Raw genomic sequence first — 41,996 nt, forward strand, 5'->3', positions numbered from 1 at the left:
CGCCGGCGGCCAGCGCTCGTTCCAGTTCCAGGCCTACCCGTTCCGCATGACGCCGAAGAACATGGCGCGCCACCGCCAGTCGGAGCACTACGCCTTCTGGAAGATGATGAAGGACGGCGCGGACCGCTTCGAGCTGACGAAGAAGCCGGTCGAGATCGGCGTCTGCGAGAAGCGTTACCTGTTCGACCCGAAGCCCGGCGAGGCGCTCTCGGCGGCGGGCGCCTGCCCGAAGCTGGAGGAGCCGGCACCGCTGATGGCGAAGCGCATCGCCGACGAGGCGGAGGAGGAGAAGCTGGTCGCGACGATGCAGCCGTCCGACTTCGCGGTGACCACCACCTTCGCCTACAAGCCCGGCATGCCGATCACCGCGGAGGCCTACGCCGCCGAGCAGCACCGCCGCGCCGGCTTCGACCGCCTCGGCAAGCCGGTCGTCGAGGAAGCGCCGAAGACCGCGTTCCAGGCGGTGACGGGCAGCAACAAATAATCGTCGCCGAGCAACTGGCGCTTCAGAGGCGAAGCGCGCGGATGCGCTCCGCCACCTCGGCCGAGACCGGATTGTAGACGATCATCCCGAGGTCCGGCCGCCCGTCGACCGCGAAGGCGGAATATTCCAGCTCGATCTCGCCGAGCACCGGGTGCCGCAGGCGCTTGATGCCCTCGCCATGCGCGTGGACGTCGTTGTCCCGCCACAGCGCCGCGAATTCCGGGCTCATGGCGCAAAGCTCGTCGACGAGCTGCGCCACTTCGGATGCCGCGCCGGCCCGGGCCGCGTCGGCCCGGAACGCGCCGACCACGAATCTGGCGAGCGCGTCCCAGTCGTGTTGCCGCTCGCGCACGCCCGGGTTCCCGAACATCAGCTTCAGGATGTTGCGCCGCTCCGGCGGCAGCTTGCCGTAATCGGTCAGCACCACCGCCGCGGCGCGGTTCCAGGCGATGATGTCCCAGGTGGCGGTCTTGACGAGGGCGGGGCTCGCGTCCAGCGCGTCGAGCAGGCGCTGCAGCCGCGGCGTCACGCCCTCGACGCGCTTGTAGCGGACCTCGGGCAGCCGTCCGAGGCCGATGAGGAACAGGTGCTCGCGCTCCGGCTCGGTCAGCATCAGGCCGGCCGCGATCCGCTCCAGCACATCGGCGGACGGGCCGCCGCCGCGTCCCTGCTCCAGCCAGGTGTACCAGGTGGTCGAGATGTTGGAGCGCTGCGCCACTTCCTCGCGGCGGAGGCCGGGCGTGCGCCGCCGCCCGGCGAAGCCGAGGGCGGCCGGATCGAGCCGGGTCCGGCGGTCCTTGAGATAAGCTCCGAGCAGCGAGCCGTCGCGGGCGGACATGGCGAACCTGTTGCCGATTATACTACGATAAGCTCACGACTTTAACCGGTTGCCTCCCCGCCCGATAGTCGCGCCTGCAACTATCGGAGCATTCCCATGCGCATCTTCCTCACCGGCGCGACCGGCTTCATCGGCTCCCGCGTCGTTCCCGAACTCATCGCCGCCGGCCATCAAGTGCTCGGGCTGACGCGGTCGGACCGGGGCGCGGAGGCGCTCCGCGCCGCGGGTGCCGAGCCGTTCCGCGGCACGCTCGAGGAGCCGGACGGGCTTCGCCGCGGCGCGGCCGAAGCGGACGCGGTGATCCACACCGCCTTCGACCACGATTTCGCGAACTTCGTCGCCAATTGCGCCAAGGACGGGCGTGTCATCCGGGCGCTCGGCGAGGCGCTGAAGGGGTCCGACCGGCCGCTCCTCATCACCTCCGGCGTCGGCCTCGGCGGCAGCGGCCACGGCCGGCTCGCGAGCGAGGACATCTTCGACACGGACCACCCGAACCCGCGCATCGCATCGGAACTCGCCGGTAATGAACTCCTGGAAGCCGGCGTCAACGTCTCGGTGATGCGGCTGTCGCAGATCCACGACCCGGTGAAGCAGGGTCTCGTCACGCCCTATGTCGCGCTCTGCCGCGAGAAGGGCGCCGCGCCTTTCGTCGGCGAGGGCGCGAACCGCTGGTCCGCCGCGCATGTCGGCGATGCGGCGAAGCTCTACCGGCTGGCGATCGAGGCCGGCCGGCCGGGTGCCCGCTACAACGCCGTCGCGGAGGAGGGCGTGCCGATACGCACCATCGCCGAAACCGTCGCGCGCGGTCTCGGCGTAGAGGCGGTCTCCGTCTTGCCGGACGAGACGGCAGATTATTTCGGCTGGATGGCGGGGTTCGCCGGCATGGACATGGCGGCGTCCAGCGCGCTGACGCGCGAGCGGCTCGGCTGGCAACCGACCGGCCCCGGCCTCGTCGCCGATCTCGAAGCCATGGACTATTCGGCCGGCAACTGACGGCAACCGGTGACGGGGGGCGGCGGTCCGAAGCCGCCGCCCGTCGCATCACGCTTCCTGTGCGGCGTAAGCGCCGTGGCAGTGCTTGAACTTCCGGCCCGAGCCGCAGGGGCAGGGCTCGTTGCGGCCGATATGGCCCCAGCTCTCCGGCTTGTCCGGGTCGAGGGCCAGGCGCTCCGCCTCGCGCGGGTTGAAGTCGGCGCTGAGGATCTTCGCGCCGTCGCCGAACTCGTCGATGCCGCTCGTCACGTCGATATGGTGCGCTTCCATCGGCGGCAGCTCGTCGTCCGGCTGCTGCTGCACCAGCTCGACGCGGGCGAGCTGCATCGTCACGCGCTCGCGCATGTGGCCGAGCATCGACTGGAAGAGCTCGAAGCCCTCCGACTTGTACTCGTTCAGCGGGTCGCGTTGCGCGTAGCCGCGGAAGCCGATGACGGAACGCAGGTGGTCGAGGTTGACGAGGTGCTCGCGCCAGAGCGCGTCGATCGTCTGGAGCACCACCGAGCGCTCGATGTAGGTCATCACCTCCGGCCCGAAGCGCTCGGTCTTCTCGGTGATCGCCTTGTCGGAGGCCTCCGTCAGGCGCTGGCGGATGTCGGTCTCGTCGATGCCTTCCTCTTCCGCCCAAGCCTTCACCGGCAGATCGAGGTTCAGGAACTCGCGGACCTCCTCCTCGAGCTCGGCCGTCGACCATTGCTCGGGGTAGGCCTTCTCCGGGATGTGGCGGGCGACAAGGCCGTCGACCGTCGCGTGGCGCATGTCGGTGACGGATTCCGTCAGCCCCTCGGCGTCCATCAGTTCGAGCCGCTGCTCGAAGATGACCTTCCGCTGGTCGTTCATCACGTCGTCGTATTTGAGGAGGTTCTTGCGGATATCGAAGTTGCGCGCCTCGACCTTCTTCTGCGCCTTCTCCAACGCCTTGTTGATCCAGGGGTGGATGATCGCCTCGTCCTCCTTCAGGCCGAGACGGGTCAGCATCGTGTCCATGCGCTGCGATCCGAAGATGCGCATCAAGTCGTCCTGCAGCGACAGGTAGAACTTCGAGCGGCCGGGATCGCCCTGGCGGCCCGAGCGGCCGCGGAGCTGGTTGTCGATGCGCCGCGACTCGTGCCGCTCGGTGGCGAGCACATAGAGCCCGCCGGCGGCGAGCGCTTCCCCCTTCAGCCGCTCGATGTCGGCCTCGATCGCCTTCGCCTTCGCGTCGCGCTCCGGGCCTTCGGGCACGCCCTCCAGCTCGCGCTCGACCCGCATCTCGGCGTTGCCGCCGAGCTTGATGTCGGTGCCGCGGCCGGCCATGTTGGTGGCGATCGTCACCGCGCCGGGCACGCCGGCCTGCGCGACGATATAGGCTTCCTGCTCGTGGTAGCGGGCGTTGAGGACCTGGAAGTCCTTCATGCCGTCCTTGCGCAGGCGATCGGCGAGGTATTCGGATTTCTCGATCGAGGTCGTGCCGACGAGGATCGGCTGGCGGCGGCTCGCGGCGTCGCGGATCTCCTTGACGATGGCGCGGTACTTCTCCTCCACCGTCCGGTAGACCTCGTCGTCCTCGTCCTGGCGCTGCACGGGCAGGTTCGTCGGCACCTCGATCACGTCGAGGCCGTAGATGTCGGCGAACTCGGCCGCCTCGGTGGACGCCGTGCCGGTCATGCCGGCGAGCTTGCCGTACATGCGGAAGTAGTTCTGGAAGGTGATCGAGGCGAGCGTCTGGTTCTCGGGCTGGACGGTGACGTGCTCCTTCGCCTCCAGCGCCTGATGCAGGCCTTCCGAGAAGCGCCGGCCCGGCATCATGCGGCCGGTGAACTCGTCGATGATGACGATCTCGTCGCCGCGGACGATGTAGTCCTTGTCCTTCGAGAAGAGCTTGTGGGCCTTCAGCGCGTTGTTGACGTGGTGGACGATCGCGACGTTCTCGATGTCGTAGAGCGAGGAGCCGGAGAGGTGGCCGGCGGCTTCCAGCGCCCGCTCCATCTTCTCCGTGCCCTCCTCGGTGAAGGAGACCTGCCGCTGCTTCTCGTCGAGTTCGAAGTCGCTCGGGACCAGTTGCGGGATGAAGCCGTCGATCAGCCGGTAGAGGTCGGAGCGGTCGTCGAGGGGGCCGGAGATGATGAGGGGGGTCCGCGCCTCGTCGATCAGGATCGAGTCCACCTCGTCGACGATCGCGTAGTGATGCCCGCGCTGCACCATCTGCGGGCGCTCGAACTTCATGTTGTCGCGTAAGTAGTCGAAGCCGAGCTCGTTGTTGGTGCCGTAGGTGATGTCGCAGTTGTAGGCGTCGCGCCGCTCGTCGTCGTTCATGCCGTGGACGATGACGCCGACGCTGAGCCCGAGGAAGCGGTAGACCTTGCCCATCCATTCCGAGTCGCGGGTGGCGAGGTAGTCGTTGACGGTGACAACGTGGACGCCCTTGCCCGCCAGCGCGTTGAGATAGACCGGCAGCGTCGCGACCAGCGTCTTGCCCTCGCCGGTGCGCATCTCGGCGATGGCCTTGGAATTCAGGACGATGCCGCCGATCATCTGGACGTCGAAGTGCCGCATGCCGAGTGCGCGCTTCGAGGCCTCGCGCACGGTGGCGAAGGCCGGCACCAGCAGCTCGTCGACGCTTTTTCCGTCCGCGACCTGTTGCTTGAACTCGGCGGTGCGGGCGCGGAGCTGGTCGTCGGAAAGCTTCTCGAGTTCGGGCTCCAGCGCGGCGATCGCCTTGATCGTCCCCTCGTGCCGCCGGACGATCCGGTCGTTGGACGAGCCGAACAGGGCGCGGGCGATACCGCCGAAACTGACCATCAATTCGCTCCAAAGAAGGCTTGGCCGCGCCGCCGGGGCGGGCCGTTCGCCGAGCGCTGCTTCCATGTCCCGCGCCGTTCCGCGTGCGTGTGAGGGCGAGACGGCGGCAGAGGCAACGGGATCCCATCGGATCACCCGCCGCCTCCGCATCCCCCGGTCTGGCGGGAGGTGCTGGGAGCGGCCGGCGGCTGGACTTCAACGGCGCGGGAGAGATAAGAGGGGCCCAAACCGATGTCAATCTTCGCCGCCGGCCGTGAAACCGCTGTCGGCCCCGGCTCTTCCGGCCCCCGCTCGCGCGAAGCTTCCGCCAGCGTCAGTCGTCCCGGAACCCGTCGCCAAGGAAGGCTTTCATGCTCCGTCTCTATTCCCGGCTCCTCGCCCTGTCGGCCGTCGCGCTCCTCGCCATGCAGGGCGCCGCGTCCGCCGCCGACGGCGACGTCGTCGCCAAGGTCGGCAAGGCGCAGATCACTCAGAAGGAGCTGAGCCTCGCGGAAGGCGATCTCGGCGACCAGTTCGAGCAGATGCCGCCCGACCAGAAGCGTCTCGCCGTCCTGTCAGCGCTGATCGACATCAAGTCGCTGGCGATGGAAGCGGAGAAGGCGAAGCTCGCCGACGATCCGGACGTCAAGCAGCGCATCGCGTTCCTGCGCGAGCGGGCGCTCCACAATGCCTGGTTCCAGAAGGAAGGCGTCGACGCGATCACCGACGCCGAGCTGCAGAAGCGCTACGACGCCGAGATCAAGAAGGTGAAGCCGGTCGACGAGATCCACGCCAAGCACATCCTGGTGAAGACCAAGGAGGAGGCGGAAGCGGCGATCAAGGAGCTGAACGACGGCAAGAAGTTCGACGACGTCGCCAAGGAGAAGTCGTCCGGCCCCTCAGGCCCCGATGGCGGCGACCTCGGCTTCTTCGGCCCCGGCCAGATGGTGCCGCCCTTCGAGAAGGCCGCCTTCGCGCTGAAGGCCGGCGAATACACCAAGGAGCCGGTGCAGACGCAGTTCGGCTGGCACGTGATCGAGGTGGTGGAGAAGCGGCCGCAGCCGCTGCCGAAGTTCGACGAGGTGAAGGACCAGCTCCGCCAGCTCGTGATGCGCGAGAAGTACGTGGCGATCGTCCAGAAGGCGCGTGACGACGTGAAGGTCGAGTTCACCGACCCAAAGGTCAAGGAGCAGATCGAGACGCTGCAGAAGACCTCGCGCGCCGCGGCGGCCGGAGGTGGGGCGGCGCCGGCACCGGCGGCCGGCCAGTAAGGCGCTTCCGGCGGGGCAGGAGACGATCGGGATGGCGCATGGAACCGCGGCGGTCTCGCCGCTCGCCCCGAAGGACGTGCCGGCGATGCCGGCGATCCGGGGCGTCCGGATCGCGACGGCGGAAGCCGGCATCAAGTACCGGGGCCGCACCGACCTGATGCTGATGGTGCTCAGCGAAGGCACCAGCGTCGCCGGCGTCTTCACCCGATCCAAATGCCCCTCCGCGCCGGTGGACCTCTGCCGCGCCAACCTCGGCGGTGGCCGGGCGCGGGCCGTGGTGGTGAATTCCGGCAACGCCAACGCCTTCACCGGCCGGCGCGGCCGCGAAGCGACGGCGCTGACGGCGGACGCCGCGGCGAAGGCGGTCGGCTGCGACGCTTCCGAGGTGTTCCTCGCCTCCACCGGCGTCATCGGCGAGCCGCTGGACGCCGGCCGGTTCGCGCATCTTCTCGCCGGTCTCGGAACGCAAGCCGAGGCCGACCGCTGGGCAGAAGCCGCGGCGGCGATCATGACCACCGACACCTATCCCAAGGTTGCGACCCGGCGGGCGCGGATCGGCGGCATCGAGGTCGCGATCAACGGCATCGCCAAGGGCGCCGGGATGATCGCACCCGACATGGCGACCATGCTCTCCTTCGTCGCGACCGACGCGGCGATCGCGCCGGCTGCGCTGCAGGCGATGCTCTCAGCGGCCGTGGAGCCGAGCTTCAACTCGGTGACGGTCGATTCCGACACCTCGACCTCCGACACGCTGCTCCTTTTCGCGACGGGCGCAGCCGGCAACGCGCCGGTCACGGCGGCGGACGACTCCGATCTGAGCGAGTTCCGCGAGGCGCTGGCCGACCTTCTCCTCGACCTCGCCCGGCAGGTGGCGCGCGACGGCGAGGGTGCCCGGAAGGAGATCCGCGTGACGGTGACGGGCGCGGCGAGCGACGCATCCGCGAAACGCATCGCCATGGCCATCGCCAACTCGCCGCTGGTGAAGACGGCGGTCGCCGGCGAGGACGCCAACTGGGGCCGCGTCGTGATGGCGGTCGGCAAGGCCGGCGAGCCCGCCGACCGCGACCGGCTGGCGATCTCGTTCGGCGACGTGCGCGTCGCCGTCGACGGCGAGCGCGATCCCGCCTATGACGAGGCGGCGGCCTCCGCCGAGATGCGGCAGGATGAGATCCGGATCGGCGTGGACATCGGCCTCGGAAACGGGCGCTGGACGGTCTACGGCTGCGATCTCACCAAGGCCTATGTCGAGATCAATGGCGACTACCGAAGCTGAAGCGGCGCATCGCCTCGCGATCGTCCGCCGGCTGGAGGCGGCGGGCTTCCGCGCCTTTCCGGCGAGCGAGACCGCCTATGACGGCACCTGGTCGATCCGGCTGACGGCGGGCTATCCGGCGAAGCGCCTGAACTCGGTCAACCCGCTCGACCCCTCCGACCATTCCGACATCGCGGCGAGGATCGAGCGGGCCGCGACACGCTTCCGTGCCGCCGGCCGGCCGCTCCTGTTCCGCCAGTCGCCGCTGGCGCCGCGCGACCTCGCCCGGCATCTCGACATTGAGGGCTGGCGGAGCTTCGGCGAATCCGTCGTGATGACCGCCGAACTCGGCTCGGTGCCGCTGGATGTGCGCGTCGAGCGCCTGCCCGTCCGCGATCCGGCGCGCTACGTCGCGGCGAGCCAGGCCGTGCACGGCCGGGCCGCCGAGGACGCTGGGGGGCTGCGGGACATCCTCGCGGCGATCGAGCCGCCGACCGCCTTCTTCGTGCAGGAGGCCGGGCGCGGCGAGCCGATCGCGGTGGCCTTCGCGGTGCACGACCGGGACCTCGTCGGCCTCCTCGACGTCGCGGTGGCGCGCGGCTGGCGCCGGCAGGGCATCGCGCGCGACCTCGTCGCCAACGCCTTCCGCTACGCGCTCCTGAAGGGCGCGCGCACCGCCTGGCTGCAGGTGGAGGCCGACAACGCCGCCGGCTTGGCGCTCTACCGCGCGCTGGGGTTCGCGGAAGCTTACCGCTACTCCTACCGCGCCCCGCCGGTTTAGGGCTCTTTCACCATGAACGACAAGAAGCTGCTGCTCGTCGCGGCCTGCGCGCTGATCGACGCCGACAACCGCGTGCTCGTCGCCGAACGGCCGGCGGGCAAATCGCTGGCCGGCCTCTGGGAGTTCCCAGGCGGCAAGGTGGAGCCGGGCGAGACGCCGGAGGCGACGCTGATCCGCGAACTCACCGAGGAACTCGGCATCGCGACAAAGGCGGCCTGCCTCGCGCCGCTGACCTTCGCCAGCTACGAATACGAGCGATTCCATCTGCTTATGCCGCTCTACGTCTGCCGGCGCTTCGAGGGCATCCCGCAGCCGCTGGAAGGGCAGCGGCTGAAATGGGTGCGCGCCGCGGCGCTCCGCGACCTGCCGATGCCGCCGGCCGACGCGCCGCTGATTCCCTTCCTCCAGGACCTGCTCGGGTGAGGTCCGGTTCGGCGAAGAAGCGATGAACGGGGTCCGCGGCTTTTAAGACGATTTTCACTCCCGCGCCGCAATTTCGTCGCGAACGGGCTGCCGGCGGGCGCGCAGCCGAACACGGGAGTTCCGCTCGTGACGATGGTTGTGACACGCAGGAGCGCGCGGTCGTCCTCCCTCTCGATGGCCGAGGCCCGCACGGGCCTGTTCCGCGCGACGCTGCTGTTCGGCTCCGCGGCGGCGGCGCTGTCGCTGATCGTCGTGCCGATGGCGGACCGCCAGGCGAAGCTGATCGTCGCCGAGCGGGCCTCCGACCTCGACGCGATGACCACGGGCTCGATCGGCTCGGATGCGAACGTCCAGCGCTACACGATCCGGCGCAGCGTCCTCGACCGCCCGGACCGGGCGCCCTGCATCATGTTCCCGGACGGCCGCCAGACGGGTGCCTGTTAATCGTCCTTGCCCGAGCGATCGCGCAGCGCCTCGGCGAGGCTCGCCTTGGCGGAACCCGGCCGGAGCGGCTGCTGCTGCGAGGGATGCGGCTTCCAGCCCGACATGTAGACGACGTCGAACGTCGCGCGGACGCGCCCGTCGGCCCCTGCGAAACGCTCCGCGTAGATCTCCGCCGCCCGGAGGAACAGCCCGCGCGGCGTGAAGCTTCGGCGACGCTCGGCCAGCATGTTCGCCATGCCCATGCGGCGAAGGTCTAGGCAAAGATCGAACATCGAAGCGTAGCGCACCGTGATCCGATCCTGGTCGGCGACGGGGAGCGCCAGCCCGGCGCGCTGCAGGAGCGCCCCGGCGTCGCGGACGTCGATGAACGGCGCGACGCGCGGGGATGCGCCCCCGAGCAGTTCGGCTTCCGCTTCGAGCAGCGAGGTCCGCAGCTCGTGCAAGGTCTCGCCGCCGAGCGCCGCGGCGAGGAACAGCCCGTCCGGCTTCAGGGCCCGGCGCGCCTGGATCACCGTGCCGGGCGTGTCGTTGGTGAGGTGGAGCGACAGCGGCGACAGGACGAGGTCGACCGAATCCTCGGGGAGCGGCAGCGCTTCCTCGTCGCCGACGATGCCGTCCGGCGCATCGCCGAGGAAGGCGGCGTCGCGCTCGACCCGCAGCATCGTCCCGACCTGGCCGCCGGCCATGACGAGCCGGGCCGCCTCGCCCGTGTGCCCGCCGATCTCGGCCGCCCGCTCGAAGCGGCGCTCGACCAGCGACAGGCGCTCGGCGAGTTCCCGCGCGACGGCCTGCAGGAGGAACAGCGGCGCGTCGTCGCCCCCGGCGCGGCCGAGCGCCCGGAGACGCCGGCGATCGAGGAGGGCGCGGTCGAACAGGGCGGCGGGATGGGAGGCGCCGGAGGGCTGGGGAGGACGCGGCATCGCGCTTGTAGCTGAGGGGGCGGCCTGTATCGTCAAGCCTCGAGGAATCGAACGGGCTGCGATGGCGAGCTTCTGGGACGGAACCGGCCGGTTGCCCGGCCTCCGCCGCGCGGCGGAGGCGGTGGGGCAGGTGCTGTTTCCGCCCGTCTGCCCGCTCTGCCGCGCGGCGACCGCAGCGGCGCACGCCCTCTGCCCCGCCTGCTGGACGAAGCTCGCCTTCATCGAGCCGCCGTTCTGCGCCGTGCTCGGCACGCCCTTCGCCCGGGATTTCGGCGAGGGCGCGCTTTCGCCGGAGGCGATCGCCGCGCCGCCGCGGTTCTCGCGCCTGCGCGCGGCCGTCCTCTACGGCGACACCAGCGCGCGGCTGGCCTCGGCGCTGAAATACGCCGACCGGACGGAGCTCGCCCCGATGCTCGCCGGCTGGATGCGCCGCGCCGGCGCCGAACTCCTCGCCGAGGCCGACCTCGTCGTGCCGGTGCCGCTGCACCGCCTGCGGCTGTTCACGCGGCGCTACAACCAGTCGGCGGAACTGGCGCGCCGCGTTGCGGCGGCTTCGCGTGTGCCTTACGCGCCGCTGGCGCTGGCCCGCACGAGATGGACGCGCCGGCAGGTCGGGCTTGGCCGCGATGCGCGGCGGCGCAACGTGTCGCGCGCCTTCCGGGTGCCGGACGAATGGCGAGCGCGGTTGGCCGGCCGGCGCGTCGTTCTTGTCGACGACGTGTTCACCACCGGCGCGACGGTGGACGCCGCGACCGCGGCGCTCCTGAAGGCGGGGGCCGCGGCGGTCGACGTCCTCGTCTTCGCCAGGGTTGCGGCCGGCGGGTGACGCGTCCATATGGTCAGGTCCGTTCATCACCGGTGTCCGCCATGGCCGACGTCACGATCTACACGCGCGAATTCTGCGGCTACTGCGCCAGGGCCAAGCAGCTCCTCCAGAAGAAGGGCGTCGCCTTCGAGGAGAAGGACGCCTCCTTCTCGCCGGATCTGCGAGCCGAGATGACGCGCCGGGCGAACGGGCGCACGACCTTTCCGCAGATCTTCGTCGGCGAAACGCATGTCGGCGGCTGCGACGACCTCTACGCGCTGGACCGGGCCGGCAAGCTCGACCCGCTGCTTGCCGCGGCTTGAGCGAAGAGGTTCCGCCCGATGACCGTCTTCACCGCCGCCGTCGTCCAGATGCGCTCCGGCACCGATCCGGCGCGGAACATCGCCGCGCTCGGCGAACTCGTCGCCAAGGCCGCGAGCCGCGGCGCGACCTATGTCCAGTCGCCGGAGATGACCGGCATGGTGCAGCGCGACCGCGAGGGTCTGTTCGCGGCGTTGCGTAAGCCGGAGGCCGATCCGGTGGCGCAGGCCGCGTCCGAGCTGGCCCGCCGGCACGGCGTCCATCTCCACGTCGGCTCGACGGCTGTGCGGCTGCCGGACGGACGGGCGGCGAACCGCGCCTTCCTGTTTCGCCCTGACGGGAGCCGGGCCGCCACCTACGACAAGATCCACATGTTCGACGTCGACCTCGACAACGGCGAGAGCTGGCGCGAATCGCGCACCTACAAGCCGGGCGAACAGGCGGTGGTCGCCGACCTTGACTTCGCCGACGGCTCCGCCCGGCTCGGTTTCGCGGTCTGCTACGACATGCGCTTTCCGCAGCTCTTCCGGGCGGAAGCCCTTGCCGGAGCGGAGGTGCTGACCGCGCCCGCCGCCTTCACGCGCCAGACCGGCGAGGCGCATTGGCACGTGCTCCTGCGCGCCCGGGCGATCGAGAACGGCGCCTTCGTGGTGGCGGCCGCGCAAGGCGGCGTCCACGAGGACGGGCGCGAGACCTACGGCCATTCGATCGTCGTCGACCCGTGGGGCCGCGTCCTCGCCGAGGTCGACGGGGCGGAGCCGGGCATCGCGGTGGCGCGGATCGACACCGCCGAGGTGGCGGCGGCGCGGGCGAAGCTGCCGAACCTGAAGAACGCCCGCGAGTTCACCCTCGCTGCGAATGGGCGGGATGTCGCCGAGGCCGCCGAGTGATCACCTATTCGCTGCGTTGCACGGGCGGCGGCCACGGCTTCGACGGCTGGTTCCGCTCCAGCGAGGACTTCGAGAAGCAGCGCCGGCTGAGCCTCGTCGAGTGCCCGCATTGCGGCTCGACCGAGGTCGAGAAGGGCCTGATGGCGCCCGCCGTCTCCGCGTCCCGCGAGGTGGGGGCGGCGGAAGCGGCCGCGACCTTCGCCAAGTTGCAGGCGATGGCGCGCGAGGCGCGGGCGAAGTCGGACTATGTCGGCAAGGAGTTCGCGGCGGAAGCCCGCAAGATCCACTACGGCGAGACGGAAGCCCGCTCGATCTACGGCGAGGCGACGCTGCCGCAGGTGAAGGCGCTGGCGGACGAGGGCATCGCGGCCGTGCCGCTGCCGCCCCTGCCCGAAGACAAGAACTGACGGCGGCGCACGGTGGCGAAGATTTGGGCAAAGGCGCCGTCTCCCTGCATCGGCGTCTGCAAGTTCCGCGACGAAGGCCGCTGCCTCGGCTGCCAGATGACGAAGCCCGAGAAGAAGCGCTTCAAGCGGCTGAAGGGCAAGGCGGAGCGAAGGCCGTTCTTCCTTATGCTTCGCGAGCGCCTCGAAGCGCGCGACCGCTGGAACTACTGGTCGCGGATGTATCGGCGGCGCTGCCTGAAGAAGGGCGCGGACTGCCCGCTCGACAAGCTCGAAGGCGCCGAGCGGGAAGCCCGCGCCGCATAACCGTCGTGGCTCCTGCCCGGCCGAACGTTTCGAAGGTCGCCTGATGTCCTCCACCCCGGATCTCTGGGCCGACGCTCCGTCGCCCTGCATCGACATCTGCAAGTACAAGCGGCAGGGCCGCTGCGTCGGCTGCTCGATGACCAAGCTGGAGAAGGACACGTTTCCCCGGTCGGGCAGCGGGGAGGCGAAGCGCCGATTCTTCGAGACGCTGCTCGCGCGGCTGGAGTCGGAGCACAAGAACCCGGCTTTCTGGATCATGAGCTACCGCCGCAAATGCGAGCGCGAGGGGGTGGAGTGCCCGCTGGATGCGGGCGAGGCGTGAGGCACAACTTCGCGTTCCCGCGCCGCAGTGGCCGGGGTTTGCGGGTGGTTCGTTGCCGCTGGTCGAGAGCGGCGGGCGCCGAAGGCAGAGCCTTCCGACGTAGTCTATTCGTCAAAGCGGCCTGCCTTCGGCGCCCGCGCGGGTGTCTGCAGCGCTTGCCGCCGGCTGCCCCGCCGGCGTCCCCATGACCTTCGGCGAGGTGGCTCACCTCGCCTCAAGGGCGTGATCCGAACATTGTCCTCGGCTACACAGCCGTTCGGGTTCCTCGGCTTGCTCCCGGACCCATTTGCATGGGACCGGCCATGGTTCACGCTGCCCGGGCGCCCCGCCTCTCCGGAAGAAGCACGACACCCGGACCCGCCCGCCACCCCACCGAACGATCCCGGTGATCATTCGCGCTCCCTCGACGGGGCGGCGGTGAGCGGAAGCTACGCGAAGGGGCGAGAACGGGGATAAGTTTTCGGTGGTGCGCTCGGACAGCGGCCCGGTCCGTGCCTCACTCCTGCACGAGGTGGGAAGGCGAGGGGGGTCGGCTCAGGCGTGTTCCGCCGTCGTCCCGCCGGTCGCGAGCCGGTCGAGGTTGGCGATCAGGCGGTCGAGGAGGGCGAGGAACTGCGCGGCTTCCTCGTCCGAGAAGCCGTCGAGCGCATCGCGGTTGCCCTGGAACAGGGCGGCGCAGGCGTCCGGCAGGCGCGCGAGCGCGGCGTCGGTCAGGGCGACGCGGCTGGAGCGGCCGTCGGCCGGATCGGGAGTCCGCCGGATCAGGCCGTCCCGTTCCATCCGCGCCATCATCTGCGCCATGGACGGCTGCTCGATGCGGACGATCCGGGCGAGGTCGCGCTGCGACCCGGCCAGCCCGTCCCGCAGTGCGACGAGGGCCGGCAGATAGCCGACGCCGAAGCCGAGCGGCTTCAGCCGGGCTTCGCTCAACCGCACGAAGCCGCGCGCTGCCATGGTGATCAGATGACCCGGCGTCGCCAGCACGTCCAGCTTCATCATATCCACTTGCATAGGCACCTATATTGATACATAGGTGACGATACAACTACGGAGCGCTGCCGACAACGGTGGTGGCCGGCGGCGCTTCCGGGCATTCGGAAAGGACGGACAATGGCGGACGACAAGATCGAGGTTCTGCGGCGCATCTACGACCGCTTCAACGCGCGCGACATCGACGGCGTCCTGGCCGTCCTCGCCGACGACGTCACCTGGGCGAACGGCATGGACGGCGGCCATGTCCACGGGCACGAGGCGCTGCGGGAGTACTGGACGCGGCAGTGGTCGATGATCAGCCCGCATGTCGAGCCGGTCGGCTTCACGGCGGAGAGCGACGGCGCGGTCGTGGCGGAGGTCCGGCAGACCATCCGCGATCTCGAAGGCCGGCCGCTCGCCGGGCAGACGCATGGGTTGAAGGACAAGACCGTCGGCCACGTCTTCCGCTTCCGGGACGGCCGGATCACGCGCTTCGACATCCGCGACTGACGGGCGGGTCGCCGATCCGGGACCCCATAAGGCAAGGCCCGCCGGACGGAGCGTCGGGCGGGCCTTGTCGGCTTCGGATGTGCAGGCGCTCAGGCCGCCGTGTTCTTCAGGTGGGCGCGGAGCATCCAGGCATACTTGTCGTGCTTCTCGATACGCGCCGTCGCCATGTCGTTGGTCGCCCAGTCGCCGTGCTGCTCGGCGACCTGCGCCAGCGAGGAGCAGGTGGCGGAAAGCGTTTCCTGGTCCTTCATCAGGACCTCGACCATGGTCTTGGCGTCCGTCTTGCCGTCGTGCTCCTCGATCGCACTGCGTTCCAGGAATACGCCGAAGCGGCCTTCCGCATGCGCGTCGAACGCCTTGATGCGCTCGGCCAGGAAGTCCTGCGCCTCGAAATGATCCTCGTAGATCTCCTGGAACAGCTCGTGCAGCGAGCCGAAGCTCATGCCGGTGACGTTCCAGTGGAAGTTCTGCGCCTTCATCGTCTCGACGGCGGTTTCCGCCAGGGCCTGCGTCAGGCCGCTGACGATCTCCTCCTTCGCGGTCGGCTCGATCTTGGCCGCAACCAGTCCCATCGCGATCTCCTTCGTTAGCGTCGCTCGTTGTTTGGAATGATTCCAAACTATGCGCGTTCCGGCCCGACCGCAAGGCCAGTTTGGAATAATTCCAAACTGGATTTCAGCGGCCGTCCATCGCCCGCACCATGCCGGCGGACAGGAAGCGCAGCCAGCGCCGTCCGGGTTCCACGACGCGCCAGGAGACGAGCGCGCCGGCGGCCTTGTCCTCGCCGCGCCGCCAGGCGGAGACCAGCCGGAGCAGCCAGGTCTCGTCGTCGCTGAGGTGCCTGGCGCCGGGGCGGTAGAACACCATGCCGCGCTGCGAGCGGGCATCGAGGCCGCGGAAGAAGGCGATGGCGAAGCGCTCGAAGGAGACGCCCGTCTCGCCGGCGAGGAGGAAGCAGGCGCGCTCGAGGTCCGGGCGCGGCGCGAGCTGCGAGCGCAGCGCCATCCAGCGCAGGCGGTCGAGGTCGATCCGCTCCTCCGTGCCGATCTCGTGGGTCTCCGCCAGACGCGCCGCGGTCGGGCAGCGCGGGAAGGCGAGGACGCCGCTGCTGCTCGGACGCTCCCCGAGCCGGCCGTCGAAGAAGAAGGCATGGTTCGATGCGGTCATTGCGATTCCGGGCGGGAGGCCGCGCCGCGACATCCCGCAAACTTGAGTGGGCGCGGCAGCTTCTAGCAGAAGCAAGAGCACATGGGAACGGCCCGGCCGAGGCCGATCGTCGCGACGGCGGGGCCGGTCAGGGGCGGCGCGCGAGGGTCATGTAGTTGACGTCCGTGTCGCGCGAGCGCCGCCATTCGTCGGCGAGGAGATTGTAGACGACGCCGACCTCTTCGAGCACCTGGAGGCCCGCCGCCTCCACCGGCCGCCGGATCTCCTCCGGGCGCACGAGACGCTCGTAGGAATGGGTGCCGCGCGGCAGCCAGCCGAGCACGCGCTCGGCCGCGACGATCGCGAGCGCATAGGCCTTCAGCGTGCGGTTGATCGTGGCGACGAGGAGGAGGCCGCCCGGCTTCACGAGGTTGGCGCAGGTCGAGAGGAACAGCGGCACGTCGGCGACGTGCTCGACGATCTCCAGCGCGAGGACCACGTCGAAGCGCTCGCCGCCCGCCTCGATCGCCTCCGCCGTCGCGGCGCGGTAGTCGACGGCGACGGCGCTTTGCGCGGCGTGGAGCTTCGCCACCTCGATGTTGGTCTCGGAGGCGTCGGCCCCGACGACGTGCGCCCCGAGGCGGGCGAGGGGTTCGGCGATCAGGCCGCCGCCGCAGCCGATGTCGAGGATCGACAGGCCTTCGAAGGGCGTCAGCGAACGGGCGTCGCGGCCGAAGTTCATCGCCGTCTCTTCGCGGATATAGGCGAGCCGCACCGGATTGAACTTGTGGAGCGGCCGGAACTTGCCCTTCGGGTTCCACCATTCCCCGGCGAGGCGCGAGAAGCGCTCGACCTCGTCCCGGTCGATGGTCGTGGCCCGCGTTTCGCTCATATGCCGTCCGTCCCGATGCTGCACCGCTGTTAGGTTCGCGGCCGGCGCCGCAAGTCAAGAGCGCGCCTTAGGCGTGCGTAGCCGGCTGGGTAGAACGGCGTCGCGCCGCGGTCCGTTTACCGTGCTCCTTGAGCAATTCGACATCGCGGCGGCCTTAAGTTGCCGGCATGATGGATTGGCTCTTCGTTCTCGGCCTGCAGCATTCCTTCGAGGCGGTCGCCGCGGCGGCCTCGATCTGCGCGCTCGGCGGCTGGCTCGTGACGAGCCTCGTGCGCGAGGTCGAGGTGGCGTCGGGATCGCGGCGGCACTGGTGGTTCGCGGGGCTGACGGTGGTCGCGGGCGTCGCGGTCTGGACGACGCATTTCGTCGCGATGCTCGGCTACCGGCCCGACGCGTTCCTGATCTACGACGCGGCGACGACGGCCGTGTCGGCCGCCGTCGCGGTCGCCGCCGTGGGCCTGCCGCTCGCGCTGGCGATGCGGGCCCGCCACCACCGCGTGCGGGTGGCGCTCGGCCTCGCGGCCGGCGCCGGCATCGCCGCCATGCACATGAGCGGCATGGAGGCGCTGGAGGGCTGCGTGCGCACCCATTCCGCCGGATCGACGGTCCTTTCCGCTGCGGTCGGCGCGGCGTTCCTCGGCTTCTACGCCGGCTTCGCGCCGGGGCGGATCGGTCGGACGGCCGGCACCGTCCTGTTCGTGCTCGCCGTGTGCGGCGCGCACTTCACCTCGCTCGCCGGCACCCGCATCCATCCGCTGCTCGCGAACGACGGGTCGGGCGACAACCTCATCCTCAGCCTGGCCTCCATGGCCGGCACGCTGCTCCTGTTCGCCGCCGCCGCGACGGTGCTCCTCGCGACGCGCCGCTTCCACGCGCAGGAGAAGGCGCACGCCATCGTCCTGTCGACGGCGCTCGACAACATGTCGAACGGCCTCGTCTATTTCGATCCGGCCGGCCGCCTCCAGCTTTTCAACCGGCGCTACGTGGAGATCTTCGGCATCGACGCCGGCCGCTTGCGGACCGGCATGACGCCGGCCGAAGTGATCGACGCGATCGGCAGGACCAAGAACTGGAGCGCCGAGCGGCGCTCCCTCGCCCGCGCCCGCGCCGGCGAATGGATGAGCGCCGCGGACTTCACCACCTTCGACTACCCGATGGACGACGGCCGGATCATGGAGGTGGAGATCCGCCCCGTCGCCGCCGGCGGCAGCGTCCTGACCTTCGACGACGTGACGCGGAGCCGGCAGGCGCAGACCCGGATCGAGGAACTCGCCTTCAAGGACCCGTTGACGGGCCTGGCGAACCGGCGCGCCCTGGCGCAACGGATGGAGGCGGACATCGGCTCGTCGCGGCGGTTCGAGCTGCTGCTGATCGATCTCGACCGATTCAAGAGCGTCAACGACTCGCACGGCCATGGCGTCGGCGACAAGCTGCTGGTGAAGGTCGCCGAACGCATCGGCGGCGTCGTCAGCCGCGGCGCCTTCGTCGCCCGGCTCGGCGGCGACGAGATGGCGGTGCTCGTCTACGGCGACCACGACATCGCCCGCTCGGTCGCGGACGGTGTCGTCCTGATGCTGGCGCGCCCCTTCGCCATCGGCGACCTCACCGTCTCGATCGGCTGCAGCGTCGGGCTTTGCCGCTCCGAGGACGCCGCGGACGCCGAGCAGCTGATGCAGCGCACCGACATCGCGCTCTACGAGGCCAAGCGCCAGGGACGCGGCCGCGCGGTCGCCTACCAGCCGGGCATGCTGGAGGTCGTGACGGAGCGGCACCGGCTGGAGGACGACCTGCGCGAGGCGATCGAGACGCAGGCCTTCCATCTCGCCTACCAGCCGGTGGTCGACCTCAAGACCGGCGAGCCCCTCGGCTATGAGGCGTTGATCCGCTGGACGCATCCGGTCCGCGGCGCGGTTTCGCCGGTGGCGTTCGTCCCGCTCGCCGAGGAGAACGGCCAGATCGTCGCCATCGGACGCTGGGTGCTCATGGAAGCCTGCCGCGCCGCCGCCGCCTGGCCGAACGGCCGGCACGTGGCGGTGAACGTCTCGCCCGTCCAGCTCCGCTCGCCGCTGTTCCTGTCGCACGTCACCGCGGCGCTGGCCGAGAGCGGGCTCGCGCCGTGCCGGCTGGAAGTGGAGCTGACCGAAACGGCGATGGTGGAAAGCGGCACGCAGATCGCCGACGCCCTCGGCGCGCTGCGCATCCTCGGCATCCGGATCGCGATGGACGACTTCGGCACCGGCTATTCCTCGCTCGCGCACCTGCGCGACTTCCCGCTCGACCGCATCAAGATCGACCGCTCCTTCGTGGCCGCTGCGGAGACCGACCGGCATTCGATGGCGGTGCTGCGGGCGGTGACGCAGATCGGCCGCGACATCGGCATCCCGACGCTCGCCGAAGGCGTCGAAACGCCGAGCCAGTGGGAACTGCTGAAGGCGCTCGGCTGCGACGCCGGCCAGGGTTACCTGTTCGGCCGGCCCGAACGGCTGGACACCGCGGCGGCCGCGACCGCCCCGCTCGCCGCCGCCGGCTGACCGGCCCCCGGCGGCGGGGGTGCGCCGCTCGCCTTGCGGCACCGCGGCAAACCGGCTATCCGGCGCGCGCCCGGGGTCTCCCTCGGGCAAGGTGCAGTTCGCGGCCGGCCCGGGTCCGCTTCTTATCGGAATCGCTCGTTTTCGCCGATGGCGCGTCTCGTTCTCAAATTCGGCGGAACCTCGGTCGCCGACATCGATCGCATCCGCCGCGTCGCGCGCCACGTGAAGCGCGAGGTGGATGCCGGCCACGAGGTGGCGGTCGTGGTGTCCGCCATGTCCGGCAAGACCAACGAGCTGGTGGAATGGTGCCGGCAGGCATCCCCCATGCACGACGCGCGCGAATACGACGCGGTGGTGGCGTCGGGCGAACTGGTGACGGCCGGCCTTCTCGCGATCACGCTGCAGGCGATGGGGATCAACGCCCGGTCGTGGGCCGGCTGGCAGATTCCGATCCGCACCGACGGCCAGCACGGCGCGGCGCGGATCGAGGCGATCGACGGCGCCGAGATCGTCCGGCGCTTTTCCGAAGGGCAGGTGGCGGTGATCGCCGGCTTCCAGGGTCTCGCGCCCGACAACCGCGTCGCGACGCTCGGGCGCGGCGGCTCGGACACCTCGGCGGTAGCGGTGGCGGCCGGCCTCCAGGCGGACCGCTGCGACATCTATACCGACGTCGACGGCGTCTACACGACGGACCCACGCATCGAGCCGAAAGCCCGGCGGATGCGGAAAGTCGCGTTCGAGGAGATGCTGGAGATGGCCTCGCTCGGCGCGAAGGTCCTGCAGGTGCGCTCGGTCGAGCTCGCGATGGTGCACCGCGTCCGGCTCTTCGTGCGCTCGTCCTTCGAGGACCCGGACGCCCCCGGCATGGGCGATTTCCTGAACCCGCCCGGCACGCTAATTTGCGACGAGGATGAAATCGTGGAAGCCCAGGTCGTCACCGGCATCGCCTATTCGAAGGACGAGGCGCAGATCTCGCTCCGGCGCGTGGAGGACCGCCCCGGCGTCGCCGCCGCGATCTTCGCGCCGCTGGCGGACAGTGGCGTCAACGTCGACATGATCGTCCAGAACGTCTCGGAGGACGGGACGCGCACCGACATGACCTTCACCGTGCCGGCGGGGGACCTCGGGAAGGCGAACGCGCTGCTCGAAAAGGCCAAGCCCGAGATGCGCTTCGAGCTGATGCAGTCGGAGCCGGGCCTCACCAAGGTGTCGGTGATCGGCATCGGCATGCGCTCGCATACCGGCGTCGCGGCCACCGCCTTCAAGGCGCTGGCGAACCGCGGCATCAACATCCGCGCGATCACGACGTCCGAGATCAAGATCTCCATCCTGATCGACGGCGAGTTCACCGAACTCGCGGTGCGCACGCTCCATTCCGCCTACGGTCTCGACAAAGCTTAAGGATCGGCATCTATAGAAGTTTGTGCGAGGCACCTCTTGCGGGTGCCGCGCAAGAGGATTCATGCTGGGCGCGTCACGCGCGTCCGGCGGACGATCCGTCGTCCGCCCGTTTCCTGGGACATGCCGTTGCCGCGAAGCGACTCACTCGGCCCCCGCGTCCTGCTCCGCCGCATCCGCGAGCTCATGGCCGAGCCGCTGGAGGCGCAGGTGCGCCTCGACACGATCGTCCGCCAGATCGCCGGCAACATGGTGGCCGAAGTCTGCTCGCTCTACGTGCTCCGGGCCGACGGCGTGCTGGAGCTCTACGCGACGGAGGGCCTCAACCCCGGCTCCGTCCACCATGCGCAATTGAAGCTCGGCGAGGGCCTCGTCGGCACGATCGCCGCCACCGCCCGGCCGCTGAACCTTTCGGAAGCGCAGAAGCACCCGGCTTTCACCTTCATTCCCGGCACCGACGAGGAGCCGTTCAACGCCTTTCTCGGCGTGCCGATCCTCCGGGCCGGCCGCACTCTCGGCGTACTCGACGTCCAGAACCGCGCCAATCGCGTCTACCGCGAGGAAGAAGTGGAAGCGCTGGAAACCGTCGCCATGGTGGTTGCCGAGATGATCGCCGCCGGCAGCCTGGAAGGGCTGTCGCGGCCGGGCGTCGTGCTCGACCTGTCCCGTCCGGTGAGCTTCAAGGGCCTGCCGCTGGCCGACGGGATCGGGCTCGGCCATGTCGTGCTGCACGAGCCGCGCGTCGTCGTGACCAACCTCTTCAACGAGGATGCCGAGACCGAGATCGGCCGGCTGGAGCAGGCGCTGGGTTCCTTGCGCATCTCGATCGAGGATATGCTGTCGCGGCGCGAGATGGCGGCGGAGGGCGAGCACCGGGCGGTGCTCGAAGCCTACCGCATGTTCGCGCACGACCGCGGCTGGGCGCGGCGGCTGGAGGAGGCGATCCGCAACGGCCTCACCGCCGAGGCCGCAGTGGAGAAGGTGCAGAGCGACATGCGGGCGCGCATGATCCACATGCCCGACCCCTATATCCGCGAGCGGATGCACGATTTCGACGACCTCGCCAACCGGCTGCTCCGCCAGCTCATCGGCACGACCGACGGCATGGCGGACGGGACGGGGCCGAAGGACGCGATCATCGTCGCGCGCTCGATGGGCGCGGCGGAACTCCTCGACTACCGGCGCGACCAGGTGCGCGGCCTGATCCTCGAAGAGGGCACGCAGACCAGCCACGTCGTGATCGTGGCGCGCGCGCTCGGCATCCCGGTGATCGGGCAGGCGATGGGCGCGGTCTCGATGTCGGAGAACAACGATCCGATCATCGTCGACGGCGACGACGGCTCGGCGCATCTGCGCCCGCCCGTCGACATCGAGCGGAACTACGCCGAGAAGGCGCGTTTCCGCGCCCGGCGGCAGGAGCAGTACCGTGCCTTGAGGGAGCGCGCCGCCGAGACGCTCGACGGCGTGCCGATCAACCTGCAGGTGAACGCCGGCCTCCTCGTCGACCTGCCGCAGCTGGAGGACTCCGGCGCGGCCGGTATCGGCCTGTTCCGCACCGAGCTGCAGTTCATGATCGCCTCGTCCATGCCGCGGGCGAGCGAGCAGGAGCGCCTCTACAGCGCCGTCCTCGACGCCGCCGGCGACAAGCCGGTGACCTTCCGCACGCTCGACATCGGCGGCGACAAGGTGCTGCCGTACCTCCACCAGTCGCCGGAGGAGAACCCGGCGCTCGGCTACCGGGCGATCCGGCTGGCGCTCGACCGGCCGGGCCTGATGCGCACCCAGCTCCGCGCCCTCTTGAAGGCGGCGGGCGGGCGGGAGCTACGCGTCATGTTCCCGATGATCACCGAGCTCGGCGAGCTCAGGCAGGCGCGCGACCTGATCAGCCGCGAGTTCACGTATCTGACGAAGTTCGGCCACGTCATGCCGCGCCGCCTGAAGCTCGGCGCGATGATCGAGGTGCCCTCGCTGCTGTTCCAGCTCGACGAACTGATGAAGCTCGTCGACTTCGTGTCGATCGGCTCGAACGACCTCTTCCAGTATTTCACCGCGACGGACCGCGGCAACGCCCGCATCGCCTCGCGGTTCGACCCGCTGTCGGCGCCGTTCCTCGGCGCGCTGAAGCGGATCGTCGAGGCGGGCAACCGCAACAACGTGCCGGTGACGCTCTGCGGCGAGCTCGCCGGCAAGCCGCTCTCGGCGATGGCGCTGATCGGGCTTGGGCTGCGCTCGATCTCGATGACGCCGTCCGCGATCGGCCCGGTGAAGGCGATGCTGGTGGCGCTCGACGCGGGGAAACTCGCGAACGAGATGGACGCGATCCTCGCCGGCACGGGAAACGCCCGCGAGCGCCTGCAGCGCTTCGCCGACGAGCACGCGATCCCCTATTAGCGGCGGCGGCCGTCTTCCATCCCGCACCATCCGCCCGCCGTCACCGGACCATTGCTCATGGCAGCCCTGCCGACCGACAGACTGAACGAGATCCTCCGCCGTTTCGCCTATCTCGAAGCCGAGATGGCGAAGGGCGGCGGCGGGGCCGACTTCGCCAGCTTGGCCAGCGAATATTCCGGGCTGGAAGCGGTGGCGCGCGCCATCGAGCGGCACCGCGCCGTCACGCGCGAGATCGCGGATGCGCGGGCGCTCGCCGGCGACGCCGCGGCCGACCGGGATCTGCGAGAACTCGCCGAGGCCGAGCTCGCCGAGCTGGGGGGGCGAGAGGAAGCGCTGGTCGAGGAGATCCGCCTCGCGCTCCTGCCGAAGGACGCCGCCGACGAGAAGGGCGCGATCCTCGAGATCCGCGCCGGCACGGGCGGCTCGGAAGCCGGGCTCTTCGCGGGCGACCTCTTCCGCATGTACCAGCGCTACGCGGACGGGCGCGGCTGGAAGGTGGAACTGCTGTCGGCCAGCGAGGGCGAGGCTGGCGGCTACAAGGAAGTGGTCGCGAGCGTCAACGGGCGCGGCGTGTTCTCGAAGCTGAAGTTCGAGTCCGGCGTCCACCGCGTGCAGCGCGTGCCGGCGACCGAGGCGCAGGGGCGCATCCACACCTCGGCCGCGACCGTGGCGGTGCTGCCGGAGGCCGAGGACATCGACATCGAGGTGCGCAACGAGGACATCCGCATCGACACGATGCGCTCCTCCGGGGCGGGCGGCCAGCACGTCAACACGACGGACTCGGCGGTGCGGATCACGCACCTGCCGACCGGGATCGTCGTCACGTCCTCGGAGAAGTCGCAGCACCAGAACCGGGCGCGGGCGATGCAGGTGCTGAAGGCGAGGCTCTACGACATGGAGCGCCAGCGCGCCGCCGACGAGCGCTCCGCCGACCGCCGCGCGCAGGTCGGCTCCGGCGACCGCTCGGAGCGCATCCGCACCTACAATTTCCCGCAAGGGAGGGTGACCGACCACCGCATCAACCTGACGCTCTACAAGCTCGATAAGGTGGTGGAAGGCGATCTCGACGAACTCGTCGACGCGCTCGCCGCCGATCATCGCGCCCAGCTTCTCGCGGCGACCGGAGAGGCGGCCTGAGCGGCGGCGGCGAGGGTTCGAGCGTCGCGGACCTCCTCGCCGCGGCGCGGCTTCGCTTCGCGGACGGGGGCGTCGCCTCGCCCGAGCTCGACGCGCGGCTCCTCGTCGCGGAAGCATTCGGCGTGGACGCGGCGCGACTCTTCCTTGCGAAGGAACTGCCCGCGGCGGCGGCGGGTCGGGACCGGCTGGCGGGTTTCGTCGCGCGGCGGCTCGCCGGCGAGCCGGTCCACCGCATCCTCGGGCGGCGGGCCTTCTACGCGCACGACTTCCAGCTTTCGCCGGACACGCTGGAGCCGCGGCCGGACACGGAAGCGCTGGTGGACCTCGCCCGCGCGCCGATCACGGAATGCATCGGCCACAAGGGGCGCTGCATCGTCGCCGATATCGGTACGGGCACGGGGGCGATCGCGGTGTCGCTGCTGGCGCTGTTCCCCGAGGCCGAAGCCGTCGCGACCGACATCTCGGCCGGAGCACTGGCGACGGCAGCGGCGAACGCCGGGGCCGCGGGGGTCGCGGCGCGGTTCCGGGTGCGGCTCGGCGATCATCTCCTGGCGCTGGACAGGCCGGTCGACGTGATCGTTTCGAACCCGCCCTATATTCCGAGCGGCGACATCGCAGCGCTCCAGCGCGAGGTGCGGGAACACGATCCCTTGCGGGCGCTCGACGGCGGACCGGATGGCTTGCGCTCCTACCGCGCCATCGCGAACGGGGGGAGGGACGCGCTGCTTCCCGGCGGCGCGGTCGCCGTGGAGATCGGCATCGGGCAGGAACGGGACGTCGCGGCGATCTTCGCCGAGCAGGGGTTCGCGCTCGAAACGAGCGCTCGCGACCTCGGCGGCACGGAACGCGCGCTGCTGTTCCGGCCGATGGGGGACAAGGAATTTCCGTAGGCCGGAAACGGCCGGGTTAACCCTTCTTTACCAAAAAGGGCTTGTGATGAGGCTTGTGAAGCTCTAGGTTCCCCTTGTCACGGAATTCGATGGGGAACATCCACAGCGCTCGCGTCGCGAGAGACGACGGGGCCGGATGATCGAAGCGGCGGGGCCGTTCGTGACGTGCGGGCGATTCGGGGATCGCTTGAGGTTCAATCGATTGGACGGATTCGTGGACGGTCGCGAATGTTTCGCCGAGCCGGAGCGGGCAGGGCAAGATGGCCTGCCGCGCACGCGAATTCCAGCGGCTTGATGCCGGGCCATCCGAAGACAGGAAGATCATGAGGCCAGGACAGCAGAACAAGCAGCGCATGCGAGGGCGCGGCCGCAAAGGTCCCAACCCGATGTCGCGCTCCTACGAGTCGAACGGCCCGGACGTGAAGATCAGGGGCAACGCGCAGCACATCGCGGAAAAATACATCGCGCTGGCGCGGGACGCGAGCGCGTCCGGCGACCGCGTCATGGCCGAGAACTACCTGCAGCACGCCGAGCACTACGGCCGCATCGTCGCCGCGGCGCAAGGCACCTTCCAACTCCAGCGCGAGGAGCCCGATTTCGAGGGCGACTACGAGGACGAGGGCGACGAGGCCGCGGCCGAGAACGGTCTGGCGACGCCGAACGGCCATCCCTATCCGGTGCCGGAACGTGCCGGCGGCAGCGAGCGGCCGCAGCACCAGCCGAACCAGATGCGCGAGAACCGCGGCGGCGATTTCGGTGGGCAGGGCGGCAACCGCGACTACCAAGGCAATCGCGATTACCAGGGCAACCGCGACGGTCAGAACAACCGCGACGGGCGCGAGCAGCGCTTCAACCGCGACAATCAGGGCCGGGACGATCGCAACCGGGATTACCAGGCTCGCGACAATCGGGACAACGCAGGGCGCGACAACCAGGGCCGCGACAACCGAGACGGTCAGGGGCGCGACGGCCAGGGCCGCGACAACCGCAACCGCGACTTCAACCGCGACCGGCGCGACAACAATCGCGACCGGAACGAGAACGGCGAGCGTCGTCCGTGGGAAAACCGCGGCGAGCGCCAGCCCTGGCAGGACCGCAACAACGGCGGCGATCGGCAGGTGCCGAACGGCCTCGGGCCGCAGCCGAGCATCGGCGAGATGGACGCCCCGACCGCCGGCGGGGAGCGGCGGCAGGACGACCACGCCGCCCGGCCGGAACCGCGCCGCGACGAGACCGTGACGCCGGTGGAGACCGTGAACGCGCAGGAAAGCGGCTACGGCGAAGGCGCCCCGGCCGCGCGCGACGTGCTGGCGGAGCCGGAAGGCGCGATCGTGCCGACGGACGCCGAGCGTCCGAGCGGCGAGGGCCGCCGTCGCGGCCGCCCGCGCCGCCCGCGCTACGGCGAGGCGGAAGGGTCGATCGAAGCGGTGGCGCCCGGTGCAACCGAGCCGGCTCCGGCAGCGGCATCCGAAGCGCCGCAGCCCGTTGCTCCCGCTGCGGAGGATGCGTCCCGTCCGGTCGAAGCGGCCGCGGCCGCGGGTGAGGAAGCGGCGAGCGGCGACGCGCCGGCGAAACGGCCGCGCGGACGTCCGCGCAAGAAGAAGCCCGAGGACGAGGCGGGCGAAGCTCCGCAGCTCCCGGATTTCCTGCTCGCCTCCAACGGCTGAGCATCGGAACAGGGCAATAGATGAAAGGGCGCCGGCACGAGCCGGCGCCCTTTTTCGTTTCAGGAAAGACGGTCGCGGCGCGTCAGGCGGCGATGCGACCGTGGTCGGCTGCTTCCGCGCCGCGCGCGCCGCCGCCGACGAAGGCCGCGACCTCCTCCATCCGGCGCTTCGTGCGCCAATAGACGTCTTCCATCAGGATATGGGCGAACTCGCCGTTGCGCCCGACGCTCCAGAGACCCTCGACACCGGTGGCGAGGGCGAAGCGCCGTCGCGCCGCCTCGTACTTCTCCAGATGGACCGGATAGGCGACCGAGGTGCGGATGACGCCGCCGGCCCCGAGATAGCGGGGCCCGAGATCGCCGAAGATGCGGTTCATGCCGGCGAGACAGGCTTCCGCCAGGTCGGCGTCCGGCATGGTCCACCATTCGTCGCCGACCTGGCAGCCGATGTCGGCGGTGATCAGCGTCTTGCCCTCGGGAGCCAGCCAGGGCATCGAGATCGGCGCTTCCGTCAGGCGGAAGAAGGGGGTCCCGCCCTCCGGCACCCAGAGCATCGTGTCGGGCAGGAGGCCGCGGCCCTCGAACTTCAGGTTGACGAAGATCATCGGCCGGTAGCGGAAGCTCGCCAGCTCGTCCAGCGCGGCGGTTCCCTCGACGAGCTTCGGCAGGACGTTGACCGGCGCGGTGGAGACCACCGCCGAGACGGGAGTCGTCTCGCCCTTCGAGCGCACCGCGACGACGCGCCCGCCCTCCACCACGACCTTCTCGACCGGCGAGCCGAGCCGGACGTTCGAGGCGACGGAGGTCGCCATCGGCGCGAGGAGCTTCGACAGGCCGCCTTCGGGATAGACGTGGTAGACGCCGGCGCTTTCCGGCATCTCGCGGGTGTAGCCGTTGCAGACGGCGCGGCCGGTGAGGACCTGCGCTGCGGTGAGATAGAGCGACTTCAGGGCACCGTGCCCGAACTTCTCGCCGACCGACGGCGCGAGCTCGGCGGCCGGCGCGCCGGACCAGGCCTCGGCGAGCGGGATCGCCACGGCTTCGGCGAGCGCCTCGCCGTAGGCGCCGCGGAACCAGTCGGCGGCGCTCGCCGCCGGGGCGCGCTTGGCGCTGAGCTTCGCCTTCAGGGCGCCGAGCGCGAAGCGCGGCTCCCGCATCAGGCCGAACGGATGGCTGCGCATCCGACCGCCGACGAGGACGGCCTCGCCGTAGTGCTTCACGGTGCGGCAGATGTCTTCGGTGCCCATCGCCTTCGCGAGGCGGTTCGAGACGAAATGCGCGCCGAAATCGTAGGAGAACCCTTCCGCGTCCTTGAAAGAGGCGGCCATGCCGCCGATCGCGGGCCCCGCCTCGAAGACGATCACGGGCAGGCCGCGCTTCTTGAGATCCGCGGCGGCGGTCAACCCGGCGAGACCCGCGCCCAGAATGGCGATCGGCTTCATGCGAACCCCTTTCGCGGTTTTTCCGGCAGCGGATCGGATGCCGCCGGACACATGCACAGGAACGGAAGGCAACGCGCCGCACGGCCCGCTACCGGTTCGCCGCACGTTGACGCCGGGCTCACGAAGAAACTATTGATGCGGGCGAGGAAGCGATCCTAGACTTAACGGAAGCTTCCGCCGAACTGTCGAATGCCGCCTGCTGCAGCGCAGGCTGCGTCGCGGGGCCGCCGAAAATAGTCGCCGGCCCGCCACTTCCGCGCCGACCCTCCCGATCCCATATTTCCCGTCGACGGCCTGCCGCATCGCGGGGGCCGGTTTCCGGTTCGTCGTGCGCCATGCTTTTCCGAGGTGGCGCGCAGTCAGGAGGCATATATGGATATCGAACGCTATACCGAGCGCGCGCGCGGCTTCATCCAGTCCGCCCAGACGGCGGCCGTCTCGCGCGACCACCAGCAATTCTCCCCCGAACACCTGTTGAAGGTTCTGGTCGACGACCGCGAAGGTCTGGCGGCGGGGCTGATCGAGAAGGCGGGCGGCCGCCCGGCCGACGTGCGGCTCGCCGTCGACTCTGCGCTGGAGGCGATGCCGAAGGTTTCCGGCGGGAACGGCCTCTACATGAGCCAGCCGCTGCAGAAGGTCTTCGCCACCGCCGAGGAGATCGCGAAGAAGGCCGGCGACAGCTACGTCACCGTCGAGCGGCTGCTTTTGGCGCTCGCCATCGAGAAACAGGCGAAGACCGCGAAAATCCTCGCCGATGCCGGGGTGACCGCGCAGGGGCTGAACGCCGCGATCGAGGCGATCCGCAAGGGCCGCACCGCCGATACGGCGAGTGCCGAGCAGGGCTACGACGCCTTGAAGAAGTATGCGCGCGATCTCACCAAGGATGCGCGGGACGGCCGGCTCGACCCGGTGATCGGGCGCGACGACGAGATCCGCCGCACGATCCAGGTCCTGTCGCGGCGAACGAAGAACAATCCCGTGCTGATCGGCGAGCCGGGCGTCGGCAAGACCGCGATCGCGGAAGGTCTGGCGCTCCGGATCGTCAACGGCGACGTGCCGGAATCGCTTCGCGACAAGCGCCTGCTCGCGCTCGACATGGGTGCGTTGATCGCCGGCGCGAAGTATCGCGGCGAGTTCGAGGAACGGTTGAAGGCGGTGCTCTCGGAAGTCACCGGCGCGAACGGCGAGATCGTCCTGTTCATCGACGAGATGCACACGCTCGTCGGCGCCGGCAAGGCGGACGGGGCGATGGACGCCTCGAACCTGCTGAAGCCTGCGCTGGCGCGCGGCGAGCTCCACTGCGTCGGCGCGACGACGCTCGACGAGTACAGGAAGCACGTCGAGAAGGACCCGGCGCTCGCCCGGCGTTTCCAGCCGGTCTTCGTTTCGGAACCCAACGTCGAGGACACGATCTCGATCCTGCGCGGCATCAAGGAGAAGTACGAGCAGCACCATCAGGTGCGCATCTCGGACTCGGCGCTGGTCTCGGCCGCGACGCTGTCAAACCGCTACATCACCGATCGCTTCCTGCCGGACAAGGCGATCGACCTCGTGGACGAGAGCGCGGCGCGCCTGCGCATGGCGGTCGACTCCAAGCCGGAAGCCCTCGACGAGATCGACCGGCGGGTGATGCAGCTCAAGATCGAGCGCGAAGCGCTGAAGCGCGAGCAGGACGAGGCGTCGAAGAGCCGGCTCGAACGGCTGGAAGGCGAGCTCGCGAACCTCGAGGAGGAGTCGGACCGCATCACGCAAGCGTGGCAGGCGGAGAAGCGGAAGCTCGGCCGTGCCGCGGACCTGAAGAAACAGCTCGACGAGGCGCGCAACGAACTCGCCGGCGCCCAGCGCAGGGGCGAGTACCAGCGGGCCGGCGAACTCGCCTACGGCACGATCCCGGGCCTTGAGCGCGAACTCACCGAGGCGGAAGCCAAGGAGGGCGCGGGCGCCGCCATGGTCGAGGAGACCGTGACGCCCGACCACATCGCGCAGGTCGTGTCGCGCTGGACCGGCATCCCGGTGGACCGGATGCTGGAAGGCGAGCGCGACAAGCTCTTGCGGATGGAGGACGCTTTGGGCCAGCGCGTCGTCGGTCAGGGCGAAGCGGTGCAGGCCGTGTCGCGCGCCGTCAGGCGGGCGCGCGCCGGGCTGCAGGACCCGAACCGGCCGATCGGCTCGTTCATCTTCCTCGGGCCGACCGGCGTCGGCAAGACCGAGCTGACCAAGGCGCTGGCCCGCTTCCTGTTCGACGACGAGGCGGCGATGGTACGGCTCGACATGTCGGAGTTCATGGAGAAGCACTCCGTCGCCCGGCTGATCGGCGCGCCTCCCGGCTATGTCGGCTACGAGGAGGGCGGTTCGCTGACGGAAGCCGTGCGCCGCAGGCCGTATCAGGTCGTGCTGTTCGACGAGATCGAGAAGGCGCATCCGGACGTGTTCAACGTGCTGCTGCAGGTGCTCGACGACGGGCGGCTGACCGACGGGCAGGGGCGGACGGTCGATTTCCGCAACACGCTGATCGTCATGACCTCGAACCTTGGGGCGGAGTACCTGGCGACGCTGACGGACGAGCAGGACGTCGACGCCGTGCGCCCGCAGGTGATGGAGGTGCTGCGCGCCGCCTTCCGGCCGGAGTTCCTGAACCGCGTCGACGAGACGATCCTGTTCCATCGCCTGCGCCGCAGCGAGATGGGCGCGATCGTCGACATCCAGATGCGGCGGCTGGAGGCGCTGCTCGTCGACCGCAAGATCGTGCTGGAACTCGACGGTTCGGCGCGCGACTGGCTGGCGGGGCGCGGCTACGACCCGGCCTACGGCGCGCGGCCGCTGAAGCGGGTGATCCAGCGCGAGGTGCAGGACCCGCTCGCCGAGAAGATCCTGCTCGGCGACGTGCGCGACGACTCGATCGTGCGGGTGACGGCGGGCGGCGACCACCTGATCTTCCACGTCGCCGGCTCGAAGCTCGGCGCAGTGGGTGACCGGGTGGCAGCGTGATTCGAATTGGACGGCCGGCGCTTGACCAGCGCCGGCTATTCGGCGTCAAAGTTGCCTCCGATATTTGAACCTCGTGGCGGAATGTTTCATGGCCAGTGCTGCAAGCAAGAAGCCGGGAGAGTCTGCGGAACCCGATGCAGGACAAGCTGACGAGGAGGCGTTCGATCGACGCGCACTGCAGGAGTTTCGGCGACGTCATCCGCCGCGAAGGATCGAACCTATGGACGCGGAAGCCTACCGCCGTGTCCTCAATGAACTCATGACGCTCGCTGGCACCGAGCCCGATCTGGTAGCCCCGCCGCGTCGCCGTTTCGATTGATCGTCGTCGACACATCGGTTTGGATCGATTTCATCCGCGCCGGTGGCAGGGCGTCGATCGAGCCATTCGCCGAACTATCGGAACAGTTGTTGTTGCACGATTTTGTGGTTGGCGAGCTTGCGCTCGGCAATTTCCGCGACCGGCGGTCAGCATTTCGGAAGCTGGCAGGCGTGTTTCCTGCCCCGACTGCCTCGACAAGGATCGTGCGCGAACTGATCGAGACGCAACGGCTCCACAGCACTGGCATCGGCTACGTCGATGTGCACCTGTTAGCGTCGACCCTTTTGGTCGAAGGTGGCAGGCTGTGGACGCGCGACAAGCGCCTCGGGGTGGTGGCCGGCCGGCTCGGCATCCGCGCGGAGATCGAATAAGAGGGGCGGCCGCGAGGCTGCCCCTCTTCGCTTCGGCCGCCGTCCGAACGCTCACACCGCCCGCGTGCCGTAGTAGTCGTCGATGTCGCGGCCGTAGGCCGGGTCGCCCCAGCTGGGGGCGGCTTCGCGGGCGTAGCTCGGGCCGCCCTTCAGCTGGTCGATCGTGACGCCGATCACGTAGCCGCCCTGCCGCTCGTCGTATTTCAGCACAGCCCAAGGCAGCGGGTAGTAATCTTCGCCGATGCCGAGGAAGCCGCCGGAGGCGAGGATCGCGTATTTCACCTGGCCGTCGCGCTTGCCGAGCACGATGTCATCGATCGTGCCGAGCTTGTCGCCATCGGTGGAGTAGACCGTGGTGCCGCTGACGCGGCTCGCCTCGATATGGTCGGCCGCCGGCTGGTGCGGGGTCATGGCCTGTTCGCCGAGCGTGGATGACATGGCATCGCTCCGTTTCGTTTGGTCGAGAGGTGCAACGCGCGCTCGCTGGCGCCGTTCCTGCCCCGGCGCGACCCCGAACGGGAGGACAGGGACGATGAAGACCGCGACGCTGCCGGACGGCTCGGCCGTGCCGGTGATGGGGCAGGGAACCTGGATGATGGCGGAGAGCCGCGGCTCGCGGGACGAGGAGATCGCGGCGCTGCGCGCCGGCATCGACCTCGGGATGACGCTGGTCGACACGGCGGAGATCTACGCGCACGGCCGGTCGGAGGAACTCGTCGGCGAGGCGATCGCCGGCCGCCGCGACGAGGTGTTCCTCGTCTCTAAGGTCGCGCCGCACCATGCCTCGCGCACCGGCACGCGCCGGGCCTGCGAGGCCTCGCTGAAGCGCCTCGGCACCGACCGCCTCGACCTCTACCTCCTCCATTGGCCGGGCGGGGTGCCGCTCGGGGAGACGGTGGAGGCGCTCGCCGCCCTGAAGCAGGACGGACTGATCCGCAACTGGGGCGTCTCGAACTTCGACACCGAGGAGATGGAGGAGCTGTTCGCGTTGCCGGGCGGCGAGGACTGCGCCACCAACCAGATCCTCTACAATCTCGAGGAGCGCGGGCCGGAATTCGATCTCCTGCCCTGGATGGCGGAGCGCGGCGTGCCGGCGATGGCCTATTCGCCGGTCGGACAGGGCGGCGCGCTGCTCGACCATCCGGTGCTCCATCGCGTCGCGCAGCATCATCGCGCCAGCCCCGCGCAGGTCGCGCTCGCCTTCCTGGTCGACGGCGACGACGTGATCGCGATCCCGAAGGCGGGTTCGGCGACCCACGTCCGCGAGAACGCCGCGGCGGCCGACCTCGTGCTCGGGCTGAACGACCGGCACGAACTCGACGCCGCCTTTCCGCCGCCGAAGGAGAAGCGGCCGCTCGCGGTGATCTGAAGCGCGGACGGCGCCGTCCGGTCAGCTTCTGTTTACCATCCGGCGATAAATTCGCATGTCTGTCCGGCAGCCATGATGCGGCCGGCTTTTCCCGCCATGCGTCGCCCGTATCTTGCGGGCGGGATGGCTCGTGCGCCGGCCCGCAAGGCCCTGTCTGGAGCGACCATGAGACGGTCTTCGTTGCTTCGCGTATCGGTGGCGCTGCTGCTCGGCGCTCCAGCTTTCGCCGTCGTCGGCGCGGGAGCCGCGGCGGCGCAGTATCTCGAGGGGCCCGCCGACGATCCGTTCTACGACAACGACGACCGGGGCGCCGGCCGGCCGGAAACGTTCATCGACGATCTCGGCCGCCGCGTGACCGTCGACGGCTACGGGCGCGTCATCTCCGTGGAGCGGCCGCGGGGGCGCATGGCGGAACGCCCCATGCGCCGCGGCGATCTCGACGGCTTCGTCACCGGCTCGGTGGACGGCGGCTATCGCGGCATCGCCGAGGAACCGGCCGACGCGCCCGCGCCGCTGAACGACGGGCTCGACGGGCAGTTGCCGGATGCCGGCGCGCCCATCGTCGCGCCGAACGACACGACGATGCCGGAAAAGCGCCCCGCGCCGAAGGTGGCGGGGCCGAAGGGGCCGAACGCCAAGGCGCAGATCGCCGCCTTCCAGATCCTGATGGATCGCGCCGGCATCTCGCCCGGCGTCATCGACGGGCGCATGGGCGGCAACGTCGACAAGGCGGTGGCGGCCTACGAGGAGAAGTTCGGCGAGCGGATCGACCCGGCGAACGTGCAGGCTCTGGCCGAACAGCTCGACGCGACCGGGGGACCCGCGATCGCGTCCTACACGATCACCGACAAGGACGCCGCCGGCCCCTACGTCGCCTCGATCCCGGACGACTACAGCGAGAAGGCGAAGCTTCCCGCGATGTCCTATGCCCGCGTCTCGGAGATGCTGGCCGAGCGTTTCCACATGGACGAGGATTATCTCCTGGAGATCAATCCCGGCGCCGACTTCAACCGGCCGGGCACGATCCTGAAGGTCGCCGCGACCGGCGAGCCGGCGAGCGGGGAAGTGGCGCGGATCGTCGCCGACAAGGGCCGCGAGCAGGTGCGGGCCTACGATGCTTCCGGCGCGCTCGTCGTCGCCTATCCCTCCACCATCGGCTCGCGCGACACGCCGTCCCCGAGCGGCACGGTGCAGGTGGCGCGGATCGCCTTCGATCCGATGTACACCTACAACCCGAAGATCAACTTCACGCAGGGGCAGAACACGTCGGTGCTCCATATCCCGCCGGGTCCGAACGGGCCGGTCGGTTCGATCTGGATCGCCCTGTCGAAGCCGACCTATGGCATCCATGGGACGCCCGAGCCCTCGAAGATCGGCAAGACCAACAGCCACGGCTGCGTGCGGCTGACCAACTTCGACGCCGGGGAACTGGCACGGATGGTGAAGCCGGGCGTCACCGTCGAATTCCTCGAATAGCCATCCCCAAATCTGGGGATGCGTAGCCGGGAGCCGAAACGGCCCCGGCGGCGTTGTTGCGGCAGTCTTTCGTCGAGTGAGGCGTGCCGCCGATGCTTCCCCGTTTCGTTACCGCCGTTCTCGCGGCCGCGCTCCTTTCCTCCTCGGCGCTCGCCGCCTCGCCGGCGCCGAGCGATCCGGCGGCGGTGAGCCCGGACGCGCCGACCCCGCCGCCCGCCATCGCGCCGCCGGACCTGTCGGAACAGGCGATCAACACGGCCGACTTCGCCGGCTACGAGGCGCGGTTGCGGGCAAAGGACGAGGCGGCGAAGCTGGCGGCCTCGGCGCCGGCCGACGCGACCGCGAAGCCCGATCCGGTCGCCGCGACGATCGAAGGCGACGACGCGGAGAAGGCCAAGGACGCGCCGGACCCGTTCCTCGTCCGCGTCCAGGTGTTGCTCGACCGGGCGCATGCCTCGCCGGGCGTGGTCGATGGGCGCGACGGCGGCAACACGACGAAGGCCGTGCGCTCCTACGCCGACCTGAAGGGCGAGAAGGGCAGCGGCGCGATCGACGCCGGGTTCTGGCAGGCGCTGGCGGCGGACGGCGCCCCGGCGGTCATGCGCTACACGATCAGCGACGACGACCTGCGCCAAGAGTTCATCGGCGAGGTGCCGGAGGACTACGCCAAGCTCGCGAAGCTCGACTGCGCCTGCTACCGCGACGCCGCCGAGATGTTCGCGGAGCGCTTCCACATGGACGAGGATCTCCTGAAGGCGATGAATCCGAACGTGGACTTCGGCAAGGCCGGCACCGCGATCCTCGTCGCGGATCCGGGCCCGGATCCTGATCCCGCGATGAAGGTCGCGCATATCGTCGTCGACAAGGACCGGGGCGAACTCTTCGCCTACGGCGAGGACAAGAAGCTGATCGTCGCCTATCCCGCGACCATCGGCTCGTCCGATACGCCGTCGCCCTCGGGCAAGATGAAGGTGAACGGCAGCGCGAAGAACCCGAAATACGAGTACGACCCGAAGAACTTCGTGCAGGGCAAGAACCGCAAGGAGCTGACGCTGCCGGCCGGGCCGAACGGGCCGGTTGGCAATGTCTGGATCGACCTGTCGAAGCCGACCTACGGCATCCATGGCACGCCCGAGCCCTCGAAGATCGACAAGACCAACAGCCACGGCTGCGTGCGCCTGACCAACTGGGACGCGCAGGCGCTGTCGCGTCTCGTCCAGCCGCAGAAGACGACGGTCGAGTTCAAGGGCTGATGGCACGAACGTTCGGACCCGCGGCGAGCGTCGCGCTGGCGCTCGCGCTCGCCCTGCCGCTCGGCCTCGCCGAGCCGGCGCCTGCCGCCGAGCGCGGCTCGAACCCGGTGGAGAACTTCATGCGCCGGGTGTTCGGCCCGCCGCACCGGGCGAAGCAGCCGACGCGCAGCCGCACGCGGCAGCAGGCGAAGCCGAAGCCGAAGCCCGCCGCGCCGCCGGTTGCCGGTACGGGTGCGGCCGCAGGTGCTGCGGGCGCTGCTGCAGCGGTCGGGGCCGCGGCAGCGGCTACAGGTGCAGCGGCGGAGCCGGTGCCGACGCCCGCGCCGCGTCCCGAGACCGCCGGTGGCGAGAACGCGGCGGGAACTCCGGCGAAGGATGCCGCGGCGCCCGAGGCGGTGGAGAAGAAGGACGAGGCGGCGAAGGACGCTCCTTCCGCCGCCGATGACGCGGCGAAGAAGCCGAGCGAAGGCGCAACGGCTCCATCGGTGCCGGCTGCCGGCCCATCCTCGGCGGCCGAAGGCGAGGCAGGCGCCACCGCGCCGGTGCCCGGCCAGCCGGATGCGGTCCAGCCGGCGGTTCCCGCCGAAGCGAAGCCGGTGGAGGAGTTGCCGGTGCCGGACGCGCGGCCGGCCGACGCGCCGCCCCCGCCACCGACCGGCGAGGCTCCGGCGAAGGGACAGGCCGGCGCGGAGCCGCCGAAGCCCGAGGACGCGCCGAATTCGACGGACAAGCTGAAAAGCCGCCAGCCGGTGATCGATCCGGCGACAAGCGTCGTCGCCGCGGCCGCGATCGAGGACGCCATCGAATGCGAGGCGGAGCTGAAGCGGCGCGGCGCGGTGTTCACGGTGAAGCCCTCGATCAGCGAGGGCGAGTGCGGGGTGCTCCGGCCGATCGATTTCGAGCGCTCCTCGACGGGCATCAAGGTCGGACCGAACACGCAGATGCTCTGCCGCGCGGCGCTGGCGCTCGACGTCTGGCTGGCCGACAGCGTGGCGCCGGCGGCGAAGGCGAACTTCCCGGATCGTAAGCTGATCGAGTTCCAGCACGCCTCGACCTATGTCTGCCGGCCGCGGGCCAGCGAGAGCGGCATCTCCGAACACGCGCGCGGCAGCGCGATCGACATCGGCTCGTTCGGCTTCGACAAGGGCGAGGCGATCGGCGTCGCGGCGCGCGACGCCGGCTCGCCGGAAGCGAAGTTCCTCGACGCCGTCCGGGCCGGCGCCTGCGGGCCGTTCAAGACGGTGCTCGGACCCGGCACCGATCCGGACCACGCGACCCACTTCCATCTCGACATCGCGGCGCGTCGGAACGGCGCGACCTACTGCAAGTAGGCGCTGGGCCTTTCCGGCACCGGCGCTAGATCGCGGCTGACCGTCACGCAGGAATGCCGCCGATGCCGCTTGCCCCGACCTTCGTTCCCGCCGACAACCGCTACGACGGCCGCATGCCCTATCGCCGCTCGGGGCGCTCCGGCCTGCAGCTTCCGGCGATCTCGCTCGGCCTCTGGCAGAACTTCGGCGGCGCCGACGTGTTCGAGACGGGGCGGGCGATGCTGCGGCGCGCCTTCGACCGCGGCGTCACGCATTTCGACCTCGCGAACAACTACGGCCCGCCCTACGGCTCGGCGGAGGAGAATTTCGGCCGCTGGATGGAGTTCGACTTCCAGCCCTTCCGCGACGAGCTCGTGATTTCCACCAAGGCCGGCTACGATATGTGGCCCGGTCCCTACGGCAATTTCGGCTCGCGAAAATACCTCGTCGCCAGCCTCGACCAGAGCCTGAAGCGGATGGGGCTCGACTATGTCGACATCTTCTACCACCACCGCCCGGACCCGGACACGCCGCTGGAGGAGACGATGGGGGCGCTGGACCAGATCGTCCGGTCCGGACGGGCGCTCTATGTCGGCGTCTCGTCCTATTCCGCCGAGCTGACGCGCGAGGCGTATCGACTCCTGAAGGATATGCGGACGCCCTTTGTCATCCACCAGCCGTCCTATTCTATGCTGAACCGCTGGGTGGAGGACGGCCTCCTCGACGCGCTCGGCGAGACCGGGGTCGGCTGCATCGCCTTCTCGCCGCTGGCGCAGGGGCTGCTCAGCGACCGCTACCTCGACGGCCTGCCGGCGGATTCGCGGGCGGCGAAGAACGGCTCCTTCGCCCGCACGCTGGTGACGGAGGACAACGTCGCCCGGCTGCGCGGCCTCGACGCCATCGCCAGGCGGCGCGGGCAGACGCTGGCGCAGATGGCGATCGCCTGGGTGCTGCGCGACGAGCGCATCACCTCGGCGCTGATCGGCGCGCGCACGGTGGAGCAGCTCGACGATTCGCTCGACGCCGTCGGCAAGCTCGGCTTCACGGACGAGGAGTTGCGCGAGATCGACGGCTTCGCGACCGAAGGCGGCATCGATCTCTGGCGCGCGCAGTCCGCGATCAAGCCCAAGAGCGCCTGACGGAACCTCGCGGGTGAAAGACCCGGCCAGCCGACCCCGCGAGGCTTCGCCGCGCACTCTCAGGGCGGCGTAACGCTTCAGCCGGTTCTGGTCAGGCGAACAGCCGCTCGCCGAGACCGGCGACGGCGGCGAAGCTCGCCGCGACGTGGCCGGCGAGGACGCGAGCCGCGGGACCGGCATTCTCCCGCAGGCGCATATAGACGTCGTAGCGTCCGAGCTCCGGCAGCCCGGCTTCGGAACCGAGGCGGACAAAGGGTGGCCGCGCCACGCTGAGCGGCAGGGGCGCGACGGCGAGGTCCGCTTCCACCGCGGCGATCTGGCCCTGACAATGCTCGCTCGTATAGGCGACGCGATAGTCGATGCCGGCCCGCGCCAGGCCGTCGAGAGCGCGGTCGCGCCACGAACAGCCGGCCTCGGCGATTGCGAGCGGCAGCGGGCGGCGCTCGCTCGCGATGCCGTGCTTGCGGCCGATCCAGACGAGTTCCTCCTCGTGGATACGGGTGCTGCGGCCGTTGGCCTCCGCCGAATTCGTGTAGATGGCGAGGTCGAGGTCGCCACGGTCGCAGGCGCTCCGCAGGTTCCGGCTGGCATCCAGCCGCACCTCGACGTCGACATGCGGGTGCGTGCCGGCGAAGCGGCCGAGCATCTTCGGGATGGCGTAGATGCCGGAATCGTTCGGCGCGCCGAAGCGGATGCGGCCCTCGACCTCCGGCAGACCCATCCGCGCCGCGGCCTCGTCGTGGAGCGCCAGGAGGCGGCGAGAATAGCCGACCAACGTCTCGCCTTCCTCCGTCAAGGCGACGTCGCGCGTCGTGCGGCGGAAGAGCTGACGCCCGACCGCCTCCTCCAGCCGCTTGACCTGCAGGCTCACCGCCGAGGGCGTGCGATGGACGCGCTCCGCGGCGCGGGAGAAATTGCCGCTCTCCGCGATCGCGAGGAAGGTTCGGAGGAGGTCGATTTCCAACGACGGAAGCATCGGACGCAGGCTATTTCTTTTCGAGATTTTCTCAAAGCATATATTTTATCTTCTCGTTTCAGTCATCAATGAAAAGGGCGCATGGTCGGGCGATCAGAGGAGATCGCGCATGGACACCCTGCTCGAAAACGGTTGGATACTCGGCTTCGCCGGTCTGATCGCCGGGCGTCGCCAGCGCCGTGGTCGCGCGGCAAGCGACAGCGAGGCAATGCGGCTTTCGCCGCAATTGCGGGCGGATATCGGCCTGTCGGAGAGCGGCGACCTGTTCGTCGCGGAGGATACCGGCCCGACTCCGCGGGCGAGCCCGGAAAACCGCCCCGCGGCGCTTAGCGCTGCGCGACCCGCTGCGCTTCCGCCCGGTCCTTCAGGAGTTCGTCGATCCGGTCGCGCTCCTTGCGGAACGTGTCGAGTTCCTCGCCCTGCAGCACGTGGCCGGCCGGGAACTTGATGCGCATCGGATCGACCTTCTGGCCGTTCACGATCACCTCGTAGTGGAGATGGTTGCCGGTGGAGAGGCCGCTCGAACCGACCGCGCCGATCACCTGACCCTGGCGGATCGCGGCGCCGGGCTGGACGCCGCGGGCGATGGCGCTCTGGTGGGAATAGGACGTCTCGTAGCCGTTGGCGTGGCGGATGATGGTTTGGCGGCCGTAGCCGCTGGTCCAGCCGGCCGATTCCACGACGCCGTCGCCGCTGGCGAGGATCGGCGTTCCGGCGGGCGCGGCCCAGTCGACGCCCCAGTGCGGCCGGGCATAGCCGAGGATCGGATGGACGCGCCCCCCGAAGGGCGAGGTGAAGCGGCCGTTCGGCACCGGGGTGCGGAGCAGGAACTGCTTGGCGCTGCGGCCGTCGCGATCGAAATAGTCGTAGCGGTTCTCGCCCTCGGCGCGGAAGCGGTAGTAGCGTTTCGACTGGCCGCCGAAGCTCGCCTCCACGTAGAGGATCTGCGAGTTGTCGCTGGCGGTCTCCTCGCCCTCGTCCATGGTGAAGAACACGACGAGCCGGTCCTCGGGACCGACCCTCGCCTGGAAGTCGATGTCGGGCGAGAGGATCTTGAGAAGTTGCCGGCACATGCGGTCGTTCAGGCCGTAGGCGAGCGCCGCCTGATAGATCCCGTCGTAGGCGGTCGGCATGTCGGCGCGGAGCGGCGCTTCGGTGGCGTTCTCGTCGAAGGCCTGCGCGACGGCGTCGCTGACGCCGGGCTCGGCCGCGGCGGTGAAGGCGCCGCTGTCGGCTTCCGCGACGGTCGCGACATGGGTGGTGCCGCGATAGGCCGACAGCCGCACGATCCGCTTGGCGTCGTCCCGCGACTGGCTGCCGACGCGAAGGACGGCGCCGGCATCGAGCTCGTCGCTTCCGAGCTGCTCGGCGAGCGCGTCCGCTGCCCCTTCCGCCTCGCTTCCCGTATAGCCGCTGTCGGCGAGCGCCTTCCCGATCGAGACGGTTTCGCGGAACGGGATGATCTCTTCGGCATAGCGCGAGGCTTCCGCCGGCGTTTCACGCGGCGCGACGGAGACGTTCTCCGGCACGATGCGGAAGGCCGAGCCCGGCTCGTAGACGGCGACGTCGCCCCCGCCGCCGCTCGCGAAGCGCGAGGCGTCGAAGGGCTCCGCCGAGGCGACCTGCACCGGCTTTTCGGAGAGCGTCGGCGAGGCCGCCCGCACCAGTGCTTCGGCTTCCGCGTCCGACGCCTCGTCGTCCGGGCCGGGCAGGTCGGCCGGCGTGAACGGCAGCATCTTGAGGCTCATCTCGCTCTCGACCTTCGCGCCGTAGATCTGCGCGCCGTCCGCGCCCGAGGCGGGATCGGCGTCCGCGCCGGCGGTATCGGCGAACATGGTCATGGCGTTGAAGGGCGGATAGTCGGCGCTGACCGTGTTGCGGGCGGCGAGCGCCATGTTGACGTAGCCGAAGGGCAGGGTGCGGATCACCTCGCGGTCGCCGTCCTTCGTCATCGTCGAGAGTTCGATCGTCTCGCGGTTGCGCGCCTGCGGCAGCATGGCGGCGACGAGACGCTCGCCCTTGTCAGACAGGCTGTCGGGCTCGCCGGCAGCGATACGCACGCGCTGGGGAGAGGACAGGTCACGATGGCCGTCGAGCGCGGCGGCGAGCGCGATGCCCATGAGGGCGCTGGAGGTCAGGCCGGTGAGCAGCGTCCCGGCGAGCCAGCGAGCGGAGACCTGCCGCTTGTCGGGCTTGCGGCGGCGGTCGGCGACGAGCGCCGGCTCGTCTCCGAAATGCAGCCGATTCCGCGCGTCGTTGTGCAAACCGAACCCCTCGATGTCCGCCGCGGGTCATAGCGAACAAGTTGTCGGAATCGGGACGAGACGCACCGGAGACCCGGCGCGCTTCGAAACCGACATGTCGGATTTGCTGTTCCTGCGGGCTATCTGTCAACGGTGCGGGCGGGAGGCAGCGGGCTTGTATGACTCCCGGTTCCGCCACGGACGGCGAGAGGGCGGGCGCAAATAATTTCATCCAATCGTCATCGTCCCGAAAAACCCTGTTGACATCGGAGAGGGGCAGGGCCTATATCGCACTCATCGACGGCGGCGGCGTCGCCGGCGAGCCAGCGAGTTCGTCTCTGGGTTTCGGCTTAGGGATGGGGT

Annotated in this window: 38 protein-coding genes (1 of these 38 only partly in view); 27 read left to right on the top strand and 11 right to left on the bottom strand. The window is 69.9% G+C overall.

What is annotated here, in order from left to right; all coding sequences use genetic code 11:
* Positions 1–484 carry the 3' portion of a L,D-transpeptidase family protein gene (locus F6X38_RS19530; protein ID WP_210248901.1) on the top strand. 476 nt of this gene lie to the left of the window's left edge, so only the last 484 of its 960 coding nucleotides appear in the window; the start codon falls outside the window, past its left edge; its stop codon occupies positions 482–484.
* 22 nt (positions 485–506) lie between these two features.
* On the opposite strand, the gene F6X38_RS19535 is transcribed toward F6X38_RS19530, so the two are convergent.
* Positions 507–1,322, bottom strand: a complete 816-nt coding sequence (locus tag F6X38_RS19535) for a helix-turn-helix transcriptional regulator (RefSeq protein ID WP_150972682.1) — start codon at positions 1,320–1,322, stop codon at positions 507–509.
* Positions 1,323–1,418: 96 nt separating this feature from the next.
* On the opposite strand from F6X38_RS19535, the gene F6X38_RS19540 reads away from it, so the two are divergent.
* Positions 1,419–2,315 carry an SDR family oxidoreductase gene (locus tag F6X38_RS19540; protein WP_150972684.1) on the top strand — a complete coding sequence of 299 codons (897 nt, stop codon included), beginning with the start codon at positions 1,419–1,421 and terminating at the stop codon, positions 2,313–2,315.
* Positions 2,316–2,363: 48 nt separating this feature from the next.
* Here F6X38_RS19540 and secA read toward each other — a convergent pair whose 3' ends face one another.
* Positions 2,364–5,096 carry a preprotein translocase subunit SecA gene (secA, locus tag F6X38_RS19545; RefSeq protein WP_150972754.1) on the bottom strand — a complete coding sequence of 911 codons (2,733 nt, stop codon included), beginning with the start codon at positions 5,094–5,096 and terminating at the stop codon, positions 2,364–2,366.
* Positions 5,097–5,446: 350 nt separating this feature from the next.
* Between secA and F6X38_RS19550 the strand changes: the two genes are divergently transcribed.
* From F6X38_RS19550 to F6X38_RS19570, 5 genes are all read left to right on the top strand, one after another.
* Positions 5,447–6,346: a peptidylprolyl isomerase gene (locus F6X38_RS19550; protein ID WP_150972686.1), complete on the top strand. Its 900-nt coding sequence runs from the start codon at positions 5,447–5,449 to the stop codon at positions 6,344–6,346.
* A gap of 31 nt (positions 6,347–6,377) precedes the next feature.
* Positions 6,378–7,619, top strand: coding sequence for a bifunctional glutamate N-acetyltransferase/amino-acid acetyltransferase ArgJ (argJ, locus tag F6X38_RS19555; protein WP_150972689.1), 1,242 nt, complete (start codon positions 6,378–6,380; stop codon positions 7,617–7,619).
* Complete coding sequence (locus tag F6X38_RS19560) at positions 7,600–8,379, top strand: GNAT family N-acetyltransferase (RefSeq protein ID WP_246191453.1); 780 nt, start codon at positions 7,600–7,602, stop codon at positions 8,377–8,379. Before argJ ends, F6X38_RS19560 begins: the two co-directional genes overlap by 20 nt.
* 12 nt (positions 8,380–8,391) lie before the next feature.
* Complete coding sequence (locus F6X38_RS19565; protein ID WP_150972693.1) at positions 8,392–8,802, top strand: (deoxy)nucleoside triphosphate pyrophosphohydrolase; 411 nt, start codon at positions 8,392–8,394, stop codon at positions 8,800–8,802.
* Positions 8,803–8,928: 126 nt separating this feature from the next.
* On the top strand, positions 8,929–9,246 hold the full coding sequence (locus F6X38_RS19570; protein ID WP_210248902.1) for a hypothetical protein: 318 nt from the start codon (positions 8,929–8,931) through the stop codon (positions 9,244–9,246).
* Here the strand turns inward: F6X38_RS19570 and F6X38_RS19575 are convergent.
* Positions 9,243–10,166 (bottom strand): methyltransferase domain-containing protein, encoded by a 924-nt coding sequence (locus F6X38_RS19575; protein ID WP_150972697.1) that lies wholly within the window; start codon positions 10,164–10,166, stop codon positions 9,243–9,245. The genes F6X38_RS19570 and F6X38_RS19575 overlap by 4 nt on opposite strands.
* A 61-nt stretch (positions 10,167–10,227) precedes the next feature.
* Here F6X38_RS19575 and F6X38_RS19580 point away from each other — a divergent pair, with 61 nt between their 5' ends.
* Genes F6X38_RS19580 through F6X38_RS19605 form a run of 6 tightly spaced genes read left to right on the top strand, consistent with a single transcriptional unit; the run spans position 10,228 to position 13,214 of the window.
* Positions 10,228–10,992, top strand: a complete 765-nt coding sequence (locus F6X38_RS19580) for a ComF family protein (RefSeq protein ID WP_150972699.1) — start codon at positions 10,228–10,230, stop codon at positions 10,990–10,992.
* A gap of 41 nt (positions 10,993–11,033) precedes the next feature.
* Entirely contained in the window at positions 11,034–11,294 is a 261-nt protein-coding gene (grxC, locus tag F6X38_RS19585) for a glutaredoxin 3 (RefSeq protein WP_150972700.1), read from the top strand.
* 18 nt (positions 11,295–11,312) lie between these two features.
* The gene (locus F6X38_RS19590) at positions 11,313–12,182 is read left to right on the top strand and encodes a carbon-nitrogen hydrolase family protein (protein WP_150972702.1); all 870 of its coding nucleotides are present in this window, start codon (positions 11,313–11,315) and stop codon (positions 12,180–12,182) included.
* A complete protein-coding gene (locus F6X38_RS19595; RefSeq protein WP_150972704.1) occupies positions 12,179–12,589 on the top strand; it encodes a DUF1178 family protein in 411 nt (136 codons plus the stop codon). The genes F6X38_RS19590 and F6X38_RS19595 overlap by 4 nt, the downstream gene beginning before the upstream one ends.
* 12 nt (positions 12,590–12,601) lie before the next feature.
* A complete protein-coding gene (locus tag F6X38_RS19600) occupies positions 12,602–12,892 on the top strand; it encodes a DUF1289 domain-containing protein (RefSeq protein WP_150972706.1) in 291 nt (96 codons plus the stop codon).
* A gap of 43 nt (positions 12,893–12,935) precedes the next feature.
* Complete coding sequence (locus F6X38_RS19605; protein WP_150972708.1) at positions 12,936–13,214, top strand: DUF1289 domain-containing protein; 279 nt, start codon at positions 12,936–12,938, stop codon at positions 13,212–13,214.
* A 534-nt stretch (positions 13,215–13,748) separates the two neighbouring features.
* Here F6X38_RS19605 and F6X38_RS19610 read toward each other — a convergent pair.
* On the bottom strand, positions 13,749–14,210 hold the full coding sequence (locus F6X38_RS19610; RefSeq protein WP_150972756.1) for a MarR family winged helix-turn-helix transcriptional regulator: 462 nt from the start codon (positions 14,208–14,210) through the stop codon (positions 13,749–13,751).
* 114 nt (positions 14,211–14,324) lie between these two features.
* Between F6X38_RS19610 and F6X38_RS19615 the strand changes: the two genes are divergently transcribed.
* On the top strand, positions 14,325–14,696 hold the full coding sequence (locus tag F6X38_RS19615; RefSeq protein ID WP_150972709.1) for a nuclear transport factor 2 family protein: 372 nt from the start codon (positions 14,325–14,327) through the stop codon (positions 14,694–14,696).
* A gap of 89 nt (positions 14,697–14,785) precedes the next feature.
* Here F6X38_RS19615 and F6X38_RS19620 read toward each other — a convergent pair whose 3' ends face one another.
* From F6X38_RS19620 to ubiG, 3 genes are all read right to left on the bottom strand, one after another.
* Positions 14,786–15,268: a Dps family protein gene (locus F6X38_RS19620; protein WP_150972711.1), complete on the bottom strand. Its 483-nt coding sequence runs from the start codon at positions 15,266–15,268 to the stop codon at positions 14,786–14,788.
* Between the two features lie 103 nt (positions 15,269–15,371).
* On the bottom strand, positions 15,372–15,863 hold the full coding sequence (locus F6X38_RS19625) for a hypothetical protein (RefSeq protein ID WP_150972713.1): 492 nt from the start codon (positions 15,861–15,863) through the stop codon (positions 15,372–15,374).
* A gap of 127 nt (positions 15,864–15,990) precedes the next feature.
* Positions 15,991–16,734 (bottom strand): bifunctional 2-polyprenyl-6-hydroxyphenol methylase/3-demethylubiquinol 3-O-methyltransferase UbiG, encoded by a 744-nt coding sequence (gene ubiG, locus F6X38_RS19630; protein ID WP_150972715.1) that lies wholly within the window; start codon positions 16,732–16,734, stop codon positions 15,991–15,993.
* A 167-nt stretch (positions 16,735–16,901) separates the two neighbouring features.
* Between ubiG and F6X38_RS19635 the strand changes: the two genes are divergently transcribed.
* The 6 genes from F6X38_RS19635 (at position 16,902) to F6X38_RS19660 (ending at position 26,748) form a co-directional block, all read left to right on the top strand.
* A complete protein-coding gene (locus F6X38_RS19635; RefSeq protein ID WP_150972717.1) occupies positions 16,902–19,265 on the top strand; it encodes a putative bifunctional diguanylate cyclase/phosphodiesterase in 2,364 nt (787 codons plus the stop codon).
* 147 nt (positions 19,266–19,412) lie between these two features.
* Positions 19,413–20,666, top strand: a complete 1,254-nt coding sequence (locus F6X38_RS19640; RefSeq protein ID WP_150972719.1) for an aspartate kinase — start codon at positions 19,413–19,415, stop codon at positions 20,664–20,666.
* 120 nt (positions 20,667–20,786) lie between these two features.
* Positions 20,787–23,054, top strand: a complete 2,268-nt coding sequence (gene ptsP / locus F6X38_RS19645; RefSeq protein ID WP_150972758.1) for a phosphoenolpyruvate--protein phosphotransferase — start codon at positions 20,787–20,789, stop codon at positions 23,052–23,054.
* A gap of 57 nt (positions 23,055–23,111) precedes the next feature.
* Positions 23,112–24,191 carry a peptide chain release factor 1 gene (prfA, locus tag F6X38_RS19650; protein WP_150972721.1) on the top strand — a complete coding sequence of 360 codons (1,080 nt, stop codon included), beginning with the start codon at positions 23,112–23,114 and terminating at the stop codon, positions 24,189–24,191.
* Entirely contained in the window at positions 24,188–25,081 is an 894-nt protein-coding gene (gene prmC, locus F6X38_RS19655; RefSeq protein ID WP_150972723.1) for a peptide chain release factor N(5)-glutamine methyltransferase, read from the top strand. Before prfA ends, prmC begins: the two co-directional genes overlap by 4 nt.
* A gap of 323 nt (positions 25,082–25,404) precedes the next feature.
* Positions 25,405–26,748: a DUF4167 domain-containing protein gene (locus F6X38_RS19660; protein WP_161992836.1), complete on the top strand. Its 1,344-nt coding sequence runs from the start codon at positions 25,405–25,407 to the stop codon at positions 26,746–26,748.
* 82 nt (positions 26,749–26,830) lie between these two features.
* Here F6X38_RS19660 and F6X38_RS19665 read toward each other — a convergent pair whose 3' ends face one another.
* Positions 26,831–28,189 carry a protoporphyrinogen/coproporphyrinogen oxidase gene (locus tag F6X38_RS19665; RefSeq protein ID WP_150972727.1) on the bottom strand — a complete coding sequence of 453 codons (1,359 nt, stop codon included), beginning with the start codon at positions 28,187–28,189 and terminating at the stop codon, positions 26,831–26,833.
* A 372-nt stretch (positions 28,190–28,561) separates the two neighbouring features.
* On the opposite strand from F6X38_RS19665, the gene clpB reads away from it, so the two are divergent.
* Entirely contained in the window at positions 28,562–31,177 is a 2,616-nt protein-coding gene (gene clpB / locus F6X38_RS19670; protein WP_150972729.1) for an ATP-dependent chaperone ClpB, read from the top strand.
* A gap of 315 nt (positions 31,178–31,492) precedes the next feature.
* On the top strand, positions 31,493–31,867 hold the full coding sequence (locus F6X38_RS19675) for a type II toxin-antitoxin system VapC family toxin (protein WP_150972732.1): 375 nt from the start codon (positions 31,493–31,495) through the stop codon (positions 31,865–31,867).
* A 51-nt stretch (positions 31,868–31,918) separates the two neighbouring features.
* Here the strand turns inward: F6X38_RS19675 and F6X38_RS19680 are convergent, their stop codons facing one another.
* On the bottom strand, positions 31,919–32,305 hold the full coding sequence (locus F6X38_RS19680; protein WP_246191454.1) for a PRC-barrel domain-containing protein: 387 nt from the start codon (positions 32,303–32,305) through the stop codon (positions 31,919–31,921).
* A gap of 94 nt (positions 32,306–32,399) precedes the next feature.
* On the opposite strand from F6X38_RS19680, the gene F6X38_RS19685 reads away from it, so the two are divergent.
* From F6X38_RS19685 to mgrA, 5 genes are all read left to right on the top strand, one after another.
* Positions 32,400–33,236: an aldo/keto reductase gene (locus F6X38_RS19685; protein ID WP_150972734.1), complete on the top strand. Its 837-nt coding sequence runs from the start codon at positions 32,400–32,402 to the stop codon at positions 33,234–33,236.
* 165 nt (positions 33,237–33,401) lie between these two features.
* Positions 33,402–34,712: a L,D-transpeptidase gene (locus F6X38_RS19690; protein WP_150972736.1), complete on the top strand. Its 1,311-nt coding sequence runs from the start codon at positions 33,402–33,404 to the stop codon at positions 34,710–34,712.
* A 92-nt stretch (positions 34,713–34,804) separates the two neighbouring features.
* Entirely contained in the window at positions 34,805–35,965 is a 1,161-nt protein-coding gene (locus F6X38_RS19695) for a L,D-transpeptidase family protein (RefSeq protein ID WP_202618037.1), read from the top strand.
* Positions 35,965–37,296, top strand: a complete 1,332-nt coding sequence (locus tag F6X38_RS19700; protein ID WP_150972738.1) for an extensin-like domain-containing protein — start codon at positions 35,965–35,967, stop codon at positions 37,294–37,296. Before F6X38_RS19695 ends, F6X38_RS19700 begins: the two co-directional genes overlap by 1 nt.
* A 62-nt stretch (positions 37,297–37,358) precedes the next feature.
* Positions 37,359–38,414 carry an L-glyceraldehyde 3-phosphate reductase gene (mgrA, locus tag F6X38_RS19705; protein ID WP_150972740.1) on the top strand — a complete coding sequence of 352 codons (1,056 nt, stop codon included), beginning with the start codon at positions 37,359–37,361 and terminating at the stop codon, positions 38,412–38,414.
* A gap of 91 nt (positions 38,415–38,505) precedes the next feature.
* Here the strand turns inward: mgrA and F6X38_RS19710 are convergent, their stop codons facing one another.
* Both F6X38_RS19710 and F6X38_RS19715 read right to left on the bottom strand, forming a co-directional pair.
* Positions 38,506–39,390 carry a LysR substrate-binding domain-containing protein gene (locus F6X38_RS19710; protein WP_150972742.1) on the bottom strand — a complete coding sequence of 295 codons (885 nt, stop codon included), beginning with the start codon at positions 39,388–39,390 and terminating at the stop codon, positions 38,506–38,508.
* 326 nt (positions 39,391–39,716) lie between these two features.
* On the bottom strand, positions 39,717–41,654 hold the full coding sequence (locus F6X38_RS19715; RefSeq protein WP_150972744.1) for a peptidoglycan DD-metalloendopeptidase family protein: 1,938 nt from the start codon (positions 41,652–41,654) through the stop codon (positions 39,717–39,719).
* Between the last annotated feature and the right edge of the window lie 342 nt (positions 41,655–41,996).

The organism is Plantimonas leprariae, from assembly GCF_008802405.1.
GTDB classification, from domain to species: Bacteria; Pseudomonadota; Alphaproteobacteria; order Rhizobiales; family Rhizobiaceae; genus Plantimonas; species Plantimonas leprariae.

What these genes read in the sequence shown, in the direction of transcription:
- F6X38_RS19535 (WP_150972682.1), bottom strand. Translation starts at nt 1,322, where the DNA reads ATGTCCGCCCGCGACGGCTCGCTGCTCGGAGCTTATCTCAAGGACCGC.
- F6X38_RS19540 (WP_150972684.1), top strand. Translation starts at nt 1,419, where the DNA reads ATGCGCATCTTCCTCACCGGCGCGACCGGCTTCATCGGCTCCCGCGTC.
- secA (WP_150972754.1), bottom strand. Translation starts at nt 5,096, where the DNA reads ATGGTCAGTTTCGGCGGTATCGCCCGCGCCCTGTTCGGCTCGTCCAAC.
- F6X38_RS19550 (WP_150972686.1), top strand. Translation starts at nt 5,447, where the DNA reads ATGCTCCGTCTCTATTCCCGGCTCCTCGCCCTGTCGGCCGTCGCGCTC.
- argJ (WP_150972689.1), top strand. Translation starts at nt 6,378, where the DNA reads ATGGCGCATGGAACCGCGGCGGTCTCGCCGCTCGCCCCGAAGGACGTG.
- F6X38_RS19560 (WP_246191453.1), top strand. Translation starts at nt 7,600, where the DNA reads ATGGCGACTACCGAAGCTGAAGCGGCGCATCGCCTCGCGATCGTCCGC.
- F6X38_RS19565 (WP_150972693.1), top strand. Translation starts at nt 8,392, where the DNA reads ATGAACGACAAGAAGCTGCTGCTCGTCGCGGCCTGCGCGCTGATCGAC.
- F6X38_RS19575 (WP_150972697.1), bottom strand. Translation starts at nt 10,166, where the DNA reads ATGCCGCGTCCTCCCCAGCCCTCCGGCGCCTCCCATCCCGCCGCCCTG.
- F6X38_RS19580 (WP_150972699.1), top strand. Translation starts at nt 10,228, where the DNA reads ATGGCGAGCTTCTGGGACGGAACCGGCCGGTTGCCCGGCCTCCGCCGC.
- grxC (WP_150972700.1), top strand. Translation starts at nt 11,034, where the DNA reads ATGGCCGACGTCACGATCTACACGCGCGAATTCTGCGGCTACTGCGCC.
- F6X38_RS19590 (WP_150972702.1), top strand. Translation starts at nt 11,313, where the DNA reads ATGACCGTCTTCACCGCCGCCGTCGTCCAGATGCGCTCCGGCACCGAT.
- F6X38_RS19605 (WP_150972708.1), top strand. Translation starts at nt 12,936, where the DNA reads ATGTCCTCCACCCCGGATCTCTGGGCCGACGCTCCGTCGCCCTGCATC.
- F6X38_RS19610 (WP_150972756.1), bottom strand. Translation starts at nt 14,210, where the DNA reads ATGAAGCTGGACGTGCTGGCGACGCCGGGTCATCTGATCACCATGGCA.
- F6X38_RS19615 (WP_150972709.1), top strand. Translation starts at nt 14,325, where the DNA reads ATGGCGGACGACAAGATCGAGGTTCTGCGGCGCATCTACGACCGCTTC.
- F6X38_RS19620 (WP_150972711.1), bottom strand. Translation starts at nt 15,268, where the DNA reads ATGGGACTGGTTGCGGCCAAGATCGAGCCGACCGCGAAGGAGGAGATC.
- F6X38_RS19625 (WP_150972713.1), bottom strand. Translation starts at nt 15,863, where the DNA reads ATGACCGCATCGAACCATGCCTTCTTCTTCGACGGCCGGCTCGGGGAG.
- ubiG (WP_150972715.1), bottom strand. Translation starts at nt 16,734, where the DNA reads ATGAGCGAAACGCGGGCCACGACCATCGACCGGGACGAGGTCGAGCGC.
- F6X38_RS19635 (WP_150972717.1), top strand. Translation starts at nt 16,902, where the DNA reads ATGATGGATTGGCTCTTCGTTCTCGGCCTGCAGCATTCCTTCGAGGCG.
- F6X38_RS19640 (WP_150972719.1), top strand. Translation starts at nt 19,413, where the DNA reads ATGGCGCGTCTCGTTCTCAAATTCGGCGGAACCTCGGTCGCCGACATC.
- ptsP (WP_150972758.1), top strand. Translation starts at nt 20,787, where the DNA reads ATGCCGTTGCCGCGAAGCGACTCACTCGGCCCCCGCGTCCTGCTCCGC.
- prfA (WP_150972721.1), top strand. Translation starts at nt 23,112, where the DNA reads ATGGCAGCCCTGCCGACCGACAGACTGAACGAGATCCTCCGCCGTTTC.
- F6X38_RS19660 (WP_161992836.1), top strand. Translation starts at nt 25,405, where the DNA reads ATGAGGCCAGGACAGCAGAACAAGCAGCGCATGCGAGGGCGCGGCCGC.
- F6X38_RS19665 (WP_150972727.1), bottom strand. Translation starts at nt 28,189, where the DNA reads ATGAAGCCGATCGCCATTCTGGGCGCGGGTCTCGCCGGGTTGACCGCC.
- clpB (WP_150972729.1), top strand. Translation starts at nt 28,562, where the DNA reads ATGGATATCGAACGCTATACCGAGCGCGCGCGCGGCTTCATCCAGTCC.
- F6X38_RS19680 (WP_246191454.1), bottom strand. Translation starts at nt 32,305, where the DNA reads ATGTCATCCACGCTCGGCGAACAGGCCATGACCCCGCACCAGCCGGCG.
- F6X38_RS19685 (WP_150972734.1), top strand. Translation starts at nt 32,400, where the DNA reads ATGAAGACCGCGACGCTGCCGGACGGCTCGGCCGTGCCGGTGATGGGG.
- F6X38_RS19690 (WP_150972736.1), top strand. Translation starts at nt 33,402, where the DNA reads ATGAGACGGTCTTCGTTGCTTCGCGTATCGGTGGCGCTGCTGCTCGGC.
- F6X38_RS19695 (WP_202618037.1), top strand. Translation starts at nt 34,805, where the DNA reads ATGCTTCCCCGTTTCGTTACCGCCGTTCTCGCGGCCGCGCTCCTTTCC.
- F6X38_RS19700 (WP_150972738.1), top strand. Translation starts at nt 35,965, where the DNA reads ATGGCACGAACGTTCGGACCCGCGGCGAGCGTCGCGCTGGCGCTCGCG.
- mgrA (WP_150972740.1), top strand. Translation starts at nt 37,359, where the DNA reads ATGCCGCTTGCCCCGACCTTCGTTCCCGCCGACAACCGCTACGACGGC.
- F6X38_RS19710 (WP_150972742.1), bottom strand. Translation starts at nt 39,390, where the DNA reads ATGCTTCCGTCGTTGGAAATCGACCTCCTCCGAACCTTCCTCGCGATC.